At 68.6% G+C, this 50020-nt stretch carries 44 protein-coding genes (1 of these 44 only partly in view); 19 read left to right on the forward strand and 25 right to left on the reverse strand.

The genetic code is table 11. The features are described from left to right. From ACT3T5_RS13765 to iolD, 5 genes are all read right to left on the reverse strand, one after another. Positions 1 to 515: the start of a Gfo/Idh/MocA family protein gene (locus ACT3T5_RS13765; protein WP_444594617.1), read on the reverse strand. Its footprint begins 676 nt before the window's first position; the window shows 515 of its 1191 coding nt (coding positions 1-515); it begins with the start codon at positions 513 to 515; its stop codon lies beyond the left edge, outside the window. Between the two features lie 175 nt (positions 516 to 690). After that, positions 691 to 1560, reverse strand: coding sequence for a sugar phosphate isomerase/epimerase family protein (locus ACT3T5_RS13770; protein ID WP_444594618.1), 870 nt, complete (start codon positions 1558 to 1560; stop codon positions 691 to 693). A gap of 16 nt (positions 1561 to 1576) precedes the next feature. Beyond that, entirely contained in the window at positions 1577 to 2527 is a 951-nt protein-coding gene (locus ACT3T5_RS13775) for a TIM barrel protein (RefSeq protein WP_444577449.1), read from the reverse strand. Positions 2528 to 2639: 112 nt separating this feature from the next. Then, entirely contained in the window at positions 2640 to 4136 is a 1497-nt protein-coding gene (locus ACT3T5_RS13780; RefSeq protein ID WP_444577448.1) for a CoA-acylating methylmalonate-semialdehyde dehydrogenase, read from the reverse strand. Positions 4137 to 4536: 400 nt separating this feature from the next. Then, complete coding sequence (gene iolD / locus ACT3T5_RS13785; RefSeq protein ID WP_444594619.1) at positions 4537 to 6447, reverse strand: 3D-(3,5/4)-trihydroxycyclohexane-1,2-dione acylhydrolase (decyclizing); 1911 nt, start codon at positions 6445 to 6447, stop codon at positions 4537 to 4539. Between the two features lie 430 nt (positions 6448 to 6877). On the opposite strand from iolD, the gene ACT3T5_RS13790 reads away from it, so the two are divergent. The 7 genes from ACT3T5_RS13790 (at position 6878) to ACT3T5_RS13820 (ending at position 14027) form a co-directional block, all read left to right on the forward strand. After that, complete coding sequence (locus ACT3T5_RS13790) at positions 6878 to 8488, forward strand: MFS transporter (protein WP_444594620.1); 1611 nt, start codon at positions 6878 to 6880, stop codon at positions 8486 to 8488. A 58-nt stretch (positions 8489 to 8546) separates the two neighbouring features. Next, a complete protein-coding gene (locus ACT3T5_RS13795; RefSeq protein WP_444594621.1) occupies positions 8547 to 8936 on the forward strand; it encodes a tautomerase family protein in 390 nt (129 codons plus the stop codon). 186 nt (positions 8937 to 9122) lie between these two features. After that, entirely contained in the window at positions 9123 to 10175 is a 1053-nt protein-coding gene (iolC, locus tag ACT3T5_RS13800; RefSeq protein ID WP_444594622.1) for a 5-dehydro-2-deoxygluconokinase, read from the forward strand. Then, positions 10172 to 11107, forward strand: coding sequence for a Cgl0159 family (beta/alpha)8-fold protein (locus ACT3T5_RS13805; RefSeq protein ID WP_444594623.1), 936 nt, complete (start codon positions 10172 to 10174; stop codon positions 11105 to 11107). The genes iolC and ACT3T5_RS13805 overlap by 4 nt, the downstream gene beginning before the upstream one ends. A gap of 41 nt (positions 11108 to 11148) precedes the next feature. Continuing rightward, a complete protein-coding gene (gene iolB, locus ACT3T5_RS13810; RefSeq protein WP_444594624.1) occupies positions 11149 to 12072 on the forward strand; it encodes a 5-deoxy-glucuronate isomerase in 924 nt (307 codons plus the stop codon). Continuing rightward, positions 12069 to 13142: a Gfo/Idh/MocA family protein gene (locus ACT3T5_RS13815; protein ID WP_444594625.1), complete on the forward strand. Its 1074-nt coding sequence runs from the start codon at positions 12069 to 12071 to the stop codon at positions 13140 to 13142. Before iolB ends, ACT3T5_RS13815 begins: the two co-directional genes overlap by 4 nt. Positions 13143 to 13295: 153 nt before the next feature. Continuing rightward, on the forward strand, positions 13296 to 14027 hold the full coding sequence (locus ACT3T5_RS13820) for a GntR family transcriptional regulator (RefSeq protein ID WP_444577440.1): 732 nt from the start codon (positions 13296 to 13298) through the stop codon (positions 14025 to 14027). 156 nt (positions 14028 to 14183) lie between these two features. Here ACT3T5_RS13820 and ACT3T5_RS13825 read toward each other — a convergent pair whose 3' ends face one another. Together ACT3T5_RS13825 and ACT3T5_RS13830 are read right to left on the reverse strand one after the other, a co-directional pair. Next, entirely contained in the window at positions 14184 to 15401 is a 1218-nt protein-coding gene (locus ACT3T5_RS13825; protein ID WP_444594626.1) for a toxic anion resistance protein, read from the reverse strand. A 51-nt stretch (positions 15402 to 15452) separates the two neighbouring features. Then, positions 15453 to 16355, reverse strand: a complete 903-nt coding sequence (locus ACT3T5_RS13830; protein WP_444594627.1) for a hypothetical protein — start codon at positions 16353 to 16355, stop codon at positions 15453 to 15455. Positions 16356 to 16692: 337 nt separating this feature from the next. Between ACT3T5_RS13830 and ACT3T5_RS13835 the strand changes: the two genes are divergently transcribed. Beyond that, a complete protein-coding gene (locus ACT3T5_RS13835) occupies positions 16693 to 17184 on the forward strand; it encodes a VOC family protein (protein ID WP_444594628.1) in 492 nt (163 codons plus the stop codon). 94 nt (positions 17185 to 17278) lie between these two features. On the opposite strand, the gene ACT3T5_RS13840 is transcribed toward ACT3T5_RS13835, so the two are convergent. Then, a complete protein-coding gene (locus ACT3T5_RS13840) occupies positions 17279 to 18928 on the reverse strand; it encodes a M81 family metallopeptidase (RefSeq protein ID WP_444594629.1) in 1650 nt (549 codons plus the stop codon). 105 nt (positions 18929 to 19033) lie between these two features. Between ACT3T5_RS13840 and ACT3T5_RS13845 the strand changes: the two genes are divergently transcribed. Further along, positions 19034 to 20377 carry an alpha-L-fucosidase gene (locus ACT3T5_RS13845; protein WP_444594630.1) on the forward strand — a complete coding sequence of 448 codons (1344 nt, stop codon included), beginning with the start codon at positions 19034 to 19036 and terminating at the stop codon, positions 20375 to 20377. A 101-nt stretch (positions 20378 to 20478) separates the two neighbouring features. On the opposite strand, the gene ACT3T5_RS13850 is transcribed toward ACT3T5_RS13845, so the two are convergent. Further along, positions 20479 to 20871 carry an HIT family protein gene (locus ACT3T5_RS13850; protein WP_444594631.1) on the reverse strand — a complete coding sequence of 131 codons (393 nt, stop codon included), beginning with the start codon at positions 20869 to 20871 and terminating at the stop codon, positions 20479 to 20481. 175 nt (positions 20872 to 21046) lie between these two features. Here ACT3T5_RS13850 and ACT3T5_RS13855 point away from each other — a divergent pair, with 175 nt between their 5' ends. Further along, a complete protein-coding gene (locus ACT3T5_RS13855; RefSeq protein ID WP_444594632.1) occupies positions 21047 to 21652 on the forward strand; it encodes a histidine phosphatase family protein in 606 nt (201 codons plus the stop codon). Positions 21653 to 21682: 30 nt separating this feature from the next. On the opposite strand, the gene ACT3T5_RS13860 is transcribed toward ACT3T5_RS13855, so the two are convergent. The 7 genes from ACT3T5_RS13860 to ACT3T5_RS13890 all read right to left on the reverse strand — a co-directional run bounded on the left by ACT3T5_RS13860 (position 21683) and on the right by ACT3T5_RS13890 (position 27001). Next, entirely contained in the window at positions 21683 to 22111 is a 429-nt protein-coding gene (locus tag ACT3T5_RS13860) for a nuclear transport factor 2 family protein (protein ID WP_444594633.1), read from the reverse strand. A 24-nt stretch (positions 22112 to 22135) separates the two neighbouring features. Then, the gene (locus ACT3T5_RS13865) at positions 22136 to 22648 is read right to left on the reverse strand and encodes a GNAT family N-acetyltransferase (protein WP_444594634.1); all 513 of its coding nucleotides are present in this window, start codon (positions 22646 to 22648) and stop codon (positions 22136 to 22138) included. 105 nt (positions 22649 to 22753) lie between these two features. After that, positions 22754 to 23041 (reverse strand): hypothetical protein, encoded by a 288-nt coding sequence (locus ACT3T5_RS13870; protein ID WP_444594649.1) that lies wholly within the window; start codon positions 23039 to 23041, stop codon positions 22754 to 22756. A 178-nt stretch (positions 23042 to 23219) separates the two neighbouring features. After that, positions 23220 to 24128 (reverse strand): nucleotidyl transferase AbiEii/AbiGii toxin family protein, encoded by a 909-nt coding sequence (locus ACT3T5_RS13875; protein ID WP_444594635.1) that lies wholly within the window; start codon positions 24126 to 24128, stop codon positions 23220 to 23222. Continuing rightward, positions 24125 to 24664, reverse strand: a complete 540-nt coding sequence (locus ACT3T5_RS13880) for a type IV toxin-antitoxin system AbiEi family antitoxin domain-containing protein (protein WP_444594636.1) — start codon at positions 24662 to 24664, stop codon at positions 24125 to 24127. The genes ACT3T5_RS13875 and ACT3T5_RS13880 overlap by 4 nt, the downstream gene beginning before the upstream one ends. Positions 24665 to 24734: 70 nt before the next feature. After that, positions 24735 to 26240: a family 4 glycosyl hydrolase gene (locus ACT3T5_RS13885; RefSeq protein ID WP_444594637.1), complete on the reverse strand. Its 1506-nt coding sequence runs from the start codon at positions 26238 to 26240 to the stop codon at positions 24735 to 24737. Further along, positions 26237 to 27001 (reverse strand): DeoR/GlpR family DNA-binding transcription regulator, encoded by a 765-nt coding sequence (locus ACT3T5_RS13890; protein WP_193119100.1) that lies wholly within the window; start codon positions 26999 to 27001, stop codon positions 26237 to 26239. The genes ACT3T5_RS13885 and ACT3T5_RS13890 overlap by 4 nt, the downstream gene beginning before the upstream one ends. Before the next feature lie 137 nt (positions 27002 to 27138). Between ACT3T5_RS13890 and ACT3T5_RS13895 the strand changes: the two genes are divergently transcribed. The 5 genes from ACT3T5_RS13895 (at position 27139) to ACT3T5_RS13915 (ending at position 34274) form a co-directional block, all read left to right on the forward strand. Continuing rightward, a complete protein-coding gene (locus tag ACT3T5_RS13895; RefSeq protein WP_444577432.1) occupies positions 27139 to 28509 on the forward strand; it encodes a sugar ABC transporter substrate-binding protein in 1371 nt (456 codons plus the stop codon). Between the two features lie 7 nt (positions 28510 to 28516). Beyond that, on the forward strand, positions 28517 to 29404 hold the full coding sequence (locus ACT3T5_RS13900) for a carbohydrate ABC transporter permease (protein ID WP_444594638.1): 888 nt from the start codon (positions 28517 to 28519) through the stop codon (positions 29402 to 29404). Beyond that, the gene (locus ACT3T5_RS13905; protein ID WP_444577430.1) at positions 29401 to 30204 is read left to right on the forward strand and encodes a carbohydrate ABC transporter permease; all 804 of its coding nucleotides are present in this window, start codon (positions 29401 to 29403) and stop codon (positions 30202 to 30204) included. Before ACT3T5_RS13900 ends, ACT3T5_RS13905 begins: the two co-directional genes overlap by 4 nt. Then, the gene (locus ACT3T5_RS13910; protein WP_444594639.1) at positions 30201 to 31382 is read left to right on the forward strand and encodes a carbohydrate kinase family protein; all 1182 of its coding nucleotides are present in this window, start codon (positions 30201 to 30203) and stop codon (positions 31380 to 31382) included. Before ACT3T5_RS13905 ends, ACT3T5_RS13910 begins: the two co-directional genes overlap by 4 nt. A gap of 102 nt (positions 31383 to 31484) precedes the next feature. Next, a complete protein-coding gene (locus tag ACT3T5_RS13915) occupies positions 31485 to 34274 on the forward strand; it encodes a sugar-binding protein (RefSeq protein WP_444577428.1) in 2790 nt (929 codons plus the stop codon). Between the two features lie 17 nt (positions 34275 to 34291). Here the strand turns inward: ACT3T5_RS13915 and ACT3T5_RS13920 are convergent, their stop codons facing one another. From ACT3T5_RS13920 to ACT3T5_RS13935, 4 genes are all read right to left on the reverse strand, one after another. Then, on the reverse strand, positions 34292 to 34840 hold the full coding sequence (locus ACT3T5_RS13920) for an RES family NAD+ phosphorylase (RefSeq protein WP_444594640.1): 549 nt from the start codon (positions 34838 to 34840) through the stop codon (positions 34292 to 34294). Further along, positions 34840 to 35205, reverse strand: coding sequence for a hypothetical protein (locus ACT3T5_RS13925; RefSeq protein ID WP_343922585.1), 366 nt, complete (start codon positions 35203 to 35205; stop codon positions 34840 to 34842). The genes ACT3T5_RS13920 and ACT3T5_RS13925 overlap by 1 nt, the downstream gene beginning before the upstream one ends. Before the next feature lie 414 nt (positions 35206 to 35619). Next, a complete protein-coding gene (locus ACT3T5_RS13930) occupies positions 35620 to 36783 on the reverse strand; it encodes an amidohydrolase (RefSeq protein WP_444594650.1) in 1164 nt (387 codons plus the stop codon). A 120-nt stretch (positions 36784 to 36903) separates the two neighbouring features. Beyond that, positions 36904 to 37053: a hypothetical protein gene (locus tag ACT3T5_RS13935; protein WP_343922589.1), complete on the reverse strand. Its 150-nt coding sequence runs from the start codon at positions 37051 to 37053 to the stop codon at positions 36904 to 36906. Between the two features lie 307 nt (positions 37054 to 37360). Between ACT3T5_RS13935 and ACT3T5_RS13940 the strand changes: the two genes are divergently transcribed. From ACT3T5_RS13940 to ACT3T5_RS13950, 3 genes are all read left to right on the forward strand, one after another. Further along, positions 37361 to 38926, forward strand: a complete 1566-nt coding sequence (locus ACT3T5_RS13940; protein WP_444594641.1) for a GmrSD restriction endonuclease domain-containing protein — start codon at positions 37361 to 37363, stop codon at positions 38924 to 38926. Between the two features lie 109 nt (positions 38927 to 39035). Continuing rightward, entirely contained in the window at positions 39036 to 39833 is a 798-nt protein-coding gene (locus tag ACT3T5_RS13945) for an SDR family NAD(P)-dependent oxidoreductase (protein ID WP_444594651.1), read from the forward strand. Between the two features lie 106 nt (positions 39834 to 39939). Next, the gene (locus ACT3T5_RS13950) at positions 39940 to 40320 is read left to right on the forward strand and encodes a nuclear transport factor 2 family protein (RefSeq protein WP_444594642.1); all 381 of its coding nucleotides are present in this window, start codon (positions 39940 to 39942) and stop codon (positions 40318 to 40320) included. A 59-nt stretch (positions 40321 to 40379) separates the two neighbouring features. Here ACT3T5_RS13950 and ACT3T5_RS13955 read toward each other — a convergent pair whose 3' ends face one another. The 5 genes from ACT3T5_RS13955 to ACT3T5_RS13975 form a co-directional block, all read right to left on the reverse strand. Then, positions 40380 to 41057, reverse strand: coding sequence for a class I SAM-dependent methyltransferase (locus tag ACT3T5_RS13955; protein WP_444594643.1), 678 nt, complete (start codon positions 41055 to 41057; stop codon positions 40380 to 40382). Positions 41058 to 41849: 792 nt separating this feature from the next. Beyond that, positions 41850 to 44264, reverse strand: coding sequence for an AAA family ATPase (locus ACT3T5_RS13960; protein ID WP_444594644.1), 2415 nt, complete (start codon positions 44262 to 44264; stop codon positions 41850 to 41852). Positions 44265 to 44473: 209 nt separating this feature from the next. Next, positions 44474 to 47614 carry a DUF3427 domain-containing protein gene (locus ACT3T5_RS13965; protein WP_444594645.1) on the reverse strand — a complete coding sequence of 1047 codons (3141 nt, stop codon included), beginning with the start codon at positions 47612 to 47614 and terminating at the stop codon, positions 44474 to 44476. Continuing rightward, positions 47611 to 48036 (reverse strand): (deoxy)nucleoside triphosphate pyrophosphohydrolase, encoded by a 426-nt coding sequence (locus tag ACT3T5_RS13970; RefSeq protein ID WP_444594646.1) that lies wholly within the window; start codon positions 48034 to 48036, stop codon positions 47611 to 47613. Before ACT3T5_RS13970 ends, ACT3T5_RS13965 begins: the two co-directional genes overlap by 4 nt. A 208-nt stretch (positions 48037 to 48244) precedes the next feature. After that, on the reverse strand, positions 48245 to 49225 hold the full coding sequence (locus tag ACT3T5_RS13975; protein WP_444594647.1) for an LLM class flavin-dependent oxidoreductase: 981 nt from the start codon (positions 49223 to 49225) through the stop codon (positions 48245 to 48247). A 172-nt stretch (positions 49226 to 49397) separates the two neighbouring features. Here ACT3T5_RS13975 and ACT3T5_RS13980 point away from each other — a divergent pair. Then, positions 49398 to 50020 (forward strand): GNAT family N-acetyltransferase (locus tag ACT3T5_RS13980; protein WP_444594648.1); only part of this gene is annotated, 623 nt, incomplete at its 3' end.

The following is a 50020-nucleotide window of genomic DNA, read 5'->3' on the forward strand; positions in this document are numbered from 1 at the left end:
GCACCATCGGGGGAGGAGGCGTAGTCGGCGATGAGCCAGCATCGAATGTTGGTGATCCGGCCCAAACGGCCATCCGCGACGAGGGAGCGCAGGTGCTGCACGGCCGGGGCGTGGCGGTAGTTGAAGCCCACCGCGGTGGCCACGCCGGCGGCGGCCGCGGCGTCGTGGATCTCGCGGGACTGCGCGGCGGAGACACCCATCGGCTTCTCGATCCAGAACGGCTTGCCGGCCGCAGCGGCCTTCACGGCGAAGTCGCGGTGCAGGAAGTTCGGGGAGCAGATCGAGACGGCGTCGACCTCAGGATCGGCGAGCACCTCGTCGATGCTCGCCACCGCCTTCTCGAACCCGAACTGCTCGGTGGCGGCGAGCTGGTTCGCCTCGAGCGGGTCCGCCGCGACCACCAGGCGGGGCCGCAGCCCGAGCTCGGGGAAGCGGGACGGGATCCGCTGGTACGAGGTGGAATGGAGGCGCCCCATCCAGCCGAGGCTGATCACGCCGATACCGATGTCCTGCATGGTCTACTCCTGAGGTCGTGTGGTGGTGCGGGCACGCGGAGCCCGGTCGGCCCGGTGCATTGGGCGCGCCCCGTCCGCCCGGTGGAGCGGGCGCCCACCGGTCCGTCCGGTGGGGCGGGTACGCGTGGCCCGCCGGCCCGCCGGCCCGCCGGCCCGTCGGCCCGTCGGCCCGTCGTCAGTCGCCGTCGAACTCCGCGAGCAGCCGCTCGCGCATCCGCACGTTGATCGCGTCGGCCTCCTCCTCCCAGCCGAACACGCACACGGACATCGGTCCGTCATACGCGCGCTCGCGCAGGTAGGTGAAGGCCGCGTCCCAGTCGATCTCGCCGTTGCCGATCTCGTTGTGCTGGTGGATACGGGCATCGACGCCGGGCGGGTTCATGATGTAGCGGTTGCCCACGTTGGCGGTGTGGTCGAAGACGTCCGCGATGTGCAGGTGCTTCAGGCGGTCCCCGGCGTACTCCATCATCTCGCGCGGATCCCGGTTCCCGCGGCCCACGTGATAGGCGTGCGGGAAGCAGAACTCGTAGTTCAGCCAGTCGCGATCCACGCCGCGGATGATCTGCACGGCCTGGTCGTTCTCCTCGACGAAGTCGTAGGGGTGCGCCTCGATCGTGCACTCCAGGCCGTACTTCTCGAAGACGGGGACCAGCTCCTCGATGGACTTGTAGAACTGGTGCTCGCTCTGGAGCGCCCGGTTCGGGTCGCCGGAGAACTCGGTGGCGATCAGCGGTACCTCGAGGGCGTCGGCGATCTCCAGCAGACGCTTCCAGTTGCGCACCTGAGCCTGGCGTTCCTGCTCATCCGGCGAGGCCCAGTCGAAGACGGGGTTGAAGGACCAGATCTTCACGCCGGTGTCCGCCATCGCCCGCTTCACCTCAGCGATCTGATGACGATCCACCTTGGGGTAGTGGTGCCACTGGTGGAAGTCCGCGCGCGGGGACAGCTCGAGGTAGTTGAAGCCCAGCTCACGGGCCTTGTGCAGCTCCTGGGCGACGGAGAGGTGCGGGTGGTACATGGACGGGTCCAGCAGGATCTTCACCATCGGGTCGCTCCCCTTCTCACTTCACGCCGAGGCCGCACTCGGCCAGGAACTCACGCGTCGCGATCGCATTGGGCAGCGGCAGACCCGGCTCGCAGGGGTAGAGGTCCTGCTCGCAGATCACGTACAGCTCCTTGTCCATCGTGGCGAGCTTCGCGACCAGGTCCTTCATGTTCGGCAGACCCTTCGGCGGGCACACCGAGGCGCCCTTCGCGACGGCCTCCCCGAAGGGCCAGTCCTTCTCGTGCGCCTCGCGGGTGAGATCCGGATCGAACGCCTTGATGTGCACGTAGCCGATGCGCTCGGGGTACTCGTCGATCATCGCGATCGGGTCGCCGCCGCCGTAGACGATGTGGCCCGTGTCCAGGCAGAACGAGACCAGCTCCGGATCCGTCGCTTCGAAGACCCGCGCGATCTCCTCGGGCGTCTCGATGTGGCTGTCCCCGTGGGGGTGCAGCACCATCGTCAGCCCGTAGTCCTCCTTCATGATCCGGCCCAGCTCGTTGGCGTTGGTGACATACCGCTTCCACGCGTCGCCGGTCAGCTGCCGGTCGTCGGTGAACTCCCAGGTCTTCTCGTCGCGGTACATCGGCGGCAGGTGCACCATGTACTCCGCGCCCACGGCCGCATGGGTCTCGGCGATCGCGCGGAAGGTGCGCTCGGTCTCCGCCCAGGCCTCCTCCTTGTGCAGGATGCCCCAGCCGGTGCCGGCCACCACGCGGAAGCCGTGCTCGTCCATCGCAGACTGCAGCTGCTTCGCGTCCTGTGGGAAGTAGCCCCAGGGGCCGGTCTCCATGACGGAGAACCCGGCCTGAGCCATCTCGCCGAGCGCGGTGCGCCACGGGATCTGCTTCTCGTCCTGCGGGAACCACACGCCCCACTGGTCGGGGCACACGCCGATGGTGAGCTTGTCGAACGGGGGCTCGGGATTGCGGGAACGGTCGATGCGCGGGGCGTCGGGTGAGGTCACGGCGCAGCTCCTTCGGTGGGTTGCGGTGTGTGGTGTGGGTGTTGCTGCTGGGTCGAGCAGGTGCAGGGCCGGTTGGCCCGCCTTGCCAGCCCGTCCAGCCTGGCCCGGCTGGTCAGTCGTGGGTCGGGAAGCTCATCGAGGCCTCGACGGTCTCGTTCTGCGAGGGCCAGCGGGTGGTGACGGCCTTCTGCTTCGTGTAGAAGCTGAGGCCCTCGGGGCCGTGGGCGTGGTGCTCGCCGAACAGGGAGTCCTTCCAGCCGCCGAAGGAGTAGTAGCCCACGGGGGTGGGGATCGGCACGTTGATGCCGATCATGCCCACCTCGACCTCCTCCTGGTAGCGGCGCGCATAGTGGCCGGAGTCGGTGAAGATCGCGGTGCCGTTGCCGAACGGCGAGGAGTTCACCAGCTCGAGGGCCTCGTCGAAGTTGTCCACGTGCATGACCACGAGCAGCGGCCCGAACACCTCGTCGGTGTAGGTGGCGTGGCTGCGGTCCAGATCGGTGATGATCGTCGGCCCCACGAAGTTGCCGTTCTCGAAGCCCTCGACCACGAGGCCGCGGCCGTCGACGACGATCGTGCCGCCGGCCTGCTCGGCCTCGTCGGTCATGCGGATCACCCGGTCGCGGGCGTCCGGCGTGATGACGGGCGGCATGTCGGTGGTCTCGGCGTCGCCGGGGCCCACGACGAGCTTCTCCGCCTCGGCCTTGATGGCCGCGACGAACTCGTCGTGGATGTCGCCGACGGTGACGGCGACCGGCACGGCCATGCAGCGCTCGCCGGCGGAGCCGAAGGCACCGGAGGCGACCTGCGAGGCGGCGAACTCGATGTTCGCGTCGGGCATCACCACAGCGTGGTTGTTCGCGCCGCCGAGGGCCTGGACGCGCTTGCCGGCCGCGGAGGCGGTGGCGTGGACGTGCTTCGCGATCGGGGTGGAGCCCACGAAGGAGACGGCGGAGATGCCGTCGTGCGTGCACAGCGCGTCGACGGTCTCCTTGCCGCCGTGGACCACCTGGAAGACGCCGTCGGGCAGGCCGGCCTCCTGGTAGAGGCGGGCCACGATGTTCGAGGCCGACGGGTCCCGCTCGGAGGGCTTGAGGATGAAGGCGTTGCCGGTGGCCAGGGCGACCGGGTGCATCCAGAAGGGCACCATGGCCGGGAAGTTGAACGGGGTGATGCCGGCGACGACGCCGAGCGGCTGGCGCATGGTGTGCGCGTCGACGCCGGTGGAGACGTTCTCCGAGAAGCCGCCCTTGAGATCCTGGGTGATCGAGGTGGCGAACTCGAGGGTCTCCAGGCCGCGGGCGATCTCGCCCTTCGCGTCGCCGACGGTCTTGCCGTGCTCCTGGGAGATGACGACGGCGATCTCGTCGGTCGCGGCGATGAGCAGCTCGCGCATCCGGTAGAAGATCTGGGTGCGCTTGGCCAGCGACACCTTCGCCCACTCGCGCTGCGCGGCGGCGGCGACCTCGACGGCCCGGTCGACGGTGGCGGCGTCGCCGAGGTGGAGGGTGCGGATCTGCTCACCGGTGGCGGGGTTCAGGATCGGCTGGGTGGAGCCGGTGCCGGCTTCTTCGCGGCCGTTGATCCAGTGCTGGACGTTCTGTCCCATGGTGTTCTCCTTGCGGGTCGGGCGGTGAGGGGTGGTCTGTGGTGGGGCTGGGGCGTATACCGGGGCCAGGGCCAGGGCCAGGGCCAGGGCCAGCGTCGGGGCCGGGGCCGGGGCTGCGGCCGGGGCCGGGGCCGGGGCCGGTAGCGGGTGAGGGAGGAGCTGTCGTATCCAGTGGCGCAGGGTGTGCAGCAAGCGCCTATATGACGCTTCCTGCACACCATCCGCCAGTCGACGCGATGTGGCTGGGCCGGGCCGGGCTGTGGCTGGCTTGACCGTGGCTGGCTGGCTGGCTGGCTGGCTGTGGCTGTGGCTGTGGCTGTGGCTGTGGCTGTGGCTGTGGCCGTGGCCGGGCTGAGTTGGGTTGGACTGTGGCCTGGCCTGGCGCGACCCGGCGCCGGGGTCAGAGGTAGTGGCGCTGCGGAGCCTTCTCGGCCTCGTAGGCGACCGAGGCCTGCTGGGTGGACTCCAGGCGCGAGACCTGCGAGACGGGCACGTCCCACCAGCTGTTGCCGGGTGGGTTCGGTCCGTACAGGTTGGTGTTCACCACGATCGCGGTGGCTTCGGCGGAGGCCTCGGCGCGGCGGTAGGCGTCGCGGAACGCCGCGGTGTCGGAGACCTCCTGCACCTCGAGGCCGTAGGAGCGGATGTTCGCCGGGATGTCGAAGGGCAGCTTCTCGCCGTCCAGCATCCCGGTGGCCTCGTTGCGCATGCGGTACTTGGTGCCGAAGCGCTGGGAGCCGTGCGACTCCGACAGGGAGCCGATCGAGGACCAGCCGTGGTTCTGCAAGATCACCAGGATGACCTTCACCCGCTCGGCGACGATCGTGGCGATCTCCTGCGGGGCCATCTGGAAGGTTCCGTCGCCGATGATCGCGACGACCTCGCTGGTGGGGCTCGCCATCTTCGCGCCGAGCGAGGCCGGCAGCTCGTAGCCCATGCAGGAGTAGCCGTACTCCAGGTGGTACTGGATGGGGGAGCGGGCCTTCCACAGCGCCTGCAGGTCGCCGGGCATGGAGCCGGCGGCGTTGATGACGATGTCCTCATCGCCCATCATGTCGTTCAGGGCGCCGAAGATCTCCGTCTGCGCGGGGAGGTCCTGGTCATGGGGCTGGAAACAGGGCTCGATGAGCTCCTCCCACTGCGCCCACAGCTGCCGGGCGTGCTCGCCGTGCTCGGCCGGGGCGGTGAAGCCCTGAAGCGCCTCGCGCAGGGCGTCGAGCCCGGCCCGGGCGTCGGCCACGACCATGGTCGCGGAGTGCTTCGCGGCATCGAAGGCCTTCACGTTGAGGTTCACGAACTGTGCCTCGGGGTTGCGGAAGGCGGTGTGCGAGGCGGTGGTGAAGTCGGTGTAGCGGGTGCCCACGCCGATGATCACGTCGGCCTCCGCGGCGAGCTCGTTGGCGGCGTTGTTGCCGGTCGAGCCCACGCCGCCGATCGCCAGGGGGTGGTCCGCGCTGAGCGCGCCCTTGCCCGCCTGGGTGTCGAGCACCGGGATCCCGGTGGCGTCGGCGAAGGCCGCGAGCGCCTCGCTCGCCTCGGAGTAGATGGCGCCGCCGCCGGCGATGAGCACGGGCCGACGGGCCGCGCGGATCACGTCGACCGCGCGCTTCAGGGCGGCGGGCTCGGGCACCGGCCGGGCCACGTGCCAGGTGCGCTCGCGGAAGAACTCCGGCGGCCAGTCGAAGGCCTCGGCCTGCACGTCCTGCGGCAGGGAGAGGGTTACGGCGCCGGTCTCGGCGGGATCGGTGAGCACGCGCATGGCCTGCAGCGCTGCGGGGATCAGCTGCTCGGGCCGCGAGATGCGGTCGAAGTAGCGCGAGACGGGCCGGAAGGCATCGTTGACGGAGACGTCCCCGGCGGTCTCGTCCTCGAGCTGCTGGAGCACGGGGTCGACGGTGCGGGTGGCGAAGATGTCGCTGGGCAGCAGCAGCACCGGGATGCGGTCCACGGTGGCCAGGGCCGCGCCGGTGATCATGTTCGTGGAGCCGGGGCCGATGGAGGCGGCGCAGGCGAAGGCCTGGAGGCGGTTCGTGGTGCGGGCGTAGGCGACGGCGGTGTGCACCATGTTCTGCTCGTTGCGTGCCTGGTAGTACGGCATCGGGTTCTCCCCGTCGGCCGGATCCGTGGCGTTCTGGAGCAGGGCCTGGCCCACGCCGGCCACGTTGCCGTGGCCGAAGATCCCGAAGGTGCCGGGGATCAGCCGGTCGCGCACGCCGTCGCGCTCGGCGAACTGGGCGGCGAGGAACCGGACGAGGGCTTGGGCGACGGTGAGCCGGACGGTGCCGGCGGGGGTCGACGAGGGGACGCTCATGCTGCCTCCGTGATGCGGACTCCGTCGCAAGGGCGGGCCCTGGGTGACACCATCTGTCGCTGGGACTCGACGGTGAGTTCAGATGTGACCAGCATGCCGAGCCGCCCCCGCACTTGTCAAGAGTTTGTCAGGACAAGATGTCCAGCGCATCATGCCTGCTGGGCGGCCCGCCAGCGAACCCTGCAGAGGCCCTGGGGTTCCGTCGCCGGTGACCGCTGTGCTAGCTTGCCTCCAAGTCAGTGACGAATACTCACTTCGACCGGACATGAGATGCCTCGAGGGCGGCTCCCGTATGACATGGACGTCCTTGCGAGAGTGCTCGTGCCCGGCTCCCCGACTCCCTGCCGGTCCCTGACCGGCCCCCGGTGAGACCCGTGGATCCCTGCGATCCCCGACGTCCCGCACCGGACTCAGGTTCCAAGGAGGGAACATGAGCCAGTCGCACCATGCGGAACGGACTCGCATCGCCGAGCTCGTCCGCACCACTCCCGCCGCTGGGCCCAAACGGTCCATCGGCCTCCTGGCGGTCGTCGCCTGCCTCGGCGCCTTCCTCTTCGGCTACGACACCGGGGTCATCTCCGGCGCCCTGCCCTATATGTACATGCCCAAGGAGGCCGGCGGCCTCGCCCTGACCTCCCTCGAGGAAGGGCTCGTCGGCGGCTTCCTGCTCGGCGGCTGCGCCGTGGGTGCGATCATCGGCGGTCGGCTCTCGGACCGCTACGGGCGCCGGCACAACATCATGCTTCTCGCCATCGTGTTCTTCGTCGGCGCGGTGGCCTGCGCGCTCTCGCCGAGCCTCTGGATCCTCTACCCGGCGCGGTTCGTGCTCGGCCTCGCCGTGGGCGGCGCCTCGACCACCGTGCCCGTCTACCTCTCGGAGACGGCACCCAAGGAGCAGCGCGGCATGCTGGTCGCCGTCGACCAGCTGATGATCGTCACCGGTCAGCTGGTGGCCTTCGCGATGAACGCCATGATCGCCGCGCTCCAGGGCGGCCCCGAGGCCGTCGTGGCGGACGATCCCTCGGGCACCTTCGCGGCCGGAGAGTCCGCCTCGTGGAGCCTGCTCGCCGGGATCGGTGGGCTCACCGTCTCGGACGGCAACGGCCACGCGTGGCGCTGGATGCTCATACTCTGCTCGATCCCCGCGATCGCCCTGTGGCTGGGCATCCGCATGATGCCCGAATCGGCCCGCTGGCACGTGGGTCGCGGCGAGCTCGCCGAGGCGATCGCGAACCTCAAGCGGGTGCGCGTCGAGGGCACGCACGACGTGGCCGTCGAGGTCGCCGAGATGGAGGCCAACCGCCGCGCCGAGGAGAAGCGGGACAAGCTCACCCTGCGCGACGGGCTGCGGGTTCCCTGGCTGCGCTCGATCATCATCTTCGGCGGCATCTTCGCGATCCTCCAGCAGCTCACGGGCGTGAACACGATGATGTATTACGCCCCGAAGGTGCTGATGGCCGCCGGGTTCGACGCCCAGGCCTCCATCATCCTCAACGTCTTCACGGGGCTCGCCTCGGTGATCGGCGCAGCCGCGGGCCTGCTCGCGCTGCGCCGATTCGGCCGACGCCAGGTGCTCCTGGTGGGCCAGACCATCCTCACCCTGTCGCTGATCGCGATGACCGCGATCTTCCTGCTCGGCATCAATCCGTACCTCACGGCCGACGGGTCGGTCTCGCCGGACATCCCGCCGTTCGTGCCCTACCTCGTGGTGCTCGTGATCGTGCTGTTCATGCTCGGCATGCAGTCCGGCCCCGGCCCGGTCATGTGGGTGATGCTCTCGGAGATCTTCCCCAATGCGATCCGCGGCGCGGCCAGCGGCTTCGTGGTGATGATCCTGTGGATCGCGAACCTCGCGGTCACCGTGACCTTCCCCGTGATGATGGATGGCATCGGCCCGGTCGCCACCTACGCGATCTTCGCGGCGATCAACATCTTCGCGGTGACCTGGTACTTCCTGCGCATCCCCGAGACGAAGAAGTTCACCCTCGAGCGCATCGAGTGGGAGTTCCGCGAGGCCGGCGGCGTGATCCGCCTGCGCTGACCGCGGCCGGCCACCTCTTTCATCTCCCGTGGGCTGCGGCCCGGACAAGGAACAGATCATGCCTCTCGTACGCATCACCCAGCAGGACGTCCGCACTCCTGAGCAGTCGCGCCGGATGGCGGACATCATCCAGGACGTCATGCTCGAGCTGTTCGCCGCGCCGTCCCGGGACCGCTACCAGATCGTGGAGACCCTGCCCGTCGGCTCGATCATCGCCGAGGACACGGGCCTGGGCATCGAGCGCAGCGACGGGGTGGTCATCATCCATGTCACCCAGCAGGGACGCAGCACCGAGCAGAAGCAGGCGGTCTACGCCGCGCTCTCCGAACGGCTCGCCGCCGCGGAGCTCGTGCGACCGGAGGATCTCATCGTCTCGGTGGTGCACAACGACCGCGAGGACTGGTCCTTCGGGCACGGAAGGGCGCAGTTCCTCACCGGGGAGCTCTGAGGGCACGGGCCGACGGGCGAGCCGACAGGCGGGCCGACGGGCGAGCCGACAGGCTGGCCGAACATGTTCACCCATTTGTCTGGACATGAGCCTGCAGGCATGGCACGATATATCCATCGAGCGGTACGACCTGGCAGATAGCCCCTGGTCACCGCCCAGATTTCAACGCAGAGAGGCTCTGAGATCATGGCAGCACCCGACCTTGACATCATCACCTTTGGTCGCAGCGGTGTCGACATCTACCCCCTGGAGATCGCCAAGGGGCTCGAGGACATCAACAGCTTCGGCAAGTTCCTCGGCGGCAGCCCCACGAACGTCGCCGTCGCGGCGGCGCGGCTCGGGCACACCCCGGCCGTGATCACCGGCGTGGGCAACGATCCCTTCGGCCGCTACGTGGTCAAGGAGATGGAGCGCCTGGGCGTCTCCGGCCAGTTCGTCGTGCGCAACGACGAGCTGAACACTCCGATCACGCTGTGCGAGATCTTCCCGCCGGATGACTTCCCGCTGCACTTCTACCGCCAGCCCAGCGCCCCGGACCTGCAGGTCGCGCCCGAGCACCTCGACCTCGACGCCATCCGCGAGGTCCCGCTGTTCTGGTTCTCCGGCACCGGGCTGTCGGAAGAGCCCAGCCGCTCGGCCCACTTCGCGGCCCTCGAGGCCCGCGGCCGCACCGCGCACACCGTCTTCGACCTCGACTACCGCCCGATGTTCTGGTCCTCCCCGGAGGAGGCCCGCGAGCTGTACCTCGAGGCGCTGAAGCACACCACGGTCGCCGTCGGCAACAAGGAGGAGTGCGAGGTCGCCGTCGGCGAGACCGAGCCCGAGCGTGCGGCCGACGCCCTGCTCGAGCTGGGGGTGGAGATCGCGATCGTCAAGCAGGGCCCCAAGGGCGTGCTCGGCAAGACCCGCGACAACCGCGTGGAGGTCGCCCCGAACCTCATCGAGGTCATCAACGGCCTCGGCGCCGGGGACAGCTTCGGCGGCTCCCTGGCCCACGGCCTGCTGGCCGGTCAGGATCTCGAGACGATCCTGACCCGCTGCAATGCGGCCGGCGCGATCGTCACGAGCCGCCTGGAGTGCTCCACCGCGATGCCCACCGGTGAGGAGATCGACCTGCTGATCGCCGGCGGCGACCCGAACCACGGGCAGACGGTCGAGCAGATGCTCGGCGCGCTGCGCAACCGCGGCGTCGACACCCCGGCCACGGGGAAGACCACTGGCACGGAGGCGACCGCATGAGCAGCGCCGCCACCCAGACATCCACCCCGGCCAGCACGCCGGCCGGCACCCAGTTCGTGAGCACCTACGACGAGGTCACGCGAGTTCGCCTGGAGGATCCGTCCCGCATCGCGCGGCTCGCGGCCACCCGTCGTCGGCGCACCGTCGCGGACACCGACGGCACCATGATGGTGATCGCCGCGGACCATCCCGCCCGAGGCGCCCTCGGCGTAGGCAGCCGCCCGCAGGCGATGGCCAGCCGGCGTGAGCTGCTGGATCGCATGCGCGAGGCGCTCGCCGTGCCCGGCGTGGACGGCGTGCTCGGCACGGCCGACATCCTCGAGGACCTGCTGCTGCTCGGCGCGCTCGAGGACAAGATCGTCTTCGCCTCGATGAACCGCGGCGGCCTGCAGGGCAGCTCGTGGGAGATCGAGGACCGCTTCACCGCCTACGACGCCGCGTCCATCAAGCAGTCCGGCTTCGACGGCGGCAAGATGCTCACCCGCATCGACTTGGACGACGACCGCACCTCGTTCATCCTCGAGGCCAGCGCGAACGCCGTCACCGATCTCGCCCGGCACGAGCTGATCGCCATGGTCGAGCCGTTCATGTCCAGCCGCCCCGGCGGCGGGAAGATCGTCAACGACCTCACCCCCGAGGGCGTCATCCAGTCCATCCACATCGCCCAGGGGCTCGGCGCCACCAGCGCCTACACCTGGCTGAAGCTGCCCGCGGTGGACGATATGGAGCGGGTCATGGACGCGACCACGCTGCCCACCCTGATCCTCGGCGGCGATCCCGCGAACGACGACCCGGACACGCTGCGCGCCACGTGGAAGCGGGCGCTGGACCGCCCCAACGTGCGCGGCCTCGTGGTGGGTCGCACCCTGCTCTACCCTGCCGACGACGACGTCACCGCCGCGGTGACCGCCTCCGTCGACATGCTCCGCTGAGACATTCTCCGCTGACTGGCCCCTTCGAAGGGAGACCACCGATGTCCTCGACCACCAGTACCCCCGGTGCACCCGGCACCTCCGATATGCACCTGCCCGCAGGCTCCACCGGCCGCGGCAACTACGAGACGATCATCGACCCCGGCGCCCGCGACGGCTGGGTCCACACCGGGCTGCGCGTGCTCGCGCTCGGCCCGGGGGAGAGCGAGATCTTCACCGCGAACAGCGTCGAGGCGATGATCGTGCCGCTCAACGGAGGGTGCGAGGTCTCCGTCGGCGGCGAGCAGTACACGCTGCGCGGCCGCACCGACGTCTTCGCCTCCGCGACCGACGTGCTCTACGTGCCCGTCGGCTCCCAGCCCACGATCTCCTCGGCCGACGGGGGCCGCTTCGCGGTGGCCACCGCGGTCGCGACCGGCGTCCACCCCGTCGCGCTGATCCGCGCCGAGGACGTCTCCGTGGAGATCCGCGGCGGCGGGAACATGACCCGCAAGGTGCGCAACTTCGGCACCGTCGGCGCCTTCGACGCGATGGACAGCCTCATCGCCTGCGAGGTCATCACCCCCGGTGGGAACTGGTCCAGCTACCCCGCGCACAAGCACGACGAGACGGTGGACGACGGCGAGCACGTGGAGTCCGAGCTCGAGGAGATCTACTACTACGAGATCCAGGACTCGCCCGACGGCGGCCCCGGCTTCGGCTTCCACCAGACCACCTCGAGCGGCGAGTCGACGCCGATCGACGTGCTGTCCGAGGTGCGCAGCGGCGACACCGTGCTGGTGCCCCATGGCTGGCACGGCCCCTGTGCCGCGGCCCCCGGGCACGACATGTACTACCTCAACGTCATGGCCGGACCGGACCCGGTGCGCGCCTGGAACATCACCGATCACCCCGAGCAGACCTGGGTGCGCGGCACCTGGGCCGACGCCGGTATCGACCCCCGACTCGAAGGAGAGACCCGATGAGCGACACCCCGACGACTGCAGCCTCGCGTGCTGCAACAGCGCAGACCAGCCTTCCGCAGGACGTGCGCGTCGGCATCATCGGCGTGGGCCGCATGGGCGCCGACCACGTCGAGCGCATCCGCGGCCGCATCAAGGGCGCCCGCGTGAGCGTGATCAGCGACTACGTGCGCGAGACCGCCGAGAAGGTCGCCGCGGAGACCCCCGGATCCCGCGTGGTCGACACCCCCGAGGAGGTCATCGCCGCGGACGACGTCGACGCGATCCTCATCGCGAGCCCCGGCGCCTTCCACCGCGACCAGACCCTCGCCGCGATCGCCGCCGGCAAGCCCGTGCTGTGCGAGAAGCCGCTGGCCATGAACCCGCAGGACGCCTACGACGTGGTGCGCGCCGAGGCCGAGTCGGGCGGGACGTACGTCTCGCTGGGCTTCATGCGCCGCTTCGATGCCGAGTACGCCGAGCTCAAGGACGCCCTGGACGCCGGTGAGCTGGGCACGCCCCTACTGCTGAACTGCAAGCACCGCAACGCGACCGTGCTGCCCGGCTTCAACGACACGATGATGGTCTACGACTCGGCCGTCCACGAGATCGACGCGATCTCCTACTTCCTCGAGGAGCCCGTGGTCTCGGTGCAGGCCGTCGTGCCTCGCACCACCGAGCTCGCCCCCGAGGGCCTGCACGATCCGCTGCTGTTCCTGTTCCGCACCGAATCCGGCGTGGTCGTCACCGACGAGCTGTGGGTCAGCACCAACGCCGGCTACGAGGTGCGCACCGAGCTCGTCGGCTCCAAGGGCGCCTCGACGATCGGCCAGGCCAGCGGTCGCGTCACCACCCAGCTCGAGGGCGGGCGCTGGGGCGGCGAGGTCCCGCTGGACTTCCGTCCGCGCTTCATCGCCGCCTACGACGCCGAGGTCCAGGCCTGGATCAACGCCGTGGCCGACGGCAGCAACGTCGCCCCGCGCTCCGCGACCGCCTGGGACGGGTACGTGGGCGCCGCGATCTGCGAGGCCACCGAGCGCTCGCTCACGGCCGACGGAGAGGTCGAGGTCAGCCTCGAGGCACGCCCGAGCTGACTGCCGGGGCGGCAGCTGAGCTGACCGTCCGGGCTGTGACTGGCCTTGACTGGCCGTGACTGGCCGAGCAACCGCTGTCCGCGCCGTATCCTGGCGCGGACGCAGGCGTCAATCGAGGAGAGTGCAGTGGAAGGATCCGAGCCGAACCGGGCTATGACGGTCGATCTGGTCGTGGACCGCGAGCTCTCGATGCCGCTGTACCTGCAGCTCGCCACCCAGATCGAGAAGGCCATCCAGGCCGGCGAGCTCCCTCCGGGCAGCCGCCTGGAGAACGAGCTCGATCTCGCCAGCCGCCTCGGACTGTCGCGGCCGACGGTGCGCCAGGGCATCCAGGAGCTCGTGGACAAGGGCATGCTGGTGCGCAAGCGCGGGGTGGGCACCCAGGTGGTGCAGGCGCCCGTGAACCGGCAGGTCGCGCTGACCTCGCTGTACGACGACCTCCGCAGCGCCGGGAAGGCCCCGCGCACCGAGGTCGTCGAGTACCGCATCGGTCGGCCGTCCCCGGAGGCCGTGGACCGCTTGCAGCTGCGCGCCGGCGAGCAGGTGCTCGAGCTGCTGCGCGTGCGCTACGCCGACGACGAGCCGCTCGCCGTCATGCGCAACACCCTGCCCGAGCGCATCGCCCCCAGCCGCGAGAGCCTCGCGAGCAACGGCCTGTACGCGTCCCTGCGCGAGGAGGGCGTGGTCTCCGTGCTCGCCCACGAGCGCATCGGCGCCACCGTGGCGGACGAGGAGCACGCTGAGCTGCTCGACGAGGAGGTCGGCGCGGCCCTGCTCACCATGGAGCGCAAGTCCTTCGCGAACGACGGCCGCGTCGTCGAGTTCGGGTACCACGTGTACCGCGCCTCGAGGTACTCCTTCGAGGTCACCCTCGTCGACTCCTGACCCTCGCCCCCTCCCGGCACCCGGGCTCCGCACCCCGGATCCGCTGCCGTTCCACGCGTCACGGGTCCACCGCAGAGTGGCTACTACGGAGTTATGTGCGGCTGGCTTCCGCTAATGGAAGCCAGCCGCACATAACTGCCTGGTAGGCGCGCGGGGTCAGCGGTCCTCGATCTCCAGGAGGTCGGCGGCGCTCTCGAGGTCGGTGTGCTCGGCGGGGTCCTGGTTCATGCGCTCGAGGTAGGGCTGGGCCCGGCCCACCTGCTGCTCGAGAGCGTTCACCGTGGTCAGGAAGTTCTGGTTGGCCTGGGTGCGGAAGGCGTCGATCCCGTCCATCGTGGTGAACAGGTTGTCGAACGCCTTCTTCAGGGTCTCGGGGGAGACGCCCGAGGTCGCGGCCTGCTCCTGGATCTTCTGGGAGTTGTCCGCGAGCATCTGCGAGGTGCGGTCGATGAGCGAGTCGGTGGTGCGGTTGACCGCGTCGATCTGGTCGAGCACCAGCTTCTGGTTCTCGAGCGCCTGGGCGGTGATCACCGCGGTGCGCAGGGCCGTGACGGTGGTGGTGCGAGCGCGCTCGACGCCCTGGGAGAGCTGGGTGTTGTTGTCCTCGATGAGGCCCATCGCGAGGTAGGCCTGCACGGTGACCGCGATCTGGGTGGCCATGTCCTGGCGGCGCTGGCGCACGGCGAACAGCACGTCGCGCTCGAGGGCGTCGGCCTCCGCGGTCTTCCCCTCGGCGCGGATCTGTGCGGCGCGGCGCACGGTGCGGTCATCGAGCAGGCTCAGCAGGGTCGACGCCTTCTGAAGGGCCTCGAGGTCCTCCCAGAGGGAGCGGCGCTCCACGGAGAGCTCGGCGTTGTCGCGCTGCAGCATCTCCTGCCCGCGGCTCAGGGCGGCGAGCACCTCGTCGAGCTGCTTCTGGTTGGACTCGAAGCCGCGGAAGTACCGCTTGGCGGAGTTCTTGCCGGGCAGGAACGACAGCGCCTTCGACGCGAAGGTCTCGTCCTTCGGGGCGAGGTCCTCCATGGTGGTGCGCAGCTGGGAGAGGGACTTCGAGACGTTCTCCTGGGAGCCGCCGCTGTCCTTGGCATCGCGCAGGGACTGCTCCATGAACCGCGAGGAGGTTCCGTTGGTGCGCTCGAAGGTGCGCCGGGCAACCGCACTGAGGGCGTCGACCTGCGCGGTGAACTCCTGGGAGTGGGGGTTCAGCGCGGAGATCTGGTCGACCCACTGGTCGGCGCGGTTCTCGAGATCCTGCTTCTGCTCGGCGGGGAGATCGGCCAGCATCGAGACGGCCTTGTCCTCGGTGAGCTCCTCGACGGGCTCGGCAGGGGTGATCTCCGGGCTGGGTGTGGGCGGTTGCAGCTTGTCGTCCATCGGGGCCTCCTCGGGCAGGTGGTGCGGGTCGGGTGGTCGGTGGGGGTCTGGTCAGACGTCGATGATCGGGTTCACGTGCTGGTCGGCGAAGCGGGTGCGGAGGAACTCGGCGTGCACCTCGAGGGAGCGGGACACCCCGGCGACGAGGTCGCTCTCGATCCGTTCGACGCCCTCGGAGAGCACGGTGAGCTGCTGGTCGACGTCATCCAGGTTCGCGAGCGCCTCGCGGCGCGCGGAGCCGGCGAAGGTGGCGAGGAACCCGGTGATGTCCTCGACGGTGTCGAGCAGCTCGGGGATGTAGCGCGTCGCGATCCCCTCCAGGAGCGTCACCTCGCCCTCGTAGGGCCGCTGCGCACGGAGGGTCTCTGAGGCGGCGAGGGCGTCGATCCGGCGGGTGAGGGCGTCGACGTGCTCAAGCACGAGCCCCACCTGCGGATCCGAGGAGGCGCGGCGCAGCTCGGTGGTCCGCGAGCGCATCACCGCGGTGCTGCGCTGGATCCCGGAGAGCATCCGCACGGTCTCCTCGGATTCGCCGGAGGATGCTGTGACCTGCAGGGTCTGCGGCGGGCGGAGAGCTCGGACGGCCGCCCCGCTGCCCCCGGCCGCGATCACCCCGGCGCCGACAGCGATCCCGAGCGCGGCGAGCGGGCCGACGATCGCGGTGCCCAGGCCCAGCACGAGGCAGGCGACGGCGACGAGACCGCCGGTGAGCAGGGGGACCCCGACGGGGAGGAACCCGGAGCGGGGGCGGCCGACGGCGCTGGACGCCGGGCTCTGCACGGTGCCCTCGAGCGGCTTCTCGACGGGTCCCCAGAGGCTGCGGCGCTCGGCGGTCGCCTTCCACGGCAGGTCCACGTCGCCGGGGTTCTCCGGGCGATCGGGCGCGACGGGGCCGGGGGACGTGGAGTCCCCGGTGGCCGGCTCAGGGGCCGGTGGATGGTTCCCGTCGTTCACGCGGATCCGCGATTCCCTCCGACTGCGGGGACGAGGTGCGATGCGGCAGGCAGCGGGTGGAGCGGGTCATGGGTCGATCCGTGCCGGAAGCCGTGTGCGCCTCGTCCGGGGCGTGCTCGAAGACTAGCGCGGGCGCCTGGACGGCTCCAGGGGCCGGCCTCCACGTCGGCTCCGAGGACGCGGTCCGGGCGAACCGACCCGTCGAACCTGCCTGTCGAATCGCCCCGGCTGACGAGCCCGGCGAACCGGCCTCTGCGAATCGCCTCCGGGTGTCTGAGCGCGGGGCTACGGTGGCCCCATTCCGGCACCGGCCGGGCCCCTCCGGAGAGGAATCGCCATGTCCGAGAGCACCGCAGCACCCGACGGTCCCGCAGAGACGGCACAGCAGGCTCAGCAGTCCCAGGGAGCCGACGGGGACGCGCCCCGCTTCACGCCCGGTCGTCCCGTCCACTTCGAGATCCATGCCGCCGACCCGCAGCGCGCCGTCGCCTTCTACGCGGAGGTGTTCGGCTGGACCAGCGAGGACTGGTCCGCCTTCGCCGGCTCGCCGTACTTCGGGCTCAGCACCGGGACCGGTGTCATGGGCATCGACGGGGCGATCCTCGGCCGTCCGACGGGGGAGAACCCCGAGGTGGGAGGCCCGGTGATGGGTGCCGTGATCACCATGGGCGTCGCGGACTACGACGCGACGGCGACGAGGATCCTCGAGGCCGGCGGCACCGAGGCGCTGCCCAAGTACGCGCTGCCCGGCATGGCCTGGCAGGGCTATTTCCGCGACACCGAGAACAACGTCTTCGGGATCCACCAGCCGGACCCCGAGGCGAAGTAGGGCGCCCGGCCCGGGCGTCACCCGGCGGGGCCGACGGTCCGGCCGGATCGCACGCCTGGACGGGCGGCGAGGCCGACCCGTCGGGCCGGCTCGATCATTCCCGCGTCGTACCGCCTCCGTGCCGGACGTCGGCGGCGGTCGGCGCGGGGATCTCGGCGTCGAAGGGGATCATCGGCCGCTGGATGCGCGAGTGGCCCAGGCGCACCAGGTCCTGGTCCACGCCGCCCGGGGTGAGGGCGAGCAGCCAGTCGGCGGCGGCATCGTACTGGTCCGGCTCGAGGTAGCCCATCTTCACGGTGACCACGTCGAAGCCGGTCATCGACAGCCCGAGGCGCTCGAACATCTCGTGGCGCGCCCACTGTGAGCGACGGCCGGTGACCACGACGGTCAGGCCGGTGGGAGTCTCCCCGTCGAGCACCCGCAGCGCCGCGGAGCGGCCCGTCGGCCCCGACTCATCCAGCGCCGCCACCTCGACCGTGAGGGGAACGGGCCCCGGGTCGCGGGTGTCGATCCGCGCACCGACCTGCACCTGGACCCGTCCGCCGACGCCCGCCTCCCAAGCGGCGTCGGTCGAGACCGGGTCGACGAGGGAGACCATCAGGGCGCTCACCGCGCCCGAACGGATCTCCTCGCGGGCGGCGAGCCGGGAGAGGCAGTACGTGGTGTCGTCGGCGCCGCCGGCCCCCGGGTTGTCGCCGGAATCGGAGATCCAGAACGGCCGGGCCTGCGAGGTGATCGCCTGGTCCAGGCACTCCTCGAAGGTGCCGGTGGGGGCGACGAACTCGAAGTCGTGGCGGGCCTGCCACACGGTCCCGGCGAGCTCGAGGGCGGCTGCCCGGACGGCGGCCTCGTCGTCCCCGAAGGCGACGATCGCGGCCTGGCAGCGGGGCTGGTCGGCCCAGGCGAAGCCGATCCAGTAGGAGATGTCGGTGATGCCCTCGCGCTGGGTGATCGCGGGGATGCCGCCGTAGATCGTCCGGGCCGGTTCGATGCGCGTGGAGGTCTTCTCGCCGGGCAGCAGGATCGGCACGTGCACGAGCGCCTTGTGGGGGAGCGCGCCGCCGTCCCGTACCCGGGCGGCGGTCTCCACGAGGTCGCGCAGCCCCCGCTCGCGGGTCTCCCACGCGTCGATGTGAGGAGCATGGCGGTAGCAGGTCAGCAGGTCACAGCCCTCGAAGAGGGTGTGGGAGACGTTCCCGTGCAGGTCCATCGCGGTGCCCACCACGACGTCCGGGCCGATCGCGCCGCGGATCGCGGTGAGGAGGTCGCCCTCGGCGTCCTCGAGGCCCTCCACGCTCATCGCCCCGTGGATGTCGAAGAAGAAGCCGTCCAGCGGGGCCTCGGCGTGGGCGGCGGCGAGGCCGTCGGCGATCTCCTGCTTCCAGCCCTCGTACACGTCGCGGGCGAGCTGGCCGCCCGGCAGGGCGCGCGCGTGCAGAACGCCCACGTACTCGGCGGCCTCCCGCAGTGCCCGCCCGGAGGCCGAGGGGCCACCGCCGATGCCGCTGGGTGCGGCGGGGCCCGGCGACGAGCCACGGTCCTCGGCGCCGCTGAAGAACGGGTACCGGTCCAGGACCGCCGCGGTGCCTCGGCGCACCTCGAAGTCGTCGGCGCCGGAGCGGTACGGGGTGAAGGTGGAGGACTCGATCGCGATCCCGGCGATCCCGATCCGGGGCCGGGGCGGGGTTCCGTCCGACGGCTGGGCGGCCTCGGCGGGGTGCGTGGACTGCGACGTCGCAGACATGGGATGCTCCAGGGGCTTGAGCGGTTGATACGGGGTGCGGACATCCTTCCACCCCGACCGCCCACCCCGCCATGAGCGCGCCGAGGCGCTCGAAGGAGCAGCGCGTTGATCAGCTTCGATGACCGCCATGGGCCCGCGGATGCGGCGCCGGCCACCGCCTACCCGGATCTCACCGTGCCGAGCTGGTACCGCGACGCGAAGCTCGGCGTGTTCGTGCACTGGGGCCTGTACTCCGTGCCCGCCTGGGCGGACGTCCTGGACCGCAGCGACGTCACCGCGCAGAACGCCTACGCCCGCCACCAGTACGCCGAGTGGTACGCGAACACCGTGCGCATCGACGGCAGCCCCACCCGGGAGCGGCACGAGAGGATCCACGGCGTCGGGCACTCCTACGAGGACTTCGCCGACGACTGGCACCCGGCCGACGACGCGGTCCCGAGGATCGTGGACCTGGCCCGACGCGCCGGCGCCCGGTACGTGGTGCCGACGACGAAACACCACGACGGGTTCTGCCTGTGGGATTCTGCGACCACGCCCTTCACCGCCGCCCGTCGCAGCCCGGGCCGTGACCTCATCGCCGAGTTCGCGAGCTCCGTGCGCGAGGCCGGGCTGCGCCTGGGCTTGTACTACTCGGGCGCGCACGACTGGCATGCGAGCGAGTTCCCGCCGCTGACCTCGAACGACGAGCTGTTCGCTTCGCGCCGCAACGACCCGGAGTTCGCGGGCTTCGCCGCCGCCCAGCTGCGCGAGCTGATCGAGCGCTTCTCCCCGGATCTGCTGTGGAACGACATCGACTGGCCCGACGCCGGCAAGGACGACGGGCCGGATTCCCTGCAGGAGCTGTTCCGCGCCCATCTCACCGCGACCCCGGACGGCCTGGTCAACGACCGCTGGGGTGTGCCCGTGCACGGCGTGCTCACCCGCGAGTACCAGGACATCGCCGAGGTGCAGGAGGAGGCCTTCGAATCCACCCGCGGCCTGGGGCTCTCCTTCGGCTACAACGCCGACGAATCCGCCGAGCACGCCCTGGACGGGGCCGCGCTGATCCGCCTGCTGGCCGACGTGGTCTCCAAGAACGGGAACCTGCTCATCAACGTCGGCCCCCGCGCCGACGGCAGCATCCCGGAGCTGCAGGCCCGCGCGCTCGAGGAGCTGGGGGAGTGGCTGGGCCGGCACGGAGAGGCGATCTATGCGACGAGGCCGTGGTTCCACGAGGCGGTGCGGGTGCCGCCCGAGGGTGTGCGCTTCACGCTCGGGGTCGACGCCGATCGGCGTGCCGTGCTGCACGCGCTGCTGCTGGACCCGGCGGCGGGGCCGGTGACCCTCGATGAGGACGTCTCCGCAGCGGTCCGGGAGATCGAGCGCGTGACAGGGGACAGTGGCCCGGTCACTCTGACTCCGGACCCGGGCGAGCAGATCGTCGCGGTGGTGACCCTGTCGCTCCGGTGACGAGCTGATCCGGGGCGCGGCTGTCGGGTCTTAGGCAGGTCTACCCGATGGCGCGGATCTGTCACAGAGCTACCGCTCTGACCCCTTCATGGCCGGGCATCCTACGGTCGCGCAGCGTCGTAATAGCCGTGCCCGACGACCGCGTGCCGTACTCCGCCAACAGGGTTATCTACGTCGCCCTCGAACCGCGGGATCACGTGGATGTGTGCATGAAAAACGGTCTGGCCTGCGGCCTGGCCCGCATTGAAGCCGACGTTGTAGCCGTCGGGGTTGAAGGCTGCGTCGAGCTCATCCTTCACCGTGGCAATGATGCGCAGAGCCGCTTCCCACTCTTCCCTCGTGGCATCGAACCAATTCGCGATCTCGCGCACGGGAATCACGAGGGAGTGACCCGGTGATACTGGGTTGGCATCGCGCACGGCGAAGCAGAGGGCGTCCCCGGTGATCCACTGTTCCGTGGGGATGGCTGAGAACGGTGACTCGCGCGTCGACATGGACCAATCAGACGTTATCGGGTGCTCTCGACAGGGGAGGCGCGCTCGACCGAGCAGGTCCGCGCCATAAACGGTCGGGCGCGACACAGAGAATGAGGGCCACTACAGCAATCCGCTCGGTATCCCCGCAGGGGTGGACCGCCGTTGCGCCGCGACTTCCTGATTAGATGAGGCGATGGATTCAGCTGTCGTATACCTTGCCCGGCACGGTCAAACCGAGTGGAACGTGCAGAAGCGGTGGCAAGGTCAGCTCGAATCCCCTCTCACTGGGCAGGGTCGGCAGGCGGCGACGGATCTTGCACAGTTCGCCGTTGAACGCGACGTAGACGCGGTGTTCTCCAGCCCGCTGCTGCGGGCCCGTAGCACTGCGGCCATCGCGGCCAATGCCCTCGGGGTGCGGCTACAGGTGCTCCCAGAACTCGCCGAACTGCACCACGGCGCGATGGCCGGGCTGACCGCCCCGGAAGCCGACAGCATGTTCCCCGGTGCCCGCGCCACGCGCGAGCACGACAAGTACCAGTGGCGATTCCCCGGCGGAGAGAACTACGCCGACGCAGACGAACGTGCAGCGCGCGCGATCTCGGAAGTGGAGCGCGAGGGCTGCAATCGCGCTTTGATCGTCTCGCACGAAATGATCGGACGCATGCTGCTGCGCCAGGCCGCCGGATGGGAACCGCGCGTAACGTTGGGACGTCGGCAACCCCATCATCGTGTCTATCGAGTCGTGCGCTCAACGGGCGAGGTCTCGGAGCTTTCAACTGATCCCTCAACACCGAACTAGGGTTGCGTGCCATAAACGGTCGATGACGAATCAGCGCCAAGACCCCTCCCAGTCGTAGAGCGGCGCGCTCGTCTCGTACTCCCGAAGCTCGGTAATGAGCCCGTCAGCGACCCGGGCAATCGTCGCACCCTCGAAGGTTCCGCGGCTGCCCCTAAATGTGCACTCGAAAGTCCACTGCGCTACTTCACGATCTCCGCTCACGAAGTGGTCCATGAGGACCCATCTGTGCACCGTGCCCCCAGCGCCGAACCAGGCCTGAGCCCACTGTCGAACTCGGGGACGACCTCGATAGACAGGCCCGTAACACTCGGTGACCACGCAGCCTTCTGACACGAGTGCAGCGATGGACTCAGGGTCCCCGTGGACCCACGCCGCCACATACTCCGTCAGTGCAGTCATGTCCTCACGGTATCGGCCAGGTCGCAGGGCTCGTCGCGAGCATGCAGCCCGGTGTCTCATAAACGGTCGGTTCTGAACCCGACGCTAGAGGAGGTTCCGGTCGTAGACATGCATAACGACGGGACTTCCGTCGTCCAGAGCCTCGGTGTCGATCTGGACTTCGCGGAGATGCTCGAAGCTCGCCTTCTCGGCAACACGTGACGAGGCAGCGTTTCGGGCGTCGCAACGGATCACTGCCCGAGTGCCGACTGCTCTATCGCGGATTGTCGCGCAGATCAGCTCGACTGCACGGGCAGCTATATCTCGCCCGCGAACCCACGGGGCGACCCCGTAGGCGATATTGACATCACCGGGCTCCAGGCCATCGGTGACATCCGGATCAAAGTCCACCGTGCCGACACAGTGGCCATCGAGCCAAATCCCGAAGACACGCTTGGGCTTGCCGAGCTCGGCGTCACGGCTGAGCTGGGCGATGAACTCCGTTGTCCCCTCGATCGTGCTCTTCTCTTCACTGAGCCATCTCACCGTCTGTTCATCTTCCGCGTCGACAACGGCTCGGGCGTCCTCGAGGCGGAGGGGCTCAATGGATATCTGCATGTCGGGACCGTACGCCCCCGTGCATCATCGTGCGAGCAGTTTTCCACCCTCGCGTTCCGTTGGGGTATATCGGGTTGACCAGCACCGATGTCAGCGGTTGGTGGGTCAGGTCGAACGTTCGCGAGCGTTAGGTCGAACAAACGCGAGGGCTGGGTCGACCGTTCGCGATACATGGGCCATTCCTGCGCGAGTCCGCTGCGGGGCCCCGTCACCCCTCGCCGAGCAGCTCTGCGATCTGCGGGTGACCGGCGATGTAGTCCCGAGCAGCTTCGCCCCCAGCTCCGGTGTGCGGACCAGCGGGTGCGTGGAGAAGCCCTGCCAGGCGGCCTCGCGGGACCCGGTCGTGGCCGCCTCGAGGATCTTCCGCTCGGCCGCTCGCAGGGTGCTCATCATGTCTAGCCGGCCCAGCTCGATCTGCGCGGCGGGCAGGGGGTGCACCCGTTCGCGGCCCACCTCGAGCACGCTGCTCGGCGGGGGCTCGGGACGATCCGCTCGCCCGACGGGGCGTCCTGCCGATCGGTGCTAATGAGGTGTGGCGTCACTACCAGCGCCGACACGATGAGCCCGTTTCCTAGCTGGCGTGGATGGCCTGGATCTTCTGCTCGAGCCAGCCGCGCGCGGAGGAGATGTCGGGCAGTACGGGAGTCTGCTCCTCGATCTCCGTCTCCTGTCGAGCTTCTGAGTAGGCGATCGTCCAGGAGTCCATCGAGCGGAGGGGCAGAGGCGGCCATTTCTGGGCGTGGCGCCACTCGAAGGTCTGCGTGCAGTACCGATGCAATGCCGGGAGGTCTGGCTTCGCGGCCCACAGCAGCTGCAGGTCCACCAGGTCGTGTGCCCGAACGTAGCTGGGATCGGTGACAGCGTGGATCTTCTGTGCGATCTGGTGCTCCAGGTCGATCAGCTCAACCGGCTGCAGCTCCCCGAAGCCGAACGCCTGTCCCATCTGGACGAGCTCGCGGTCCACCTCGCGGCGCGAATGTGCGCGGGGGCCGATCTCTGGATCGGAGACCTCGACGTCCAGCCCGCCCCAAAGCTTCCCGAGGAAGGAGAGTGAGACGCGATAGGGGTGTATCGCGTAGTGCGGACGGGCAAGTCCGGGATCGTGGATCCGCCCGCGCCGCAACGACGCGGTGAAGGCGATCCGGTCCGGGGCGTCCGGGTCACGGCGCAGAGCTCCGCGGGAGGCCGGCACAGTTCCCCAACCCGTGGCCAGTCTTGCGGTGAATGACTGTTCGAACTCTTCCCCCCGAGCTCTGGTGGTGACATCGAGATCTGCGGTGGCTCGGGTCCCGCTCTCTCCCATGCGCAGCTTTACCCCCATGCCGCCCTTGACGGCGACAGCCTCCGGGAGCATCTGCGAGACGATCAGGGTGCAGAGCATCTGTCGCGCGCGGGCGACTGGGATCTTCAGCTCGTGGGCGATGTCCTGGAGGCGAGCGTCGAGCTGGGAGATGTTCACAGGCGGCGGTGCGGGCCTCACGAGAGGGCTCCCGTCGAGGGCGTCTGAGCCACGTCCCGGTCATCGATGAGATCGCGGCGGAGGGCTTCTTCGACGAGTGCCGTCCAGCGTTCTGGAGGCATGCGGCCCTGGAGGTCGTCGAGTGCGCGTCGCACGGTGGTCGACGGGATTCCTTCGGTCAGCGTCAGATCGCCGTCGGGCACGTCGGAGCGGGTCTCGAGCTCCATCCATTCCGGCAACGTCCGACGCACTCGACGCCTGGTGCCCACTTTGATCCGATGCGGGTTGAACTGGCCGATACCGAGCAGGTCGAGCACTGCTTCGCGGTGCAGGAACGTCCCGTCACCTGCCAGTGCGACAGCGATCGCCGACTCCGTCGCCGCGTCGGTCGGAATGTCGTGGTGCACGTAGACGCCCTTCCCGTAGCGACGCAGGGCGCCGCGGGCCGCGAGCTTCCGCACCTCCACGGCGGGGACTCCTGCATCGTCAGCATCGGCGACCGTGACCACTCCGTGGTGTGCGGCAGCGATCTCCCACAGGTCTCTTCGGTATCCCATGAGCTCACCTCCGTGGCAAAACCGTACCAGTTTCGGTACGGTTTTGACATGCCCTGTGGGTGGACTGCGTTCAGCCTTCGCTGAAGAGTGCGGCGATCTGCGGGTGGCCGGCCTCGTAGCCCTCGAGCAGCTTGTTCCCCAGCTCCGGTGAGCTGACCAGCGGGTGCGTGGAGAAGCCCTGCCAGGCGGCCTCGCGGGACCCGGTCGTCGCGGCCTCGAGGATCTTCCGCTCAGCCGACCGCAGGGTGCTCATCATACCGAGCCGTCCCAGCTCCAGCGGGGCGATGGGCAGCGGGTGCACCCCGTTCCCGTCGACCTCGCACAGCACCTCGAGCACGGCGTCCGCCGGGAGCTCGGGCACGATGCGCTCGGCGGCCGGGGCGTCCTGCCTATTGGCGCTGATATTGCCCACGTCGAGGATCATCCGCTCGCGGCGACCGGTGGCCAGCGCCGTCATCAGGCGCAGCGCCACCTCCTGGTAGCCGCCGCCGGCGACGTCCTCCTCGCGGCGCTCCTCATCGCGCGACTCGGCCATGTACGTGGCCTCGCGCTCGTGCAGGGTCGAACGCCAGAGGTCCACCGGCGAGGAGCAGCAGGACTCGCTCGACGGGTCGGCGTCGTCGTGCTGGGCGGAGTCGGCCGTCGGCGCACTGGGCGCGGTGGTGCCTGTGGCGACGTCCGCGGCGACGTCCGCGGTGGCGTCCGCGGCGGCGAGGTAGAAGTCGCCCTGCTGCTTCGCGAGGAACTCCCCACGCGTGGTCGCCGAACCCGTGATCCTCTCGATCGCGGAGGCGGTGTGCAGGTAGTAGTACAGGTATTCGTTGGGCAGCGCCCCGTCGGCCCGCACCCAGTCCTTGCCGATCAGACGGGCCTCCTCGATCTCCTCGAGGGCGTCGTCGTCGGCCAGCAGTCCCGGCAGGCGGTCCACCCCGTCGACCGTGACAGTGCGCAGCCAGCCCAGGTGGTTCAGTCCCACGTAGTCGACCTCGGCGCCGCGCTCGCCGGCCACCAGGTCCACATCCAGCAGGCGGCCCACGCGGCGCACCAGGCCGATCGGGGTGTCGCAGATGCCCACCACGCGGTCCCCGAGGAGCGAGCGCATGGCCTCGGTGACGATGCCGGCGGGGTTGGTGAAGTTGATGACCCAGGCGGCGGGGGCGAGCTCGGCGACGGTGCGCGCGATCTCGAGGGCCACGGGGATGGTGCGCAGCGCATAGGCGAGGCCGCCGGGGCCGATGGTCTCCTGGCCGAGCAGCCCCAGGCCCAGCGCTACCCGCTCGTCGACCGTGCGGGCCTCCGCGCCGCCCACGCGCACGGCGCTGAACACGAAGTCCGCCCCGGTGACCGCCTCGCGCAGATCGGTGGTGGCGGTGACGCGCGGCGGATGCGCGGCGCGCCCGTCGGCCTCGAGCTGGGCGCGCACGCCGTCGATGACCTCGGTGATCGTGCGCAGCCGGGCGGCGTCCACGTCCTGCAGGGCGATCTCGTCGACCTGCAGTCCGGTGGCGCCGGTGGCCATGGCCTCGTACACGAGGGGGACGCGGAAGCCGCCCCCGCCCAGGATCGTCAGCTTCATGGCAGCAGGACCTCCAGGTCCTCCCCCTCGGGGAGGGTGAGTGAGTCGGGGGAGCGGTCGGTGACCAGGGCGGTGAACTGCCCCAGGGTGGAGACCTCGAGGAACCCCGAGCCGGGGAACTTCTCGTGGTCGGCGAGCAGGAAGGCGGAGGTCGAGACCTCGAGCAGGCCGCGTTTGATCGGCACCTCGCTGGGGGTCGAGTCCAGGACGGTGCCGTCGGGCCGGATCCCGGAGGTGCCGAGGAAGGCGATGTCGACGCGCACCTGGCGCAGGGCGGATTCGGTGAGGGTGCCCACGAGCGACTGGTAGTTGGGTCGCAGCAGGCCCCCGAGCACCACGATGTCGATGCTCGGCGCGTCGGCGAGGGCGGTGACCACGGCGAGGGAGGCGGTGACGACGGTCAGGGACCGGTTCTGGAGCAGGGGGCACATCGCCGCGACGGTGGTGCCGATGTCCAGGGCGATCACGTCGCCGTCGGCGATGCAGGCCACGGCCCGTTCGGCGATGCTGCGCTTGGCGGCGGACGCGGAGGTGGCGACATCGGCGAAGGCGCGCGGGTCGGCCTCGGGGCGCACCGATCCGCGCACGTCGCACGCCCCGCCGCGCACCCGGCGCACGACGCCGGAGGTGGACAGCATCTCCAGGTCGCGGCGGATCGTGGCCTCGGAGACGGCGAAGTCCGAGCTCAGGGTGCCGACGGTCGCCGAGCCGTGACGGCGCACGAAGGCGGCGATGGCCTCGTGGCGTTCCTCGCTGAGCATGGGCACACCGTAGCACCGACCGATCATCTTCGAACACCATCGAGCAGAAGCCTGCACATCCGCACACGATGTGTCATCATGGTGCCCTGCGCCACAGCATCGCGGCTGTTGCCGCCTCGCATCCTCAGGAGGACCCCATGCGTCGACGTACCTTCCTCGGCTCGACCGCCGTCGCCGGAGGCCTCGGGCTCCTCGCCGCCTGCGCTCCCGGCTCCGATTCCGGCTCCGGAGGCAGTGATGGTGGGGGTTCCGGCCCCGCCGCAGGAGATGTCGAGACGGATCCCTCGGCGATGGGTGACGTCACCCTGAAAGTCTGGGACCAGGAGGTCCGCGGCGCGCAGAACGACGCGATCGAGGCCCTGATCAAGGCCTTCGAGAAGGACAACCCCAACATCACGGTGAAGCGGGTCAAGCAGTCCTTCGACGACCTCCAGCAGCAGACGGGCCTCGCCCTGTCCGGCAACGACGTGCCTGACGTGCTGCAGGTCAACAATGCGCGCGGCGACATGGGCGAGTTCGTCAAGGCCGGCCAGCTCACCGACCTCTCCGGGTACGCCGAGGCCTACGGCTGGGCGGATCGGTTCTCCGACTCCGTGCTCTCCAAGGCCCGCTATTCGGCCGACGGCGTCACCTTCGGCGAGGGCTCCCTGTGGGGCCTCCCGCAGACCGGCGAGGTGTGCGGCATCTACTACAGCGCGGCAAAGCTCGAGAAGCTCGGTGCCGAGCCCCCGACCAGCTGGGACGAGCTGTTCGCCCTGGTCGAGAAGGCGCAGAAGGCGGGCGAGCAGCCCCTCGTGCTCGGCAACCTCGAGCAGTGGCCCGCGCTGCACGTGTTCGGCCCGCTCCAGGCGAACTTCGTGCCCACCGACGAGATCACCACGCTCGCCATGGGCAACGCCGGTGCCGAGTGGACCGATGACCCGAACATCCAGGCCCTCACCCAGCTCGCGGAGTGGGGCAGCAGCGGCGCCTTCGGCGACTCGCCCAACGGCCTCGCCTACGACACCGCCTGGGCCGACTACACCAAGGGCACCGGGGTGCTGCTGATCGGCGGCTCCTGGCTGGGCCCCGACATGGAAGCCGTCATGGGCGACGATCTGCGGTTCATGGCCCCGCCCGCCGGCGCCGACGGGAAGGTCGCCACCACCGGCGGCACCGGGCTGCCCTTCGGGATCCCTGCCAAGGCCGCCAACCCGGACGCCGCCGCGGCGTACATCGACTACATCACCAGCGACAAGGCGATGGAGCTCATCGCCGACAACGGCGGCATGCCGGTGCTGCGCACCGCCGAGCTGGCGCCGAAGTCCGGGGTCAACAAGGACATCTACGAAGCCTTCGACGCGGTCTCGAACGACGGGGTGCTGCTGCCCTACCTCGACTACGCGACACCGTCCTTCGCCGACACCGCCGGCGCCGCGCTGCAGGAGGTTATCGGGGGGCAGGCCGAGCCCGCGGCCGCCGCCGAGACCCTGCAGAAGGACTACGGCGACTTCACCAAGAAGGCCTGAGCGGCGCATGGCTCGACAGCGACCCTCGGCCGTCGTGCGCTCCCACGCGACGCCGTACCTGTTCATCCTCCCGGCGTTCCTGGTCTACGCCGCCTTCTCGCTGTACCCGCTGGTGCGGGCCGCGCAGTTCTCGCTCTTCGAGTGGCCCGGCTTCGGTCCGTCCACCTTCGTGGGGCTGCAGAACTACGTCGACCTCGCCTCGGACGCGGCCTTCCGGGCGGCGATCGGGAACGCGCTGGTGCTGATCCTGTTCTACGCGGCGCTGCCGCTCGTGATCGGGCTGGTGCTCGCGGCGATCTTCCGGCGCGGCCAGGTGCGGGGGATGGGCTTCTTCCGCTCGGTGATCTTCCTGCCCCAGGTGATCGCCCTGGTCGTCGTCGCGGTCGCGTGGCGGAACATCTATGCGCCGGGCGGACCGCTGAACCAGGCGCTGCGGGCCGTGGGGCTCGACGAGCTGGCCCGCGGCTGGCTCGGGGACCCCGGGGCGGCGCTGCCCGCCGTCGGCTTCATCGGGACCTGGCTCGAGATGGGCCTGGTGATGCTGCTCCTGCTGGCCGGCATGAGCCGGATCCCCGACGACCTCTTCGAGGCCGCTCGCCTCGACGGGGCCGGCCCCGTGCGGGAGTTCTTCGCGATCACCCTGCCCTCGGTGCGCGGGGAGATCGTGGTGGCCCTCGTGCTCACGATCATCGCCGCGCTGAAGACCTTCGACCTGGTCTACCTGACCACCTCCGGCGGCCCCGGCAACGCCACCACCGTACCGAGCTACGAGGTGTACTACCGGGCGTTCCAGCTGCGTGAGGTCGGCTCGGCGAGCGCGGTCGCCATCGTGCTGACTCTGCTCGTGTTCGCGATCAACGTGGTCGTCACCCGCATCGGGGAGCGTGCCTCATGAGGATCTCCACCGCCGAGCGGACGATGAACTACGTGGTGCTGGGCGTCTTCGCCCTGTTCGCGATGATCCCGATCCTCACCATCCTCGCCACCGCCGTCTCCCCGCAGAACGGGCAGGCCCCGGGCCTGCACCTGGCGAACTTCGTCGAGGCCTGGCAGGTGGGAGGCTTCGGGCACTCGCTGGGCAACTCCCTGGTCGTCGCGGTGATCGTGGTGACCAGCGCCGTCGCGCTGTCCGTGCTCGCGGGCTACGCCTTCGGCACGATGCGGTTCCCGGGCTCGACGCTCCTGTTCTACGTGTTCCTGCTGGGGCTCATGATCCCCACCGAGGCGACCGTCATCCCCCTGTTCTTCGACCTGCGCACGGTGGGGCTGACCGACACCTATGCCGCGATCGCCCTGCCGCAGATCGCCCAGTCCGTCGCCTTCGGCACCTTCTGGCTGCGCGCCCAGTTCCGCTCGATGCCGGTGAGCCTGCTCGAGGCCGCCGCGATCGACGGCGCCGGGCCGATGCGCACCCTGCTGCGGATCGTGGCCCCCGCCTCCGTGCCCGCCCTGACCACCCTGGTGGTGCTCGTGTTCATGTGGACCTGGAACGAGTTCCTCATCGCCCTGGTCATGGCGCCGGGCGGCACGCTGCGCACCGCCCCGCTGGGCCTGGCGAACTTCCAGGGCCAGTACACCGCCGAGCTCTCCCTGCTCTCGGCCGGCGCCGTGATCGTCGCCCTGCCGATGGTGATCATGTTCCTGTTCCTGCAGCGCCACTTCATCCGCGGAATGCTCGAAGGAGCCGTCAAATGATGACCCCCGACCACCCCGACCCGACGGACGCCCACGTCCCGCACGCCCCGCCCCTCACCCCCGAGGCGGCCGCTGCGCTCGATGCGGCCGACGACTGGGACCCCCTGGCCGCACAGCGCAGCCCGGAGGACCCTCCGCTGGACGTGCTGCTGTCCGGCACGGTCTTCTTCGACATCGTCTTCACGGGGCTGGACAGGCTTCCGCAGCCCGGCGAGGAGATGTGGAGCAAGGGGATGGGCTCCAGCCCCGGCGGCATTGCGAACCTCGCGGTCGCCGCCGCCCGCCTGGGCCTGCGCACCGGCCTCGTCGCCGGGTTCGGGGACGACGCCTATGCCGACTGGATGTGGCACACCATGGCGCACGAGGAGGGGATCGACCTCACCGCGTCGCGCCGCTTCCCGGACTTCCACTCCTCCCTGACGGTCTCCGTCGCCACCCAGGGGGATCGGGCGATGACGACCCACGGGCACGAGCTGCCCGAGCCGCTGTCGAAGCTGATCGCCGACGCCCCCGCGGCGCGGGCGGCCGTGGTCGACCTGGCAGGGGAGACCTCCTGGTGGGCGGATCTGGCCCGCCGCGGCTCGAAGATCTTCGCCGACATCGGCTTCGACGAGACCGGCCGCTGGGATCTCTCCGACCTCGCCCCGCTCGCGCACTGCCACGCCTTCACCCCCAACGCGATGGAGGCGATGAGCTACACCCGCACCGACAGTCCCGACCGCGCCGTGCGGGCGCTCGCCGAGATGGTGCCGCTTGCCGTGGTGACGGATGGCGCCGCCGGCTCCTACGCCATCGATGGATCCACCGGCGAGGAGGCTTTCTGCCCGGCGGTCCCCGTCACGGCGACGGACACCACCGGCGCCGGCGACGTGTTCTCCGCCGCGATGGTCCTGGGCACCCTCGCGGACTGGCCCCTGGCCGAACGCCTCAAGTTCGGGTCGCTGTGTTCGGCGCTCGCCGTCCAGCAGTTCGGCGGCTCCCTCGCCGCGCCCGGCTGGGGCGACATCACCGACTGGTGGCGCCACCTCAGCGACGCGGCCGACAGCGGCGACCTGCGCGCCGCCTACACCCGTGACGGGTACTGCTTCCTCGATGACGTCGTCCCGGACCATCGGGTCCAGGGCCGGCGCCGCGCCCAGGGAACCTTCGCCCTGCGCTCCGACGCCGGCAAGCACTGACCTAGCCCGCACCTCCCCGCCCTTCGCCTCACAGCCCGTTCGCTCACCGATGACGACGTGCAGCCGCACCGCAGCGGCATGCATCTGGAGAGAAGAGAAACCATGGTCGACCTCGCCCGCCCGATGCCCCAGCCCGCCCCGCAGACCCAGTCCGCTTCCGACCCGGTGACGTCGCCGGGGAGCGTCAGCCGACGTCGACTCCTGCAGGGCTCCGCCGTGCTCGGGCTCGCCGCGGGCGCGACCGCGCTGGACCTCAACGCCCTGTCGCCCATGGAGCGGGCCCTCGCCGACGGAGCCGTGGATCTCGACATCCTGTACATCGGCGCCCACCCCGACGACGAGGCATGGACCCTGGCCGCCTTCGGCCAGTGGAACGAGTTCGAGGACCAGCGGGCCGGGGTCATCACCCTGACCCGTGGGGAGGGCGGCGGCAACGCCGTAGGCCTCGAGGAGGGGCCCGCGCTGGGCCTCATCCGCGAGACCGAGGAGCGCACCGCCGTCGGCTACGCCGGCATCGAGCACGTCTTCAACCTCGACGCCGTCGACTTCTTCTACACCCTGTCCGCGCCGCTCACCTACGACGTGTGGGGCGGCGCCGAGGCGCTCAGCCGCGTGATCCGCGTGGTGCGGGCGACCAGGCCAGACGTCATCGTCACCATGAATCCCTCCGCCGTCGAGGGCAACCACGGCAACCACCAGCAGGCCGCGATGTTCGCCGTCGAGGCGTACCTGCTCGCCGGCCGGGACGACGTCTTCCCCGAGCACTTCGACGAGGGCCTGACGCCTTTCTCCCCGCGGCGCATCCTGCGCTCCGGCTCCAACGGCAGCTCCGGCACCGGGCCCGACGCCGTCGCCGCAGGCTACGAGCCCGACATCGCCAGCGACGTCGTCTTCGGCACCTGGAACGGCACCGAGTCGCAGCGCCACGGCAAGCGCTGGAGCGCCGTGCGCGACGACTCCGTGCACAGCTACCGCACCCAGGGCTGGGCCGTGAACCCGCCCTCGCCCACCGAGCCGGCGAAGATCCCGGCCACCTGGTTCACCCTCATCGACTCCCGCACCCCCTTCGCCGACCCCACCAGCGGCGACACCGCGGCGCTTGCCGGCGCCACCCTCCCGATCGACGGCGGGCTGCCGCTGGGCACCACGCTCGAGGTCACCTCGGACCGCTTCGTCGCCCTGCCCGGTGAGGGCATCGAGGTGACCGTCGCCGTCGGCTCGCCCGGGAAGGCCCTGCCGCAGGCCACCGTGGAGCTCGAGGCGCCCGAGGGCTGGAGCGTCGAGGGCAGCGGGAAGCTCGGCACCGTCCCCGCGAAGCAGCAGCGCAGCGCCACCTTCACGGTCACCGCCCCGGCGGGCACGACCCCCGGCGAGAACGTGCTGCTGCGCGCCACGGCCGCCTCCCGCGGAGGCAGCGGTCAGAACGTGCTGCCGCTGCGCACCGCGGGCCCCGTGGAGGCGGGGATCGCCGACCGCCCCGAGATCGCCGCCTTCCTGGACTGGACCGCGGAGCTCGGCATGCAGCGTCTCGACGCCCTGGTCCCGACGCGGCGCACCCTGGGCTCCGGCCGGGCAGAGACCTTCGAGGTCGTGGCGCGCAACCACTCCACGTCCGCGCAGGACGCGGAGATCACCCTCGAGCTCCCGGACGGCTTCACGGCAGACCCACCGGAGCTGCTGGCCGAAGCGGTCCCCGCCCAGGGGGAGACGCGCCTTACGGTGCGCGTGGAGAACACCGACGCCTCCCTGCCCACCGCGAACCGGGCCCCGGACGGCGGCGTCTACCCGGTGACCGTCACCGCCACGGCCGACGGGGTCGCCGCCCCGACCGCGCAGGGGCTCTGCCTGGTCCCGCGGCTGGTCGCCTCGCGCACCGAGGGCGTCGAGGTCGATGCCGCGCGCGGGGCCGACGAATACCCGGGGGACAACATCGACATCGGCACCCTGTGGGAGGGTCAGGCGGTCGAGGCGGCCGACGCCTCCGGCACCACCTGGGTCACCTACGACGACGAGAACCTGTACGTGTTCGTGCAGGTCACCGATGATGTGCTCGGCACTCTGCTGCCCCCGGAGGACAACAAGCAGCGCTTCCGCACCGACTCGATCGAGATCATGATCGACCCGCGCGGCACCTCCGACAACACCGCCTCGACGTTCATCCTCGGGGCCCTGCCGGGCACCGCCGTCGACGGCAGCATCGGCGGCCCCGTGGCGGGGCGCGATCACGACAACCGCCAGGGCCCCATCGCGGACACCGCCCCCGGGGTGCGGATCGCCGCCGCGATCTCCGACCCCTACGACGGCTACCTGTTCGAGACCAGGATCCCGTTCGCCGAGCTGCCCGACGGCATCGACCCGACGGGCATGGGCTTCAACGTCGTCGTCTACGACTCCGACACCCAGGACAACACCGGGCAGTCCCGGATCGGCTGGTCGACCTACCCGGGCATCCAGGCGGACCCGTCCCGGTGGGGAGTGCTCGAGCTGCCGGATCTCCCCGCCGGAGCGTCCGCCCCGGTGGAGCCGAAGATCCCGGACACCGCGGCCCGCTCCGTCGAATCTCCCGCCTCGATCCTGCAGGCCGCCGGCGACGGCACCGGCCTCGGCGGGGTGCCCGCCCTGCGGTCCCGGACCCTGCGCTTGGAGAAGGTCACGCGCACGAAGAGCGGCGCCACCGCACGGGTGCGCACCGGAGAAGCGGGAACACTGCGCCTGTACCTGTGGGACGGCTCGACGATCCTCGGAACGGTCGATCCCCAGGAGGTCGGCAAGGGCATGACGACCACGGACGTGCCGCTGACCGGCGAGCCCGCGGACGGGGCGCCCCTGCACCTGGTGGCCTCGTTCGAGAACGACGCGGGCACCGTGGCTGCGGCGACCACCCTCAAGTGACGTCGGGGGTGGCGCGGTCAGCACACCTCGCGCACGATGAGGCGCGCAGCGTCCTGGAGCTCAGGGGCGTCGATGCTCAGGGGATCGGTGCGGCTGCACGTGATGCCGTCCGATCCCCACATCGCGACCAGGGTGATCGTGGGGTGGTAAGAGGACCACCACGAGATTCCGTCGAAGGAGCCCTCGTCGAAGATCGTCGCCGCGAGCCGTTGTGTTCGACGTTTGTGACGCTCGATCACGTCGGTGACCCGGCGGACACCCAGTGCGCGAAGCGTTTCTGGATCCGCGAGGTCAGCGAGGCGCGCGGAGTCGGGGATCTCGTAGCAGCTCAGCGCGCGGACGGCCTCGTCGTTGCTCGGCACGAGCAGCATCTCCGACGACCAGGCCGACAGATGCCCGAAGGTCTCTGCTATCGCGCCGTCAGGAGTCGTCGAGAAATAGCGCATGGTGTAGAGGTCGGGGTTGTCCCACCGGCCGGCACCCTGTCCCGGCGGAACGAAGAGCGGGCCATACGGTGCAGCGGGGTCGACGGCGTCGACCCAGGGGTGCACGCGGTACAGCAGCATCAGGCGTAGACACCCGTCTCGTCGCCGGTGATGGCGTCGAGGACCTCGGAGGTGCGTCCCTGGCGGACCATCTCCAGTGGGGTGGCGCCGTCGAGGAAGGCGTTGTGGCCGCTCAGCCAGTCGGGGATCACGGCGTCGTCCCAGACCATGCGGGCACGGGAGACGATGAACTCGAGGTCGGTGACGGCGCGGGCGGCGTCAGAGGACGGCTGGGTCTCTCCGTCCACCCATCGAGTGGTCTGGGAGCGGCTCACGCCGGCCCATGCCGCGAGCTTCGCCTGGCTGCCGAGGGCCCGGGAGGTGGAGCGGACCTTGAGCGTGAACAGCTCGCGGTCGGGCTGTACGGGATGGTCGATGGTGCTCATGGCACCACTATCCTCCCGCAACAAAAATGTTGCAAGAGGTGTCGGGATGATGGGGAGTTCTCCCCGGGGATCTGTGACCGGGGCAGTCCGCCCCATCGCGCTCCCGCCGAGGTCCCCCTAGATTTCAGGGACTGGGTGCGGGTCCCGCAAGGGATACGAGGCCTGGGCACGGGATCGACTTGCCGCGTGAGTCGGCCGACGGTGGGGGCCGTCGGGTCGGCGCAGAGCGCAGCATCACCGGTCTCGTGCCCGCCCTCCATCAGGGGAAGGGGAGGGCAGGCGACCGGCCGTGAGGGGCGGCGGTCGCCGGGCCCTGCACCCGGCGAAGGCGGGATCCGGCGTGAGGAGCCGTGATCCCGCCTTCTGGCCGTCATCTCGCGCTCTGGCCGCCATTCCGCGTTCTGGCCGTCCTTCTCAGCCCTCCTGGGCGAGATGCGCGAGCACCGCAGTGGCGGCGGCCTCGGTCCCCGTGCGCAGGGTGGGCTGCAGGTCGGGGGACCACAGGGGGCTGTGGTTCGGGTACGTCTCCCGGCCCTCGGCGTAGGCGCCGCAGCCCCAGTAGCAGTACGGGGAGCCGAAGGCGTCGGGCACGATCGAGAAGTCCTCCGAGGCGGTGGCCGGCGCCATCTCCTCCACCCGCTCCTCCCCGAACTGCTCCAGGAACCCGCGGCGCACCACCTCGGCGGCGTCGGCGTCGTTGTCCGTCAGGGGGTAGCGGTCGTACAGCTCGATCTCCGGCTCCTTCGGGGAGCGGGCCGCCTCGCACTCGGCGCGCACGATGCGTTCGACGCCGTCGATCAGCTGATCCAGGATCTCCTCGCTGTATGCGCGGAAGTTCAGCAGCATCGTCGCGGTGTCCGGGATGATGTTCGCGCTCGAGCCGGCCTGCAGGGAGCCGACGGTGACCACACCGAAGTTCGACGGGGAGAGCTCGCGCGAGACCAGGGTCTGCAGGCGGGTGACGATCGCCGAGGCCAGCACCACGGGATCCACCCCGAGGTGCGGCATCGAGCCGTGCGACCCCGCGCCGTGGACCACGATCCTCGCCGACGCGGCCGTGCTGAGCACCGGCCCGGAGGCCACCGCGACCTTCCCGGCCACCGGGGTGGTCAGCACATGCTGACCCAGGCACACGTCCGGCGTGGGCACCTTGTCGACCAGCCCGTCGGCCACCATCGACCGGGCACCGGCGGCCTTCTCCTCGCCGGGCTGGAACAGGGCCACGTACGTTCCCGACCAGCCGTCACGATGCTCGGCGAGGAGCTTCGCAGCGCCGAGGCCGGCGGTGATGTGGAAGTCGTGGCCGCAGGCGTGCATCGTCGGCTGCTCCGCGCCGTCGGCATCGGTCTGCGTGGCGGTCGAGGCGTAGTCCAGGCCCGAGGCCTCCGTGACCGGGAGCCCGTCCATGTCGGCCCGGAACAGCACGGTGCGACCGTCGCCGTTCTTCAGCACGCCCACCACGCCGCCCCCGATCTCCTGCACCTCGTAGCCGTACTCGGTGAGCTGCTCGGCGACGATCGTCCGGGTGCGCTCCTCGAGCATTGACAGCTCGGGGTGGCGGTGGAAGTCGGTGAACAGCTCCTAGGACCGTGACGTGTTCTCCTCCAGCGAGGCGACCATCTGTGGGCTCAGAACAGACATATGGATCCTTTCGACGCTCCCTCCGGTGGGGGAGGGGTACCTGCGGTGACGGCGGCGTCAATCCTCGTCGTGGCGCCGGCGCGCGGCCGGGCCCCAGAAGGCGAGCTTCACCAGGGCTGCACCCACGGTCGCGAGGGCGACGACGCCGATCCCCATCCCCGCAAGCAGGAGTGCTTCGATGAAGCCGAGTCCCAGAGAAGATCCCATCGTGCCACCGGCTTCCCTCTCGGCGTCCGCGCCGACGGTCGGCTCCGGCGGCGGGACCGGAGGATCCCGTCTGCACGGCGGACGCGCACTGCTGATCAACATACCCCCGGGCGCCCGTCGGCGAGTAGGCCCATACGTTCTGGACAACTGTGTGAGGTCGCTGACTTCCGACGGAAACGCAGGCCGAACAGCATGATTGAAAGATAATCTAGGGACGAACCCTTGAGGGTGAAGAGACGCGTGGCCAGTGCCGACGCCGCGGTCCACACAGTTCGTGCATGTCGGCGATCTCCCCTGAAGGATGCTCATGCCTACCGATCACCCTGCCCCGCAGCCGCCGTCCGGTGGTCAGAGCTGGCCCTCCGCTCCGCGCTTCGGCCAGCCCCAGGATCCGAGCCTCCCGCAGGGCCTCCCCGGCGCGCACGGCGCCCCCGGTTCGCACGGGTTCCGTGAGCCGCAGCGCCCCCGTCCCGAGCCCGGGAAGAACTACGCGGTCGCGTGGGCCCTGTCCCTGTTCCTCGGGGTGTGGGGCGTGGACCGCTTCTACCTCGGGCGCTGGAAGACAGGCCTGCTGAAGTTCCTCACGATGGGCGGCCTGTTCCTCTGGTACCTCATCGACCTCGTCCTCATGCTGACCGGCACGGTGAAGGACGCCAAGGGGCGCCCCCTCCAGCAGTACGACACGGTCAAGTGGCCCTCCCGGGTCATCTCCGGCGTGGTCGCGGTGAGCTTCGTGGCCCTGGTGGGCATCGCCGGCTCGATCGATGCTCCCGCCCCGCCGCCGTCGGACGGGGTCGCCGCCGGAGCGGCCGCCGAGGCGGGCCAACAGGAGGGCCAGCAGGCTCCGGCCGAGACGCCGACGCAGGCCGACGACGCCGCGTCGGCCGAACCCTCCGCGGAGCCGACCACCGAAGCGGCCCCGACGACGACCCCCGCCCCGGAGCCCACCACGCCGGAGCCGTCCCCGACGCCGGAGACCGTGGAGGCGGCCGACGGCGCCGCCCTCGCGATGCTCGCCGGCCTCGACGAGAAGGGCCGCGCCCCGAAGACCGACTACGACCGCGACTCCTTCGGCTGGCGCAACGACGTGGACCGCAACGGCTGCGACACCCGCAACGACATCCTGCGGCGCGACCTGCACCAGATCACCCTGAAGGGCGGCACGAACGGCTGCGTCGTGCAGCTGGGACGCCTCGATTCCCCGTACAGCGGTGACACCGTGGACTTCGACCGGGCGAGCAGCACGATCGACATCGACCACGTCGTGGCCCTCTCGGATGCCTGGCAGACGGGCGCCGCCCAGTGGGACGAGGACACCCGCGTCGCGTTCGCCAACGACCCGTTGAACCTGCTGGCCGTCGAGTCGGGCCTGAACCGTCAGAAGGGCGACGGAGACGCCGCCACCTGGCTCCCGCCGAAGAAGGACTACCGCTGCGAGTACGTCGCCCGCCAGATCGCGGTGAAGGACAAGTACGAGCTGTGGGTCAAGCCCGCCGAGGCCGACGCCATGCGCGATGTGCTGGCCGACTGCGACGGCTTCGCCGCGATCGAGGACGACGGGACCGTGCCGGCTGCCGGGGAGGGCGACGTGATCGCCACCCGGGAGGAGCCGGCCCCTGCCCCGGCACCCGAGCCCGAGCCTGCCCCCAAGCCGGCACCCAAGCCGGCTCCGGCGACGTCCTCGACCGGCGGTTCCAGCTCCAGCGGGGGCTCGTCCTCCAGCAAGGACTCGGGGTCGAGCTCCGGCGGAGGCTCCACGTACTACAAGAACTGCGATGCGGTCCGGGCCGCCGGCGCCGCCCCGATCCACGCCGGGGACCCCGGCTACAGCACAAAGCTGGACCGTGACGGGGATGGCGTGGGCTGCGAGTAGAGCACTGTCCTGACCGGCGCTGTACCCACGATGACGGGCCCCGGGAAGGATCCGGCCCCCTCCTGCGTTTGCTCCAGGACGACACGTCCAGGGGAGGAACCCACACATGATCGGTATCGATCTGACCGGCAGGACAGCATTCGTCAGCGGCTCCACGCAGGGCATCGGACTCGCCATCGTCCAGCGGCTCGCGGAAGCGGGTGCCCGCGTCGCGGTCAACGGCCGCACCCCGCAGCGGGTGCAGGAGGCGCTGACCTCGCTCACCGAGGGCGGCATCGACCCTGAGCTGCTGATCGCCGCACCGGGCGACGTCACCACCGATGACGGCCTCGTCGCCGCGCTCGAGGTGTCAGGGGACGTGGACATCCTGGTCAACAACCTCGGCATCTTCGGCGCCGCCCCGGCGCTCGAGATCACGGACGCCGAGTGGCAGCGCTACTGGGACGTGAACGTCATGGCCTCGGTACGGCTGATCCGCGCCGTGCTGCCGCGGATGAAGGAGGCCGGCTGGGGCCGGATCCTGAACATCGCGAGCGACTCCGCGATCGTCACCCCGGCGGAGATGATCCACTACGGCGTCTCCAAGACGGCGCTGCTGGCCGTCTCCCGCGGCTTCGCGAAGGAGGCCGCCGGCACCGGGGTGACGGTGAACTCCGTGATCGCGGGCCCCACCTACACCGAGGGCGTGCAGGACTTCGTCTACCAGCTGGTGGATTCCGCGCTGCCGTGGGAGGAGGCGGAGGCCGAGTTCATGCGGCTGCACCGCCCGCAGTCGCTGCTGAAGCGCCTGATCCGCCCCGAGGAGATCGCGAACATGGTGGTCTACCTGTCCTCGCCGCTGGCCTCGGCCACCACCGGCGGGGCGCTGCGCGTGGACGGCGGGTACACGGACGCGATCCTGCCCTGAGGGCCGCTCGGCGAGGGCGAACGGGCGCTCTTCGAGACGGGTCTTCCCCTCGACGTGCACCGCGCACTGTGATCATCTGACACGACACGACGACAGAGGAGACACCATGTCGGACCACCTCTTGACGATCGATGCCCTGCTGGCGCTGGAGCACCGCGGGTGGGAGGCCCTCTCCCGGCACGAGGGCGGCAGCTTCTACGGCGAGCTGATGACGGCTGATGCGCTGATGATCCTCGTCAACGGCATGGTGCTGGACCGGGAGACGATCGCGGCGACCCTGAACCAGTCTCCGGCCTGGAGCACCTTCTCCCTGGAGGATGCGCGCCTGGTCCCGACGGGGGAGGCGAGCGTCGCGCTGGTCTATCGGGCCACCGCCTCCCGGGACGGACAGGACGAGCCCTTCGTCGCCCTGATGTCGAGCCACTACACGCTGGCGGGCGGCAGGCACGCGCTCACCCTCTACCAGCAGACCACCGTGACCCACTGAGGGACGCGTCTGCACCCCGCGGGGATGGCGTGGGCTGCGAGTAGCCCGTCCCTTCAGCCTCACCGCCGGAGCATCACCAGCACTGCGTCGACCAGCTCGGAGGACTGTCCATCGTGGCCGGTGGAGGGCCGGCTGCGCTCGTCCGCCGTCTCGACCGTCCACTGGTCCGAGGGCAGGTCGAGCTCGGCGGCATCTTCGCGGGCGGTCACCATGTTCGGTCGCCGGTGGGAGGACCCAGCCGGGCCCTGAGCATGGGAGATGACCACCAGGCGCCCTCCGGGGCGGACGGCCGACGCCGCTGCGCGGAGGATAGTCGCGCGGTCGAGCGCGACGTTCGACTGGAAGAACGACGCGGTCACCAGGTCCACCGAGTCCGGCTCGGGCTGCCACGTGCTGAGGTCCGTCGCGGTGAAGGTGGCGCCGTCGAGCCCACGCGCGTCCGCCTCGGCACGGGCGCGGTCCACCGCGGTGGAGGAGATGTCCAGGCCGTGGGCCTGCCAGCCCTGCTCGGCCTGCCACAGCACGTCCCCGCCCTCGCCGCAGCCCAGATCGATCACGGAGCCGGGCGTGAACTCACCGACCACTGCGGCCATGGTGGCGTTGACCCGACCGGACCACACGCGCTCGGTGTCGCCGTATCGCTTCTCCCAGTACTCGGTGGGGGAGAGGTGGGCGTTGGGGTCGGCGGGGGCGTCGTCGTGCTGATGGGTCGTGCCGTGCTGGTGGGGTGCTGTCATGCGGGGAGCTTGGCAGATGCCGCGGCGCAGCGGAGTCTCTCTTGCCGACTGCGCACGCGTGAGCCGGACGATCTTGCCAGGGACGCTGCGTCGGTAGATTGCCGTCACAGCCTGCGGGCCCAGCCAGGGCTGCGCCGCACCGGGCTCCGACCACGGGTCACTCTCGATGACGCGCATGCCTCTGAATCGCGTTGAGACGGTGGACGCCGGCATCCCGCCCCCGCTGTGGAAGCCGATCCACGCCGTTGTCACCGTGACTCTGTCGATCAAATAATGACTAAAAACGGGCCAGCGCCTAGAAAGGGCGTAGAGCGCATCGAAGTCGCTAGTTGAGTCGCGCAACCAGCCGGGACAGGGGGTTCGCGAAGAATCGTACCTACAAAGACCACTCGAATTGCGGTCCGTAGACTGATATCGCCGACGTTAGCGCAGCAAGCGGGGGAGGCTAGCCAACCTCCGAGAGTTTCTCGAGTTCAGATATGGCAACGTCCCATTCGGTAAGTAGAACGTCAGAAATGTTCAACATGTTCGATCTGCCATGCAAAACGTCGGAAGTCCGCTTGTAGATGTGCTGCACCAGTCTAATTTGCCCGAGCAGTTGCCGGTCATCAACTTTTCCATGGAGGACAACGATCAGAAATACAAGGCGTTCGCGGATCCTATTCGTTCCGAAAGTTACCTCGGTTGAAGTAGATGACTGCCTGACAGCGGACGTGGCGATCGCTTCAATGCGTTGTCGGAAATCGACGACAGCAAGTCGAGTGCGGGCGCGCCTGCCTTTCTCACCCCACCTCATGCTGCGCGAGAAAGTTGTTTGCATGCCGCCCTCGCATTCTTGATCTCATCCACGGTTACGACTGTGATTGCCGGGTTCCCGTGAATCGAGTGATTCCAGGCCTCGAAGTGCTCGCTGCACTTACGGATCGATAGAGTGACCGGATTCCTGCGGATCGGGCCTTCCCAGAAGTCTTCCGCGACCTTTAAGCGTTGGTCGGTCCGGTCGCATGAATCGAGCCTATCGAGGTCCAAAATAACGTCTCGACCCAAAGAGCTCGCGTTTCTTAGCGCGAATGAGCGAAGCGCGTTATCGATACTCATGCGGCAAAGCTTTCGAACGGCGTCAGTCACCTCAATTAATGAACCAGACTCGTCCATTGCGAGGTCGAGGATACTCCGGGCATCCGTCAGCAACTCGTCCCAGAATTGGCTACTATCGGAAATCTGAACCTCTCCGCTCGAGCTTGTACGATCAACCATCCTGGTGTCGTACTCCAACGTGCGAGCAACGAGATGCTCCTTTAGTCGTTCGTCGTGTGTTAGTACAATGACGCGACGCGTAAGTGCGAGTTCCGCAAGTGTCGACGCCAGGCGATCGATGCGCAGCTCATCAAAAGCGTGTACCGGATCGTCGAGAATTATAAATCCGAAGGGGCCGGAATCTATGCAAGCCAAGAGTGGAGCAAGTAGAACTGCGTTTCGTTGCCCGGCGCTTAACATGCCCAAATCAACTACCTTGTCGTGCTCGTCGACGAGCTCCATTGAGGCTTTAGTTGAAAGCACATTGATACCCTTTAGGCGTAGATTGGCATCGGCTAGAAGCTTTTCGATGCGATCACTCGATCGCCTCTCGAGCGTCACGCTTCTCCGACCACGAAGATGCTTTCTCAAGTCATCCAGCCGCTTTGTCGTCTCCTTCCATGCCGTAGCATCCATTGCGGCAGGCCCGTCGCTTTTCCAAACCTCTATGAAACTGGATGCCACGCGCGATCGCGCAATCGCCCATTGCTTCAAGGAGTCAGTCCTCTCGATGGCCTCGCCGATTAAAGACTTTGCGCCGTCGGAAATTATCCAGTTAGCCAAGTTAGACGAAGCCAACATCACTTCAAAATTAGAGGATACCCCATCTTCGCGGGATTCACGGAAGGATTCCACTAGGTGACGCAGCGTGGACGCGCGCGGGAGCAATTCGCTATCGACTATGGCGCCATCGGTGACCTCGAGGATGGGGTCCAAGAGGGCACCCGCAAGGTCCGTAAGCGCTTTTGTACAAGCGTTCACGGATTTTTTCTGATTGGCGATACTTTGGTTTTTCTCAACGGTGCTACGGAGCTTTTTCAACCAATCAGGAGCGACTTCAAGACACACAGGACAAGTGTCTCCTCCTATGCGATGGTAACGCGCTTCGTTGTGCAATTGCTCGAGGCCGGCCGAAAGCAGAAGTTCCGAAGTGCCTCTCGCCGCTTCGAGGGCGCGGATAGAGTCGAGGAGTTTGTGTGCACAATCAGCAAGCTGACCGTGCGTATCGCCTGGGAGGGTCGAATACTCCTGCCCACCTTCGAGGAGACCTGCGCTTTCGATCCATTCTTGCATATCCTCTCCGATTTGAGGCTCGCGAACCGGCGATAGCGCGGGGGGTGAAGACTCAGAAGTTCTCGCACTATCAATTTCCTCCAGTAACTGCATAGCGGAGGATCTGGCGACATTCCAGCGTTGCAGGGCTTCGGTGGAGGCGCCGCTACGCAATACGATCTCGTCGTGGAGTGCAGTGAAGCTTCCCCCGAGCGCCAGAAGTCCCTCAAAATACTCAGCGAGATCCTTGCTCAGCTGAACGCGACGCTCTAGTGAGGCGTAGGCAAATACCGGTTGATGGCTAAGTAGGGCCGCCCGCCAGGAGCTATCTAAGGGTGCCTGCCTTTCCCCCTCCGCGTCCTTGATCGTTGCGGTATGACTTTGTATCGCTCCACTCGAATCGAGCGATGCGTCGAGAACAAGGCGGGCGGTTCCGGATGTGAGGGTAACTGAAACGTGTGCACTCTGGGACCCGCGTGCCAAGTGAACTGGGTCCCATAATGGAGACTTTCCGCCCGTTGCACTGCTCGCCTCGGAGGGCTTTCCAGACAGGCCGAATTCAATAGCGTCGCTAACGCTGGATTTTCCGGCACCGTTTAGTCCGTGCAGGACGGTTATGCCAGGAGTTGGCTCGAATGAGACCACTAAAGGATCGTCGTTTGCAACGCCGCGGAAATGATGGATGGAAATCCTTTCGAGGTTCCAAACCTTTTCGTCACTCAGAATTTCTGATTCAGACGCAGGTCGGCCTGATAGTTCCGACGCAACAGAAAGAAGACGATCCCAACTTGCGATGTTTTTCTTTGCGAGGCCTCGTCTCGCTTCCGCCTCGCGTACTATGTCCCCGAAGGAGAACATGGCTAGGCCTGCGGGGGTCTCGGTGTCAAATTCAGTCAAAACTGCTCCGCTCAGATGTATTGCCGATATTGTGAGGAATTGGTGGCCCACTGGATGCCCGCGCTCGCAATGCGTGACACTTTCTGTACTAGTTGTGAACTGAGGTTAATGGCTGTGTGCGCTGACCGGTAGTTTTTTCATTCTTCGTCGATACTTGCAGCGTCTGCGGGCTACGCGGCGGCTCTTGCCTCGAGGTATAGCTCGACCGGCGCCGGACGATCCAACTTCCACAGGATCTGGATCGGCTTCGAGCCTTCGTAGCTCTGGAACTGTGCGGTACCCAAGCAGGTGTACGGCTCGGTGCCGATATCGCCGGTCTTTGCGCGGCGTGCGAACAGCACCACATTCGAGCCTTGTTCGCCGTGGCGCTGGTATCGCAGCCCCGTGGGACTCGAGGCGCTCGTGGTGCTCTGCGATTCCCAATGGAAGAGCTCTTGGTTGATCGCGTAGTCGTGGTAAAGCGTCGTTGGCGAGTAATCAGCCTCAGACTTCTTGAGCGTCACGAGAAGCGCATCAGTTTTCAGCGACGGCATCCACTTGACGCCCTCACGAATCGCTCCGGGAGCACCAGCATCGAGTGTGCCTAGGCCCAGCCCAGCGAGCAGCTCCTCTCGGGAGTACTGCGCATGGGATCTCAGCGGGGAGACTCCCAGAGCGCCGGCGAGAGGCTGGGGGAGCGTGCGGACAGTGGTCTCGCGGTAGTCGAGGATCTGGGTCACCTCTTTCACGAGTTCTGGCAGGCTCCGCAGTCGCTCGAGGCCGGCTCGGATTCCGCCACCATCTCCGGACGGCCAGAAGGTGAAGTAGAGCATCGCAGCGGTGAGATCCGTGTCGAGGTTCGCCGGAAGCTCGTGGGCTGTGAGGAGCTCTCTGTACCGGTCGACGCGCTCTTGGTCATCGACGTGCGCTAAGTTACCAACTTTCTTGAACAGCGCCGTGGCCTCAGGATCGACGAGACGCGTGGCGTCTGCGGGAAAGGCCCAATCCACCACGGCCTTCCATGATGCAGGCTGCTTCTCGCCGCGGTAGGTGCGATCGCTGGAGCCGTATACGTCTGCCATGCCTCGCTCTGCATCGGTGAGGTAGGAACCCAGCGCGTAGCGGCTTGGATCCGTCCCTGTGGGCAAGTGCTGCCGGACGTCGGCAATCAGATCCTTAGTGGCCAGGCGCAGCTGCTGCTTCACGTTGTGAAGAACGATGTCTTCGGCGACCTCATCGAAGACGATCTGCGACCCCGGCGGAAGGAACGGGAATTTGTCCCGGATGCTCCTCTCTAGCCTGTTGCGGGAGAGACCAGTGAGTGCCCGGTACTTGAGGTCGAAGCGGAAGTTGTCATTCTGTAGGCCGACGAAGTCGACCACCGTGAGAACCGCCTTGCCTTCGGTGCGGCGTAGCCCGCGCCCCAGTTGCTGCAGGAAGATCGTCGCTGACTGCGTCGGGCGCAGCATGAGGACCGTATCGATCATGGGAATGTCGAGGCCTTCATTGAAAATGTCCACGGCAAAGATGCACGCCAGCTCGCCATCACGGAGTCCCTGCAGGCCCTCGCGCCGCTCCCCACTTCGCGACTCACCGGAGAGGGCGAGCGAGGGGATCCCGGCGGCGTTGAAGACCTCTGCCATGTAGTGCGCATGGTCCACGCTGACGCAGAACCCGAGGGCCTTCATTCGGGATGGATCGGTGACCTTGTCTGCAACGGTCTTCAGCACAATGCGAGCACGCGCGTCATTGCCTGTGTAGAGGGAAGAAAGCTGGCCGAGGTCGTAGCGCCCTCGTGTGAAGCGGATGCTTTGAAGGTCGCTGCCATCGGCAACGCCGAAGTAGTGGAAAGGGACAAGTAGGTCGGCCTTCAGTGCGTCCCAAAGGCGGAGTTCGCTAGCGACTCGTCCGTTGAAGTGCTCGACGGCGATGTCGCCCCCGTCCGTTCGTTCGGGGGTGGCCGTCAGAGCTAGTAACTCAACCGGCCTGAAATGGTCGATTGTCTTCTTGTACGAGGGTGCGAGACCGTGGTGGAACTCGTCGACAACCACCACGTCGAAGTGCGCCGGATCCCAGCGTTCAAGTTCGGCCTCCCGCGATATCGACTGCACGGACGCGAACACGTGGCGTCCCCGAGAGGGGCGCGCGCCGCCGACGAGTAGCTCACCGAACGCTCCGTCCTTGAGAACCTCGCGATAGGTGCGTAAGGCCTGCTCCAGGATCTCTTGCCGGTGAGCGATGAACAGCAGACTAGGTCGCGGTCCACCTTGGGCGAGCCGCTTGTAGTCCAGCGCTGCGATGACAGTCTTCCCGGTGCCCGTAGCGGCAACGAGCAGGTTCCGATGCCGGTCGTGGGTTTCCCGCTCAGATTGCAGATCATCAAGCATGATCTGCTGATGCGGGTACGGGCGAACATCGAGGAGGCTGACGTTGACTTCCCCGTCGCCGCGTCGCGCCCCATTCTTCGCAAGCATCTGGTCGAGGTACTCGGCATCGGTGTCCGGGTCATACGGCGCAAACGCCGAGTCATCCCAATAGGTCGCGAAAGTTGAGGAGAACTTGTCGAGCAGTGTCGGCGTCGCGTGCTTGGACAGTCGAACGTTCCACTCCAGCCCGTCGACCAGCGCTGCGCGACTCATGTTGGAGCTACCCACGTAGGCGGTGGGGAAGCCGCTCTTGCGATGGAACATCCACGCCTTCGCGTGAAGGTGAGTCGACTGCGAGTCATAGTTGACTCGAACCTCAGCGCCGAGCTCACGAACGAAGTAGTCGAGTGCGCGGCGGTCAGTAGCGCCGATGTACGTCGTGGTCAGCACTCGTATGGAGACGCCACGCTCGGCTGCCGCGCGCAACGCACCCTCCAGAACGCGGATGCCACTCCATTGCACGAAGGCGCACAGCAGATCAATGCTGTCGGCACTCGCCATCTCGAGCCTGAGCTCGGAGCCCAGCTGCGGATCACTACGAGAGTTCGTGAACAGCGCGACGTCAGTCAAAGGCGTCGACGGCCGACGTGGAGGCGGTGACATCGGCGCAGTGACCGAGGTAAGGAGCTGCGGACCAGACGTCACCGTGTCGGAGTGCACTGCCTCAGGGATCGCCTGCAACAGCCGGTTCGCAGTCTCGATCTGCTCCTCCACCGGTAGTGCGGTGAGCACCCGGGAGATCACCGCGCTGAGGTGCTGCGTGAGCACGTGTGGCGCGTCTGCAGCATCGACGTCTGCGAAGGTTCGGTCGTGCGGTTGATGGGTCTGATCATCAAGCGCCGCGGAGAGCCCTGTCGTCACTAAGAGCTCATAGAGCCCGGGATCCAGAGCATGATCTTCACTCATCGATTCCCCAGGTGCTGCGGTTTGCGGTCAAAGAAGGCATCCTGAATAATCGGCACGTCTGCTGGCGACCAGTCCAACTCGGACAACTCTTCCGGCGTAAACCACCCCATCTGGTCATGATCCGTGCTGGTCGTCGGCGCATCAGAGAGCAGCTCTGTCCAGTAGCACGCCAGATCGATAAGGGCGGGGCCCACCGGGGTCGTATGTCGTGAGGCCAGGTCCCCGACATGTACCTCGACGTCCAGCTCCTCGGCGAGCTCACGGTGCAGCGCGTCCGTCGGCAACTCCCCAGGCTCCACCTTGCCTCCAGGGAACTCCCACAGGCCGCCGGCGCTGCGCTCAGGGCTGCGGCGGGCAGCGAAGACGAGACCATCACGGACGATGACCGCCCCCACAACATGGATCGCTGGTTGTGATGACATGCGGCTCCTCTACTGGCCCGGCTGGTCAGCCCATCGTATGAGCGATGGGAGACATGTGGCTCTGAAAACCAGACATCTCGCCTGGTCGACGAGAATTTCGCCGTCGTCCCGACGTCGCAATGGCCGGGCATTGTGCGCGTGGGCTTGAACTCGGCCGCTGCGGAGGACTAACCGTCGCGGGCAGAGGCGCCGCGTCATGCCGTGTCACTCAGCCCAGATATGCCTCGGCGAGCAGCTCAGCGGACCGCAGCCGCTGCTCCACCCGCGGTCCCTGGTGGGCGATGATGAGTTCGTCGGCGCCGGTCTGCTCGGCGAACTCGGTGACCTTGCCCCTGACCACGCCGGGGGTGCCGACGGCGCTGTAGGTCGCCATCTGGTGCAGGTGCGAGGCCTGGGGCGCGGCGAGCAGCTCATCGGCCTGCTCGTCGGTGTACTCGGTGCCCGGTTGCAGCAGCAGCGCCACCCGGCTGCGCATCATCTCGTGCTGCTGGCGTTCGGCGTCGGCCTGCTCGTCAGCGGCGATGACGTTGAAACCGGCGATCACGTGAGGCGCCTCGAGCTGCTCGGACGGCTGGAACTCGCGGCGATACAGCGCGATCGCCTCGTGCAGGGCACCAGGGGAGAAGTGCGAGGCGAAGGCGTAGGGCAGGCCGAGGGTGGCGGCGAGGCCGGCGCCGAACAGCGAGGAGCCGAGGATGTACAGCGGGACGTCGGTGCCCTTGCCCGGATAGGCATTCACGCCCGGGATCCGGGACTGTCCTTGCAGGTAGGCCTGCAGCTCCATGACGTCCTCGGGGAAGGTGTCGGCAGAGGCGCCGCTGCGACGCAGTGCGCGCATCGTGTTCTGGTCGGTGCCCGGCGCCCGGCCCAGCCCCAGGTCGATCCGCCCCGGGTGGAGCGTCTCGAGGGTGCCGAACTGCTCGGCGATCACCAGCGGGGCGTGGTTGGGCAGCATGACGCCGCCCGCTCCGAGCCGGATGGTCCTGGTGTGCGCGGCGACGTGCGCGATCAGCACTGCGGTGGCAGAGGACGCGATCGATGCCATGTTGTGGTGCTCGGCGTACCAGACCCGCCGATACCCGGTCTCCTCCGCTTTCTGGGCCAGGGCGACCGTGCCCTCCAGTGCCTGCGCCACGGTCTGGTCGCGGGCGGCGGTGGCGAGGTCGAGGATCGAGAGCGGGACGGGCATGAGGCACCTTTCGGAGACAGGCGGCGCCGGACGGCGCAGCACCTGCCGGAGCAACGCCCACGGCCTCGTTTCTCTTCCCGGCCTCTCCTCCTCCCGGTGAGGCGATAAACCAGGTGCCGTCGGCGTAAGCGCCGCATACGCTCCACACATGCACAGTTACCCTCCGCTGAACGTGAGCGTCAGCACGCCTCGGCTCGAGCTGCGCGGCGCAACGGACGACTTGCTCGAGCAGCTGGTGCCCGTCGTCCGGGCGGGTCTGGCAGATGCAGACCCTCCGCCGTTCGACGACCCGATGTCTCTGTACGAGACCGATCCGGACCTGCGGGTTCAGAAGTGGCTGCAGGGGATCTGGCGTGGTCGCGGCAGCGTCACCTCTGACTTCTGGAGGCTCAATCTGGTGGTCCTCATCGATGGTCGCCCGTCAGGGATGCAGGACGTCATCGGGACCAGCTTCGATACCTACGGAACAGCGGTCACGTTCTCGTGGCTGTCTGCCGAACTCCGTGGCCGGGGCTTGGGGCGGGAGATGCGAGATGCCGCGCTCCACCTCTGCTTCGAAGGGTTCGAGGCCGCCGAGGCGAGCAGTGAAGCCTTCCTGGACAACGTCGGGTCGAACCGTGTCTCGCAGGCCCTCGGGTATGAACGCAACGGCACGACCTGGGCCACTCGCCGGGGACAACCAGAACAGATGCAGCGTTGGCGCATCACACGAGAGAAATGGCTTCTAACGAGACGGGACGACATCAGGACGACGGGAGTCGACGCCTGTCGAGAGGTCTTCGGCCAGAGGCCCTG

The organism is Brachybacterium sp. AOP3-A1-3, assembly GCF_052378285.1.
Taxonomy (GTDB): Bacteria; Actinomycetota; Actinomycetes; order Actinomycetales; family Dermabacteraceae; genus Brachybacterium.

What these genes read in the sequence shown, in the direction of transcription:
- ACT3T5_RS13770 (WP_444594618.1), bottom strand. Translation starts at nt 1,560, where the DNA reads ATGGTGAAGATCCTGCTGGACCCGTCCATGTACCACCCGCACCTCTCC.
- ACT3T5_RS13780 (WP_444577448.1), bottom strand. Translation starts at nt 4,136, where the DNA reads ATGGGACAGAACGTCCAGCACTGGATCAACGGCCGCGAAGAAGCCGGC.
- iolD (WP_444594619.1), bottom strand. Translation starts at nt 6,447, where the DNA reads ATGAGCGTCCCCTCGTCGACCCCCGCCGGCACCGTCCGGCTCACCGTC.
- ACT3T5_RS13790 (WP_444594620.1), top strand. Translation starts at nt 6,878, where the DNA reads ATGAGCCAGTCGCACCATGCGGAACGGACTCGCATCGCCGAGCTCGTC.
- ACT3T5_RS13795 (WP_444594621.1), top strand. Translation starts at nt 8,547, where the DNA reads ATGCCTCTCGTACGCATCACCCAGCAGGACGTCCGCACTCCTGAGCAG.
- iolC (WP_444594622.1), top strand. Translation starts at nt 9,123, where the DNA reads ATGGCAGCACCCGACCTTGACATCATCACCTTTGGTCGCAGCGGTGTC.
- ACT3T5_RS13805 (WP_444594623.1), top strand. Translation starts at nt 10,172, where the DNA reads ATGAGCAGCGCCGCCACCCAGACATCCACCCCGGCCAGCACGCCGGCC.
- iolB (WP_444594624.1), top strand. Translation starts at nt 11,149, where the DNA reads ATGTCCTCGACCACCAGTACCCCCGGTGCACCCGGCACCTCCGATATG.
- ACT3T5_RS13815 (WP_444594625.1), top strand. Translation starts at nt 12,069, where the DNA reads ATGAGCGACACCCCGACGACTGCAGCCTCGCGTGCTGCAACAGCGCAG.
- ACT3T5_RS13820 (WP_444577440.1), top strand. Translation starts at nt 13,296, where the DNA reads ATGACGGTCGATCTGGTCGTGGACCGCGAGCTCTCGATGCCGCTGTAC.
- ACT3T5_RS13825 (WP_444594626.1), bottom strand. Translation starts at nt 15,401, where the DNA reads ATGGACGACAAGCTGCAACCGCCCACACCCAGCCCGGAGATCACCCCT.
- ACT3T5_RS13835 (WP_444594628.1), top strand. Translation starts at nt 16,693, where the DNA reads ATGTCCGAGAGCACCGCAGCACCCGACGGTCCCGCAGAGACGGCACAG.
- ACT3T5_RS13840 (WP_444594629.1), bottom strand. Translation starts at nt 18,928, where the DNA reads ATGTCTGCGACGTCGCAGTCCACGCACCCCGCCGAGGCCGCCCAGCCG.
- ACT3T5_RS13850 (WP_444594631.1), bottom strand. Translation starts at nt 20,871, where the DNA reads ATGTCGACGCGCGAGTCACCGTTCTCAGCCATCCCCACGGAACAGTGG.
- ACT3T5_RS13855 (WP_444594632.1), top strand. Translation starts at nt 21,047, where the DNA reads ATGGATTCAGCTGTCGTATACCTTGCCCGGCACGGTCAAACCGAGTGG.
- ACT3T5_RS13860 (WP_444594633.1), bottom strand. Translation starts at nt 22,111, where the DNA reads ATGAGACACCGGGCTGCATGCTCGCGACGAGCCCTGCGACCTGGCCGA.
- ACT3T5_RS13865 (WP_444594634.1), bottom strand. Translation starts at nt 22,648, where the DNA reads ATGCAGATATCCATTGAGCCCCTCCGCCTCGAGGACGCCCGAGCCGTT.
- ACT3T5_RS13870 (WP_444594649.1), bottom strand. Translation starts at nt 23,041, where the DNA reads ATGATGAGCACCCTGCGAGCGGCCGAGCGGAAGATCCTCGAGGCGGCC.
- ACT3T5_RS13880 (WP_444594636.1), bottom strand. Translation starts at nt 24,664, where the DNA reads ATGGGATACCGAAGAGACCTGTGGGAGATCGCTGCCGCACACCACGGA.
- ACT3T5_RS13885 (WP_444594637.1), bottom strand. Translation starts at nt 26,240, where the DNA reads ATGAAGCTGACGATCCTGGGCGGGGGCGGCTTCCGCGTCCCCCTCGTG.
- ACT3T5_RS13890 (WP_193119100.1), bottom strand. Translation starts at nt 27,001, where the DNA reads ATGCTCAGCGAGGAACGCCACGAGGCCATCGCCGCCTTCGTGCGCCGT.
- ACT3T5_RS13895 (WP_444577432.1), top strand. Translation starts at nt 27,139, where the DNA reads ATGCGTCGACGTACCTTCCTCGGCTCGACCGCCGTCGCCGGAGGCCTC.
- ACT3T5_RS13900 (WP_444594638.1), top strand. Translation starts at nt 28,517, where the DNA reads ATGGCTCGACAGCGACCCTCGGCCGTCGTGCGCTCCCACGCGACGCCG.
- ACT3T5_RS13905 (WP_444577430.1), top strand. Translation starts at nt 29,401, where the DNA reads ATGAGGATCTCCACCGCCGAGCGGACGATGAACTACGTGGTGCTGGGC.
- ACT3T5_RS13910 (WP_444594639.1), top strand. Translation starts at nt 30,201, where the DNA reads ATGATGACCCCCGACCACCCCGACCCGACGGACGCCCACGTCCCGCAC.
- ACT3T5_RS13915 (WP_444577428.1), top strand. Translation starts at nt 31,485, where the DNA reads ATGGTCGACCTCGCCCGCCCGATGCCCCAGCCCGCCCCGCAGACCCAG.
- ACT3T5_RS13920 (WP_444594640.1), bottom strand. Translation starts at nt 34,840, where the DNA reads ATGCTGCTGTACCGCGTGCACCCCTGGGTCGACGCCGTCGACCCCGCT.
- ACT3T5_RS13925 (WP_343922585.1), bottom strand. Translation starts at nt 35,205, where the DNA reads ATGAGCACCATCGACCATCCCGTACAGCCCGACCGCGAGCTGTTCACG.
- ACT3T5_RS13935 (WP_343922589.1), bottom strand. Translation starts at nt 37,053, where the DNA reads ATGGGATCTTCTCTGGGACTCGGCTTCATCGAAGCACTCCTGCTTGCG.
- ACT3T5_RS13940 (WP_444594641.1), top strand. Translation starts at nt 37,361, where the DNA reads ATGCCTACCGATCACCCTGCCCCGCAGCCGCCGTCCGGTGGTCAGAGC.
- ACT3T5_RS13950 (WP_444594642.1), top strand. Translation starts at nt 39,940, where the DNA reads ATGTCGGACCACCTCTTGACGATCGATGCCCTGCTGGCGCTGGAGCAC.
- ACT3T5_RS13955 (WP_444594643.1), bottom strand. Translation starts at nt 41,057, where the DNA reads ATGACAGCACCCCACCAGCACGGCACGACCCATCAGCACGACGACGCC.
- ACT3T5_RS13960 (WP_444594644.1), bottom strand. Translation starts at nt 44,264, where the DNA reads ATGTTCTCCTTCGGGGACATAGTACGCGAGGCGGAAGCGAGACGAGGC.
- ACT3T5_RS13965 (WP_444594645.1), bottom strand. Translation starts at nt 47,614, where the DNA reads ATGAGTGAAGATCATGCTCTGGATCCCGGGCTCTATGAGCTCTTAGTG.
- ACT3T5_RS13970 (WP_444594646.1), bottom strand. Translation starts at nt 48,036, where the DNA reads ATGTCATCACAACCAGCGATCCATGTTGTGGGGGCGGTCATCGTCCGT.
- ACT3T5_RS13975 (WP_444594647.1), bottom strand. Translation starts at nt 49,225, where the DNA reads ATGCCCGTCCCGCTCTCGATCCTCGACCTCGCCACCGCCGCCCGCGAC.